This is a genomic window from Mesorhizobium sp. Root695 (assembly GCF_001428185.1).
In the GTDB taxonomy this organism is placed as follows: Bacteria; Pseudomonadota; Alphaproteobacteria; order Rhizobiales; family Rhizobiaceae; genus Mesorhizobium.
Genome location: NZ_LMHO01000003.1, coordinates 1 through 57,671, shown reverse-complemented (window position 1 = coordinate 57,671; position 57,671 = coordinate 1). Strand labels below are relative to the sequence as shown.

The 57,671-nt window shown below is 63.6% G+C and carries 41 protein-coding genes and 1 pseudogene (1 of these 42 running past the window's edge); 11 read left to right on the top strand and 31 right to left on the bottom strand.

Annotated features, from left to right (window positions below):
- A protein-coding gene (locus tag ASD99_RS04420) for a cystathionine gamma-synthase family protein (RefSeq protein ID WP_057142866.1) crosses the window boundary here: on the bottom strand, positions 1-736 show its 5' portion. 548 nt of this gene lie to the left of the window's left edge; the window shows 736 of its 1,284 coding nt (coding positions 1-736); the start codon lies at positions 734-736; its stop codon lies beyond the left edge, outside the window.
- Positions 737-858: 122 nt separating this feature from the next.
- Between ASD99_RS04420 and ASD99_RS04415 the strand changes: the two genes are divergently transcribed.
- Positions 859-1,317: an Lrp/AsnC family transcriptional regulator gene (locus ASD99_RS04415; RefSeq protein ID WP_056582826.1), complete on the top strand. Its 459-nt coding sequence runs from the start codon at positions 859-861 to the stop codon at positions 1,315-1,317.
- A gap of 51 nt (positions 1,318-1,368) precedes the next feature.
- Here the strand turns inward: ASD99_RS04415 and ASD99_RS04410 are convergent, their stop codons facing one another.
- Genes ASD99_RS04410 through ASD99_RS04395 form a run of 4 tightly spaced genes read right to left on the bottom strand, consistent with a single transcriptional unit; the run spans position 1,369 to position 5,216 of the window.
- Positions 1,369-2,340, bottom strand: coding sequence for an ABC transporter substrate-binding protein (locus ASD99_RS04410; protein WP_056582824.1), 972 nt, complete (start codon positions 2,338-2,340; stop codon positions 1,369-1,371).
- Positions 2,341-2,381: 41 nt separating this feature from the next.
- Complete coding sequence (locus tag ASD99_RS04405) at positions 2,382-3,536, bottom strand: ABC transporter permease (protein ID WP_057142865.1); 1,155 nt, start codon at positions 3,534-3,536, stop codon at positions 2,382-2,384.
- Positions 3,533-4,411: an ABC transporter permease gene (locus ASD99_RS04400; protein WP_056582821.1), complete on the bottom strand. Its 879-nt coding sequence runs from the start codon at positions 4,409-4,411 to the stop codon at positions 3,533-3,535. Before ASD99_RS04400 ends, ASD99_RS04405 begins: the two co-directional genes overlap by 4 nt.
- 13 nt (positions 4,412-4,424) lie before the next feature.
- The gene (locus ASD99_RS04395; RefSeq protein WP_056582819.1) at positions 4,425-5,216 is read right to left on the bottom strand and encodes an ABC transporter ATP-binding protein; all 792 of its coding nucleotides are present in this window, start codon (positions 5,214-5,216) and stop codon (positions 4,425-4,427) included.
- A gap of 130 nt (positions 5,217-5,346) precedes the next feature.
- On the opposite strand from ASD99_RS04395, the gene ASD99_RS04390 reads away from it, so the two are divergent.
- Positions 5,347-5,751, top strand: coding sequence for a cupin domain-containing protein (locus tag ASD99_RS04390; protein ID WP_056582817.1), 405 nt, complete (start codon positions 5,347-5,349; stop codon positions 5,749-5,751).
- 17 nt (positions 5,752-5,768) lie between these two features.
- Here the strand turns inward: ASD99_RS04390 and ASD99_RS04385 are convergent, their stop codons facing one another.
- The 5 genes from ASD99_RS04385 to ASD99_RS04365 all read right to left on the bottom strand — a co-directional run bounded on the left by ASD99_RS04385 (position 5,769) and on the right by ASD99_RS04365 (position 10,705).
- Positions 5,769-6,152, bottom strand: coding sequence for a hypothetical protein (locus ASD99_RS04385; RefSeq protein WP_057142864.1), 384 nt, complete (start codon positions 6,150-6,152; stop codon positions 5,769-5,771).
- Between the two features lie 16 nt (positions 6,153-6,168).
- Positions 6,169-6,537 (bottom strand): hypothetical protein, encoded by a 369-nt coding sequence (locus ASD99_RS04380; RefSeq protein ID WP_057142863.1) that lies wholly within the window; start codon positions 6,535-6,537, stop codon positions 6,169-6,171.
- Between the two features lie 2 nt (positions 6,538-6,539).
- Entirely contained in the window at positions 6,540-7,991 is a 1,452-nt protein-coding gene (gene hydA / locus ASD99_RS04375) for a dihydropyrimidinase (RefSeq protein WP_057142862.1), read from the bottom strand.
- Positions 7,992-8,055: 64 nt separating this feature from the next.
- Entirely contained in the window at positions 8,056-9,306 is a 1,251-nt protein-coding gene (locus tag ASD99_RS04370; protein WP_057142861.1) for a Zn-dependent hydrolase, read from the bottom strand.
- A 70-nt stretch (positions 9,307-9,376) separates the two neighbouring features.
- Positions 9,377-10,705, bottom strand: coding sequence for an aspartate aminotransferase family protein (locus ASD99_RS04365; protein ID WP_057142982.1), 1,329 nt, complete (start codon positions 10,703-10,705; stop codon positions 9,377-9,379).
- A 227-nt stretch (positions 10,706-10,932) separates the two neighbouring features.
- Between ASD99_RS04365 and ASD99_RS04360 the strand changes: the two genes are divergently transcribed.
- The gene (locus ASD99_RS04360; protein ID WP_057142860.1) at positions 10,933-11,565 is read left to right on the top strand and encodes a TetR family transcriptional regulator C-terminal domain-containing protein; all 633 of its coding nucleotides are present in this window, start codon (positions 10,933-10,935) and stop codon (positions 11,563-11,565) included.
- A gap of 4 nt (positions 11,566-11,569) precedes the next feature.
- On the opposite strand, the gene ASD99_RS04355 is transcribed toward ASD99_RS04360, so the two are convergent.
- Positions 11,570-12,457, bottom strand: coding sequence for a helix-turn-helix transcriptional regulator (locus ASD99_RS04355; RefSeq protein ID WP_057142859.1), 888 nt, complete (start codon positions 12,455-12,457; stop codon positions 11,570-11,572).
- 103 nt (positions 12,458-12,560) lie between these two features.
- Here ASD99_RS04355 and ASD99_RS04350 point away from each other — a divergent pair, with 103 nt between their 5' ends.
- Positions 12,561-13,406, top strand: coding sequence for an SDR family NAD(P)-dependent oxidoreductase (locus ASD99_RS04350; RefSeq protein WP_057142858.1), 846 nt, complete (start codon positions 12,561-12,563; stop codon positions 13,404-13,406).
- Positions 13,403-14,125 carry an SDR family oxidoreductase gene (locus tag ASD99_RS04345; RefSeq protein WP_056582799.1) on the top strand — a complete coding sequence of 241 codons (723 nt, stop codon included), beginning with the start codon at positions 13,403-13,405 and terminating at the stop codon, positions 14,123-14,125. The genes ASD99_RS04350 and ASD99_RS04345 overlap by 4 nt, the downstream gene beginning before the upstream one ends.
- A gap of 242 nt (positions 14,126-14,367) precedes the next feature.
- Here ASD99_RS04345 and otsB read toward each other — a convergent pair whose 3' ends face one another.
- The 11 genes from otsB to ASD99_RS04290 all read right to left on the bottom strand — a co-directional run bounded on the left by otsB (position 14,368) and on the right by ASD99_RS04290 (position 26,371).
- A complete protein-coding gene (gene otsB, locus ASD99_RS04340) occupies positions 14,368-15,129 on the bottom strand; it encodes a trehalose-phosphatase (protein ID WP_057142856.1) in 762 nt (253 codons plus the stop codon).
- A complete protein-coding gene (locus tag ASD99_RS04335; protein WP_057142855.1) occupies positions 15,126-16,904 on the bottom strand; it encodes an alpha,alpha-trehalose-phosphate synthase (UDP-forming) in 1,779 nt (592 codons plus the stop codon). The genes otsB and ASD99_RS04335 overlap by 4 nt, the downstream gene beginning before the upstream one ends.
- 146 nt (positions 16,905-17,050) lie before the next feature.
- Positions 17,051-19,213, bottom strand: a complete 2,163-nt coding sequence (locus ASD99_RS04330; RefSeq protein ID WP_057142852.1) for an amylo-alpha-1,6-glucosidase — start codon at positions 19,211-19,213, stop codon at positions 17,051-17,053.
- 50 nt (positions 19,214-19,263) lie between these two features.
- Positions 19,264-20,325, bottom strand: a complete 1,062-nt coding sequence (locus ASD99_RS04325; protein ID WP_056582791.1) for a glycosyltransferase family 4 protein — start codon at positions 20,323-20,325, stop codon at positions 19,264-19,266.
- Positions 20,326-20,441: 116 nt separating this feature from the next.
- Positions 20,442-20,819 carry a DoxX family protein gene (locus tag ASD99_RS04320; RefSeq protein ID WP_056582789.1) on the bottom strand — a complete coding sequence of 126 codons (378 nt, stop codon included), beginning with the start codon at positions 20,817-20,819 and terminating at the stop codon, positions 20,442-20,444.
- A gap of 68 nt (positions 20,820-20,887) precedes the next feature.
- Positions 20,888-21,346, bottom strand: coding sequence for a carboxymuconolactone decarboxylase family protein (locus ASD99_RS04315; RefSeq protein ID WP_056582787.1), 459 nt, complete (start codon positions 21,344-21,346; stop codon positions 20,888-20,890).
- Positions 21,347-21,357: 11 nt separating this feature from the next.
- Positions 21,358-21,876, bottom strand: a complete 519-nt coding sequence (locus ASD99_RS04310) for an RrF2 family transcriptional regulator (protein WP_057142850.1) — start codon at positions 21,874-21,876, stop codon at positions 21,358-21,360.
- Positions 21,877-21,983: 107 nt separating this feature from the next.
- Positions 21,984-23,297, bottom strand: coding sequence for an NAD-dependent dihydropyrimidine dehydrogenase subunit PreA (preA, locus tag ASD99_RS04305; RefSeq protein ID WP_057142849.1), 1,314 nt, complete (start codon positions 23,295-23,297; stop codon positions 21,984-21,986).
- Between the two features lie 12 nt (positions 23,298-23,309).
- On the bottom strand, positions 23,310-24,152 hold the full coding sequence (locus ASD99_RS04300; protein ID WP_057142848.1) for a class I SAM-dependent methyltransferase: 843 nt from the start codon (positions 24,150-24,152) through the stop codon (positions 23,310-23,312).
- A 5-nt stretch (positions 24,153-24,157) separates the two neighbouring features.
- Positions 24,158-25,513 carry an NAD(P)-dependent oxidoreductase gene (locus ASD99_RS04295; RefSeq protein ID WP_057142846.1) on the bottom strand — a complete coding sequence of 452 codons (1,356 nt, stop codon included), beginning with the start codon at positions 25,511-25,513 and terminating at the stop codon, positions 24,158-24,160.
- A gap of 129 nt (positions 25,514-25,642) precedes the next feature.
- Positions 25,643-26,371 (bottom strand): gamma-glutamylcyclotransferase, encoded by a 729-nt coding sequence (locus ASD99_RS04290; protein ID WP_057142845.1) that lies wholly within the window; start codon positions 26,369-26,371, stop codon positions 25,643-25,645.
- A 173-nt stretch (positions 26,372-26,544) separates the two neighbouring features.
- Here ASD99_RS04290 and ASD99_RS04285 point away from each other — a divergent pair, with 173 nt between their 5' ends.
- Positions 26,545-27,321 carry a VOC family protein gene (locus ASD99_RS04285; protein ID WP_057142844.1) on the top strand — a complete coding sequence of 259 codons (777 nt, stop codon included), beginning with the start codon at positions 26,545-26,547 and terminating at the stop codon, positions 27,319-27,321.
- Between the two features lie 44 nt (positions 27,322-27,365).
- Here ASD99_RS04285 and ASD99_RS04280 read toward each other — a convergent pair whose 3' ends face one another.
- Entirely contained in the window at positions 27,366-27,854 is a 489-nt protein-coding gene (locus ASD99_RS04280; RefSeq protein WP_056582776.1) for a hypothetical protein, read from the bottom strand.
- Between the two features lie 204 nt (positions 27,855-28,058).
- Between ASD99_RS04280 and ASD99_RS04275 the strand changes: the two genes are divergently transcribed.
- Entirely contained in the window at positions 28,059-28,451 is a 393-nt protein-coding gene (locus ASD99_RS04275; RefSeq protein WP_056582774.1) for a DoxX family protein, read from the top strand.
- 85 nt (positions 28,452-28,536) lie between these two features.
- On the opposite strand, the gene ASD99_RS04270 is transcribed toward ASD99_RS04275, so the two are convergent.
- Both ASD99_RS04270 and ASD99_RS04265 read right to left on the bottom strand, forming a co-directional pair.
- Positions 28,537-30,978: a GcvT family protein gene (locus tag ASD99_RS04270; protein ID WP_057142842.1), complete on the bottom strand. Its 2,442-nt coding sequence runs from the start codon at positions 30,976-30,978 to the stop codon at positions 28,537-28,539.
- An 87-nt stretch (positions 30,979-31,065) separates the two neighbouring features.
- Positions 31,066-32,604 (bottom strand): trimethylamine methyltransferase family protein, encoded by a 1,539-nt coding sequence (locus tag ASD99_RS04265; protein WP_057142981.1) that lies wholly within the window; start codon positions 32,602-32,604, stop codon positions 31,066-31,068.
- Between the two features lie 217 nt (positions 32,605-32,821).
- Between ASD99_RS04265 and ASD99_RS04260 the strand changes: the two genes are divergently transcribed.
- The gene (locus tag ASD99_RS04260; RefSeq protein ID WP_056582768.1) at positions 32,822-33,412 is read left to right on the top strand and encodes a transglycosylase SLT domain-containing protein; all 591 of its coding nucleotides are present in this window, start codon (positions 32,822-32,824) and stop codon (positions 33,410-33,412) included.
- 487 nt (positions 33,413-33,899) lie between these two features.
- On the opposite strand, the pseudogene ASD99_RS04255 reads toward ASD99_RS04260, so the two are convergent.
- The 6 genes and pseudogenes from ASD99_RS04255 to ASD99_RS04230 form a co-directional block, all read right to left on the bottom strand.
- Positions 33,900-36,185 (bottom strand): annotated as a pseudogene (locus ASD99_RS04255) (dipeptide ABC transporter ATP-binding protein); the annotation flags it as partial.
- A 67-nt stretch (positions 36,186-36,252) separates the two neighbouring features.
- Positions 36,253-37,410 (bottom strand): ABC transporter permease, encoded by a 1,158-nt coding sequence (locus ASD99_RS04250; protein ID WP_056582764.1) that lies wholly within the window; start codon positions 37,408-37,410, stop codon positions 36,253-36,255.
- Positions 37,411-37,421: 11 nt separating this feature from the next.
- Positions 37,422-38,456: an ABC transporter permease gene (locus tag ASD99_RS04245; protein WP_082525270.1), complete on the bottom strand. Its 1,035-nt coding sequence runs from the start codon at positions 38,454-38,456 to the stop codon at positions 37,422-37,424.
- A 227-nt stretch (positions 38,457-38,683) separates the two neighbouring features.
- Complete coding sequence (locus ASD99_RS04240; protein WP_057142838.1) at positions 38,684-40,336, bottom strand: ABC transporter substrate-binding protein; 1,653 nt, start codon at positions 40,334-40,336, stop codon at positions 38,684-38,686.
- 266 nt (positions 40,337-40,602) lie between these two features.
- Positions 40,603-46,656, bottom strand: a complete 6,054-nt coding sequence (locus tag ASD99_RS04235; RefSeq protein ID WP_057142836.1) for a translocation/assembly module TamB domain-containing protein — start codon at positions 46,654-46,656, stop codon at positions 40,603-40,605.
- Positions 46,657-46,658: 2 nt separating this feature from the next.
- Positions 46,659-48,587: an autotransporter assembly complex protein TamA gene (locus ASD99_RS04230; protein WP_057142835.1), complete on the bottom strand. Its 1,929-nt coding sequence runs from the start codon at positions 48,585-48,587 to the stop codon at positions 46,659-46,661.
- A 271-nt stretch (positions 48,588-48,858) separates the two neighbouring features.
- On the opposite strand from ASD99_RS04230, the gene ASD99_RS04225 reads away from it, so the two are divergent.
- From ASD99_RS04225 to ASD99_RS04215, 3 genes are all read left to right on the top strand, one after another.
- Entirely contained in the window at positions 48,859-54,366 is a 5,508-nt protein-coding gene (locus ASD99_RS04225) for an alpha-2-macroglobulin family protein (RefSeq protein ID WP_057142834.1), read from the top strand.
- Between the two features lie 172 nt (positions 54,367-54,538).
- Entirely contained in the window at positions 54,539-56,629 is a 2,091-nt protein-coding gene (pbpC, locus tag ASD99_RS04220) for a penicillin-binding protein 1C (RefSeq protein WP_156388927.1), read from the top strand.
- Positions 56,630-56,686: 57 nt separating this feature from the next.
- The gene (locus ASD99_RS04215; RefSeq protein ID WP_056583073.1) at positions 56,687-57,370 is read left to right on the top strand and encodes a M15 family metallopeptidase; all 684 of its coding nucleotides are present in this window, start codon (positions 56,687-56,689) and stop codon (positions 57,368-57,370) included.
- Positions 57,371-57,671: the final 301 nt, after the last annotated feature.

The following is a 57,671-nucleotide window of genomic DNA, read 5'->3' as shown; positions in this document are numbered from 1 at the left end:
GGCCACCGACATATTTGGTCAGCGAATAGACGGACACGTCGGCGCCGTGTTCGATCGGCCGCTGGAACACCGGGCCGAGCAGCGTGTTGTCGCAGACGACGATCGGCGTCGACCCTTGGCTCGCACCGATCTCATCGGCGATCTTGCGCATCAATCCGATGTCGACCAGGCTGTTGGTCGGATTTGACGGCGTCTCGATCAGGATGACCGAAACGCGGCCCTTCGCAACGGCCGCGTCGGCGGCCGTACGCACCGCCGTCTCGTCGACGCCGTCCACGAAGCCAACAGCGCCGATGCCGAAACCAGCAAGCGTGCGCGTCAAAAGCGTCTCCGTGCCGCCATAGAGGGGCTGCGAATGCAGGATGACGTCGCCTGGGCGGGCATAGGCGAGCAGGGTCGTGGCGATTGCCGACATGCCTGATGAAAACAGGATGCAGGCATCCGTCCCCTCATAGATCGCCAGCCGGTCCTCGACGATCTCGCTGTTGGGATGGTTGAAGCGCGAATAGACCAGGCCGGACGCCGTGCCGCTCGGCGGCTCCTTGCGGCCGGATGTGTAGTCGAAGAAGTCGCGGCCCTCTTCCGCCGATCTGAACACGAAGGTCGAGGTCAGGAACACCGGTGGCTTGACCGCGCCCTCCGAAAGCTGCGGATCGAAGCCATAGCTCAGCATCAGCGTCTCCGGGTGGAGTTTGTGGTTGCCGATATGGGTTTTCGACGGGCGTGGCGCGGTCATGGCTTTTCCTGCTTTTGAAAGAGTGTTGCGCGGCAATTTATGCGATCTCGATCAGCCAGTCCTTGCTATTCTTGGGCTCGCATGGATGCATTCCCGCAACAAACTGCCTGGAGAGACCAAAAGTGCAGCAGAAGATAGCCGACGATTTCGACCGCAAGATCCTGCGCGAACTGCAGGCTGACGCCCGCATCACCAACAACGAGCTTGCCGAGCGGATCGGCCTGTCGCCGTCGCCCTGCCTGCGGCGGGTGCGGCGGCTAGAGGAGACCGGTGTTATCAGAGGCTACACCACGCTGATCGATCCGGCCGCCTTCGGCTGGAGCATGGTCGCCATCGCCACCATCCGGCTCAGCCGCCAGAACGAAGACGAGATCGTCATGTTCGAGGACGCGATCCGCGGCTGGGAAGAGGTGCTGGAATGCCACCTCGTCACCGGTTCGCGCGACTATGTGCTGAAGGTGGTGACGGGAAACCTCGAGCAGTACGAGCGCTTCATCAAGGAAAAGATCGCGCGGCTGAAATGCGTCGCCTCTATCGAGACCAGCTTCGTCATGAACACCATAAAGGAACGGCGCCTCTAGCATTTTTTTGCCAGAGGCGCCGTTTCGAGATCGAGATGTTGCCGGCTAGGCTTACTTGACCGCCTTGTCCGTGATCGTGGTGGTGTAGGCGCCGGTCGGCTCCTTGGTGATGATCTTCTGGTCGAGCAGCGCCTTGGCGGTGCGCTCGTAGGTCGCCGGATCGAGCTTGCCATCGGCATTGTCGATCAGCTTGGCGACTTCGCTCATCATGCGCTTCTGGTGGTTCTCGTCCTGGCCGCCGCCGTCCATGACGATGCCTGCGGCCTCGTCATTGTGGTCGATGGCGTATTTCCAGCCCTTCATCGAGGCACGCACGAAACGCACCATCTTGTCTTCGAAGGCCGGATCCTTGAGCTTGTCTTCCGAGGCATAGAGCCCGTCCTCGAGCAGGTCGTTGCCCATCGCCGAGTAGTTGAACACGGTCAGCTGTTCCGGCTTGTAGCCGGCGTCGATCAGCTGCCAGTACTCGTTGTAGGTCATAACCGAAATGCAATCCGCCTGCTTCTGGATCAGCGGCTGCACGTCGAAGCTCTGCTTGAGCACGGTGACGCCATCCGGGCCGCCCTCGGTCTTGAGACCGAGCTTGTTCATCCAGGCGTAGAACGGATACTCGTTGCCGAAGAACCAGACGCCGAGCGTGTGGCCCTTGAAGTCGGCTTCGGTCTTGATCGGTCCGTCCTTCGGGCAGACCAGTTCCATGCCGGCCTTCTTGAACGGCTGGGCGATGTTGACCAGCGGCACGCCCTTTTCGCGGGCGGCCAGCGCACCGCCCATCCAGTCGACGATGACGTCGGCGCCGCCGCCTGCGATCACCTGCTCGGGCGCTATGTCGGGACCGCCCGGCTTGATGTCGACGTCGAGACCCTCGGCGTCATAGAAACCCTTGGCCTTGGCGACATAGTAGCCGGCAAACTGGGCCTGCGTGACCCATTTCAGCTGCAACGTCACCTTGTCGGCGGCCATTGCCTGGAAAGCGGCAAGCGACATCGCGCCGGCCAGAACAGGAATAACAAGTCTTTTCATGTTTTTACCCTCTGAAGTTAGTGCCCTTAAACCCACCGCCCCTATCCACCACGGACAGAGGGATGCCAAAACGTGACGGCTCTTTCGGCAAGAGCGACCACGCCATAAAAGACCGAACCCGCAAGTGCTGCAACTGCGATTTCGGCCCAGACCATGTCGATGTTCATCCGCCCGACCTCGGTCGAGATGCGGAAGCCCATGCCGACGACGGGCGTGCCGAAGAACTCGGCGACGATGGCGCCGATCAGCGCCAGCGTCGAGTTGATCTTCAGTGCGTTGAAGATGAAGGGCGCGGCTGCCGGCAGCCTGAGCTTCAGCAGCGTCTGCCAGTAGCCAGACGCGTAGGTGCGCATCAGATCGCGCTCCATATGGCCGGAGGCGGCCAGGCCGGCGACCGTGTTCACCAGCATCGGGAAGAAGGTCATGATGATGACCACCGCCGCCTTGGACTGCCAGTCGAAACCGAACCACATGACCATGATCGGCGCGACGCCGATGATCGGCAGCGCCGAGACCATGTTGCCGATCGGCAAGAGCCCGCGCCGCAGGAACGGCACCCGGTCGGCGAGCACGGCAGTGATGAAACCGGCGCCGCTGCCCACGACATAGCCGAAGATCACCGCCTTGAAGATGGTCTGGCGGACATCGGCGCCGAGCACCGGCAGCGAACCGGCGATGCGCGCGCCGATGGCGCTTGGCGGCGGCAACAGGATGAAAGGGATGCCGGCACCCCGCGTCACCGCTTCCCAGATGATCAGGATCCAGGCACCGAAGATGGCGGGGATGATCAGGCGCAGCGCGGTGCGAGCCCATTTGGCGAAAGGACGCGATGACGACAGCACTGCCACGCAACGCCAGCCGAGCAGCCAGGCGGCGGCGAGCAGCAGGAAAAACGGCGCCCGCGCCAGACCTTCGAAGCCGGCGATGCCGCCAATCAGCAGCCAGGCCACCAGATGCGCGCCGATGAAAAGCACAACGGCTTCGACGATGGACGGTATTCTGGCCATCGAGATCAAAGCGGCGAGAAGCAGCACGCCGAAGATCAGCCAGTTCGTCGCTACATAGGGATATATCAAAGTCCCTGCAGGCTGCGCCAGTGGATCCACTTTCGGCGCGCCGATCGGGCCGAGCGCCACCGCGATCAGGCACAGCATGATCGCCAGCGCTGCTTGCCAGGAGGGCTTCAGCCAGTTCATGCCGGCCTCCCGCCCATGGCGCGGTCGACGATACGCCCGGCAATGCCTACCACCATGACCAGAAGTGCGGCCACCACCGAACCGGCGACCAGCGCCGACCAGATGTCAATGGACTGGCTGTAATAGGCGCCGGCCAACAGCTTGGCGCCGATGCCGGCGACCGCACCTGTCGGCAGTTCGCCGACGATTGCACCGACCAGGCTTGCCGCCACCGCCACTTTCATTGACGTGAACAGGAATGGCACCGAGGCCGGCACGCGCAGCTTCCAGAAGGTCTGCGCACCACTAGCATTGTAGGTGTGCATCAGGTCGAGATGCATGATCTCGGGCGAACGCAGGCCCTTCACCATGCCCACCGTCACCGGAAAGAATGACAGATAGGTCGAGATCATCGCCTTCGGGACCAGGCCGGTGATACCGACCGCGGCCAGCACGACGATGATCATCGGCGCCACCGCCAGGATCGGAATGGTCTGCGAAGCGATGATCCACGGCATCAGGCTGCGGTCGAGCGTCGCCACATGCACGATGCCGACAGCAATGATGATGCCGAGCGCTGTGCCGAAAGCAAAGCCGAGCAGCGTCGACGACAGCGTCACCCAGGCATTGTAGACGAGGCTGCGGTTCGAGGTGACGGGCCGCAGGAAGGTGTTCTCGAAGAAGTTCACCGCCACCTGATGCGGAGCCGGCAGCGTCGGCTTCGGCTGCGCCAGCGTCTTGCCGATGAATTCGCTCAAGGTATGTGTTTCACCAGCGCGGCGGTCGAGATCGCGCTGGAACGGCGTGTTGAGGATGACGGCGAAGACATACCAGAGCACAACCACCCCAGCGAGGATTGAGGTCACCGGAATGAGCTTGTCGCGGAAGGAGTCCATCTAGCGCACCCCCTCAATCATCATAGCTGTGCCCTGCCCGCAGCCCGTCGCGCACGCGCGCTGCGATCGCCAGGAACTCCGGCGTCTCGCGGATGTCGAGCGGTCGCTGCTTCGGCAGCGTCGATTCGATGATGTCGCTGACGCGGCCCGGACGTGGCGACATGACGACGATGCGGGTCGACAGATAGACTGCTTCGGGAATGGAGTGGGTGACGAAGCAGATCGTCTTGTTGGTCCGCCCCCACAGTTCCAGCAATTGCTCATTGAGGTGGTCGCGCACGATCTCGTCCAGCGCACCGAATGGCTCGTCCATCAGCAGGAGGTCGGCATCGAAAGCCAGCGCGCGGGCTATCGAGGCGCGCTGCTGCATGCCGCCCGATAGCTGCCAGGGATATTTCTTCTCGAAGCCCCTAAGGTTGACGAGATCGAGCGTGCGCTTGATCCGGTCTACTTGTTCCGCCTTGGACAGGCCCATGATCTCCAGCGGCAGCCCGACATTGCGCTCGATGGTCCGCCACGGAAAAAGCGCCGCCGCCTGGAAGACATAGCCGTAGGCGCGTTTCTCTCGCGCCTGTTCTGCTGTCATGCCGTTGACGGAAATCGTTCCCGAGGTCGGCTTCTCCAGATCGGCGATGACGCGCAGCAGGGTGGTCTTGCCGCAGCCCGAAGGCCCGATGAAGGAGACGAACTCCCCCTTGCCGATGGTAAGATCGACATTGGACAGCGCCTGCACCGGCCCGTCATTGGTCTGGAAGGTCAGTCCGAGTTTGCTTGCCGCGACGACGGCTGGCGAAGTCCCTGTCATCGGCTGCTGCCTGCCTGTTCCCGCCCCTGCGGCGCCGGCTGGAATCCGATTGCTTTTATCGCGATGTTGTTTTCCACTCGCCCTGTCCCATTGGTCTTGTCCCACTCAATCGACGCCCCGGAGTTTCCCGATGTCGCCCAAACCGACTTGTCATCTTATCCGCCCTGAAAGCACTTATGAAGGCAAGCAGGGATTGACCTATTTCGCCGGCATTGCCACGGAGACCGTCGGCGCCTCCGGCATCTGCATGCACGTGCTCACCATGCCGCCCGGCGCCCGCGCCAAGGCGCATCTGCATGAAAACCATGAAACGGCGATCTACGTGCTCTCCGGCGAGGTCCACACCTGGTATGGCGACCGGCTCGAGCACCATATCGTCGTCAAGGCCGGGGACCTCTTCTACATTCCGGCCGGCGTCCCGCATCTGCCGGCCAATCTGAGCAACGCCCCGTCCTCGGCCGTCATTGCCCGCACCGATCCCAACGAACAGGAAAGCGTCGTCCTGCTGCCTGAACTGGACGCGCTGGTCGCCTGACGCTGACGGGATCGCTGTCATTCGCACCGCGAGACTTCCCCCATGACGTTGCCGTCCGCATCGGCGATTACCAGCTTTTTGGCGCTCTTGGCGCTGCGCTTGATGGTGAACTTGGTCGGCTCCTGTTCCTCTTCGCCTTCTGCCTCACATGTCGCTGTCACCACCAGCGATCCGTCAGCCTGCGCTTGCGTCTTCGTGAACGTGCAGGCGCTGGCGGCGGTGATCAATTCCTTGTCGGTCAAAAGCAGCATCTGATCGGCGGCGACTTCCTGGCCGTTGCGGTTGATGCAGCCATATTTGTCGCCATAGGGTTTCGACAGATCGATATCTGCCGCCGAAGCCTGACCGGCCCCCAGCACAAGAACCATCGCAACAGACAAACCAAAACCGCGCAAGCTCATTCCCCAACGCCCGACATTACGAACATGATTGCAGCGGCCCCATTTCCTCAAGGCCGGGAATGGTGACGAAGAAACCATCCTCTCCCTTGTTGGTGACCACGACGGTTTCGGTTGTCGTTCCCGCCTCGCCCTCGACGGAACAGGTCGAAATCAGCGATTGTGCACCCAGCACCGGCGTCAATTGCTGTGCAAACCGGCAGCCGCTGCCATAGGCCTCGATGCCCCCGGCGGTCAGCACGATATAAGCATCGCTGTCCTGATAACCGGCCTTGACGCCGGCACAGCCGACATCATTGCCCCAGGAGCCGGCCAGCACGCCGCCTGCTGCTGGACCGGCGACACTCGCTGCCAAGACCAACGAAATGAGCGCGGCCGAACGCGCCAAGCTCAAACCCCGGTCGCCGGGATACCGGTGCGTTCCACCTTGCGCGGCGCGGAAATCTCTTTCCACGTCGACAGCGCCCGATTGACCGCCGCATTCGGCTCGCGGGCGACGAACTCGCCATGGCCGGGCTTGGCCTTGACCTCGGCCTCCTGGATCGACAGTTCGCCGCGCGAGAAGACGAAGCGCGGCAGGCCGGTCACTTGGAACCCTTCGAAGACATTGTAGTCGATCACCGACTGCTGCTTCTTTGAAGTGATCTTCTTCTTTCGCTTCGGATCCCAGACGACGATGTCGGCATCCGCGCCTTCGACGATGGCGCCTTTTTTCGGATACATGTTGAGGATCTTGGCGATGTTGGTCGAGGTCACCGCGACGAACTCGTTCATCGTCAGCCGGCCGGTGTTGACGCCGGTGGTCCACAGCACCGGCATGCGGTCTTCGAGCCCGCCGGTGCCGTTCGGGATCTTGGTGAAATCGCCGACGCCGTTGCGCTTCTGCTTGGTGGTGAAGGCGCAATGGTCGGTCGCCACCACCTGCAGCGAGCCCGCCTGCAGGCCGGCCCACAGCGAATCCTGGTGCAATTTGTTGCGGAAGGGCGGGCTCATAACGCGGCGCGCCGCATGATCCCAGTCCTTGTCGAAATACTCGCTCTCGTCCAGCGTCAGATGCTGGATCAGCGGCTCGCCAAACACTCGCATGCCCTTCTGGCGCGCCCGGCGGATCGCCTCGTGGCTTTGCTCGCAGGAGACGTGCACGACATAGAGCGGCACGCCCGCCATGTCGGCGATCATGATGGCGCGATTTGTCGCCTCGCCTTCCACTTCCGGCGGGCGCGAATAGGCGTGACCTTCCGGGCCGTTGTTGCCGGCGGCCAGCAGCTTCTGCGAAAGTGCCGCGACAACGTCGCCATTCTCGGCGTGCACCAGCGGCAGCGCGCCGAGATCGGCGCAGCGCTGGAACGACGCGTACATCTCGTCGTCGTCGACCATCAGCGCGCCCTTGTAGGCCATGAAGTGCTTGAACGAGGTGATGCCCTTGTCGACGACAGTCGCCATCTCGTCGAACACCTGCTTGCCCCACCATGTGACCGCCATGTGGAAGGAATAATCGCAGGCAGCCTTCGACGTCTTGTTGTCCCACCTCTGCAGGGCCTCGAGCAGCGATTGCTGCGGCGCCGGCAGGCAGAAATCGACCACCATCGTCGTTCCGCCGGCAAGGGCCGCACGTGTGCCGGATTCGAAATCGTCGGCCGAATAGGTGCCCATGAACGGCATTTCGAGATGCGTATGCGGGTCGATGCCGCCCGGCATGACGTAGCAGCCGGTGGCGTCGAACTCGTGATCGCCGTGAAGATCCGAGCCGATGGCGACGATCTTGCCGTTCTGCACCAGCACATCGGCCTTCCACGTGCGGTCGGCCGTGACGATGGTGCCGTTTCGGATGACTTTGGTCATTATTCTGTTCCCTTGTTCTCTTCGCGCTTCTTTGCGAGCAGCGTTTGAAATCCGGATATTTGGTTCACTCCACGATGACAGCCGTCTCCACCACGGCGTGGAACAGCACGTCGGCGCCGGCCGAGGCCCATTCCTTGGTGATTTCCTCGGCCTCGTTGTGGCTCAAGCCATCGACGCAGGGGCACATCACCATGGCGGTGGGCGCGACGCGATTGATCCAGCAAGCGTCGTGGCCGGCACCGGAGACGATGCTGCGATGGGAATAGCCGAGGCGTTCGGCAGCGTCGCGGATTGCCTTGACGCAGCCGGCATCGAAGGTGACAGGGTCGAAAGCACCGACCTGCTCGATTTGGTACTGGATGTCGAGCGCCTCGCAGATCGTGTCGATGCCTTCGCGGATGCGGCCATCCATGGCGTCCAGCACTTCTTTTTCCGGCGAGCGGATGTCGATGGTGAAGACAGTGCGGCCGGCGATGATGTTGCGCGAGTTGGGATAGACCTCCATGTGGCCGACCGCACCGACGGCGTCGGGCTGGTAGTCCATGGCGATCTCGTGCACCAGTTCGATCACCCGCGCCATGCCGAGCCCGGCATTGCGGCGCTTGGGCATCGGCGTCGAGCCGGTATGCGCTTCCTTGCCGGTCAGCGTCACCTGCAGCCATTTCAGACCCTGGCCGTGGGTGACGACGCCTATGTCGATGCCCTCGTCCTCGAGGATCGGTCCCTGTTCGATATGCAGTTCGAAGAAGGCGTGGATCTTGCGATTGCCGACCTTCTCGGTCCCCTTCCAGCCAATGCGTTCGAGTTCCTCGCCGAATTTCTTGCCCTGCTTGTCGACATGCCCGTAGACATCGGCCTGTTCGAGCACGCCGGCGAACACGCCGGATGCCATCATCGCCGGCGCGAAGCGCGCGCCTTCTTCGTTCGTCCAGTTGGTGACGACGATCGGATGTTTGGTTTTGATGCCGAGATCATTGAGCGAGCGCACGACTTCAAGTCCACCCAGCACGCCCAGCACGCCGTCATACTTGCCGCCTGTCGGCTGCGTATCGAGATGGCTGCCGACATAGACTGGCGGCAGGCTGGGGTCGGTGCCTTCGCGGCGGGCAAACATGGTGCCCATTTCATCGACGCCCATTTCCAGCCCGGCCGCATCGCACCAGCGCTTGAACAGATGCCGGCCCTCGCCGTCCTCGTCGGTCACGGTCTGGCGATTATTGCCGCCGGCGATGCCGGGGCCGATCTTCGCCATTTCCATGATGGAATCCCACAAACGGTCTGAATTGATTCGCAGATTCTCGCCGGGTGCGGCCATTCAAAGTCCTCTCATTTCATATACTGGTCGGGCGGCGGGTCCCGCCGCCGCCCGTCCAGGCAAAGCAGATCTAGTCTATCGATCTCAGCACATCGCGCACATGGTCGATCAATTCGTTGATCTGCCCCTTGGTGATGATCAGCGGCGGCGACAGCGCGATGATGTCGCCGGTGGTGCGGATCAGCGCGCCGCGCTCGAACGCCTTGACGAAGGCCGAGAAGGCCCGCTTGGTCGGCTGGCCGGCAATCGGCGGCAACTCGATCGCGCCGATCAGGCCGATGTTCCTGATATCGATGACGTTCGGCTCGCCCTTGAGCGAATGCAGCGCGTCTTCCCAATAGGGCGCGAGTTCCTCGCCACGGGTCAGCAGGCCCTCTTCCTTGTAGGTGTCGAGCGTTCCGAGTGCCGCCGCGCAGGCGATCGGATTGCCCGAATAGGTGTAGCCATGGAAGAACTCGATCATGTGTTCGGGGCCGGTCATGAAGGCGTCGTGGATTTCCTTCTTCACGAACACCGCGCCCATCGGGATGACGCCGTTGGAGACGCCCTTGGCGGTTGTCATGATGTCGGGCGTGACGCCGAAATAATCGGCTGCGAACGGCGTGCCGAGGCGGCCGAAACCGGTGATGACCTCGTCGAAGATCAACAGGATGCCGTGCTTGGTGCAGATCTCGCGCAGCTTCTGCAGGTAGCCCTTCGGCGGCAGGATGACCCCGGTGGAGCCGGCGACCGGCTCGACGATGACGGCGGCGATGGTCGAGGCGTCATGCAGGGCGACGATGCGCTCCAGTTCGTTGGCGAGTTCCGCGCCATGCTCCGGCACGCCCTTGGTGAAGGCATTCTTTTCCGGCAGATGCGTATGCGGCATATGGTCGACGCCGCCAAGCAGCGTGCCGAACATCTTGCGGTTGGTGACGATGCCGCCGACCGAGATGCCGCCGAAATTGACACCGTGATAGCCGCGCTCGCGGCCGATCAGGCGGGTGCGCGAGCCCTCGCCTTTCACGCGGTGATAGGCGATCGCCATCTTGAGTGCGGTTTCGACCGATTCCGAGCCTGAATTGGTGAAGAAGACATGATCCATGCCCTTGGGCGCGAGGTCGACCAGGCGGTTGGCCAGTTCGAACACGATCGGATGGCCCATCTGGAAGGCGGGCGCATAGTCGAGTTCGGCGGCCTGGTGCTGGATCGCCTCGGTGATCTTCGGACGGCAGTGACCGGCATTGACGCACCAGAGCCCGGCGGTGCCGTCGAGCACCTTGCGACCGTCGCTGGTCGTGTAATGCATGTCCTTGGCGGACACCATCATGCGCGGCGCCTGCTTGAACTGCCGGTTTGCCGTGAACGGCATCCAGAATGCACTGAGATCGTTCGGCGTGACTTTCAGCCGGTTGGACATGACCAAGACTTCCCCTTGTAAACTGTTTCGGTGCGCCCAACGCTTGGTCTTTGCTGCGTTTTCATGCTACGCAAATTTTTGACCGATTGGACAAACGTTAGCACCGCCCTGTCGGCGGTCAAGGGATTACTAGCGGAAATGCGGCACCTGAAGTGCGTTCCACAGGCTAGGGAAAAACTGGTCCAGAGAATTGGTCCAGATGACCCTCAACGCGAGGGCTTGCAACGGTGACCAGCACGGACCACCCTCGCCGCACCCGCATCCAGCAGGAAAAGCGCGAACTCATCCTGGAGGCCGCGCTCGAGGTCTTCTCCACCAACGGCTTCCGCGGCTCGACCATCGACCAGATCGCCGAAGCCGCCGGCATGTCGAAGCCGAACCTGCTCTATTATTTCCGCCGCAAGGAAGACATCCACGAGACGCTGATGCAGCGCCTGCTCGACACCTGGCTGGCGCCGCTGCGTGAACTCGACGACATCGGCGATCCCCTCACCGAACTGCGCAGCTACATCAGGCGCAAGCTGGAGATGGCGCGCGATTTTCCACGCGAGAGCCGGCTGTTCGCCAACGAGATCCTGCAAGGCGCGCCGCGCATCATGCCGCTGCTGGCCGGCGAACTGAAGACGCTGGTCGACGAGAAGGCCGCCGTCATCAAGGGCTGGATGCGCGCCGGCAAGATCGCCCGCACCGACCCGTGGCACCTGATCTTCTCGATCTGGGCGACGACGCAGCATTATGCCGATTTCGACGTCCAGGTCCGCGCCGTGCTCGGGCCGAACCGCGGCGGCGACGGCCGCTTCGAGGATGCGGCGCGTTTCCTGGAACAACTGTTCCTCGACGGGCTGAAACCGAAGACCTGACGCTTCAGGCGCTGCGGCGCTCGGCCGGCAGCGCGTCCAGCAATGTCTGCAGCTTGGCGACCGAGTTCTGCTCGGCAAGCGGGGTGTAGACGATCAGCTTCATGTCGGAGCCGTCGCCGATCGAAAGGCTCATATGCTCGAAGGTCATGGCGCCCGCGCTTGGGTGCCGGACATGCTTCACCCCCGACAATCGGTGCGCGACGTCGCGCTGCGGCCACCAGTCGCGAAACTCCGGGCTCGAGCGCGTCATCAACTCGATCAGCCGCTCGAAATCCGGATCGCCGACATAGCGGGCGCTCGCGGCCCGGAACGAGGCCAGCACGGTGCGCGCCAAATCTTCCCAGTCGACCAGCAGGCGCCGGTGGTGCGGATTGGTGAACACCATGTGGACGATGTTGCGGGCATCCCCCTCCAGAAGGCCATAATCGCCGAACACCGCGAGGGCCGCCGGGTTCCAGGCCAGCACGTCCCAGCGCCGCCCGACGACATAGGCCGGCTGCAGCACCAGGCTCTGGAGCATGTGCAGCAAAGGACCATCGACCTTTTCCGGAGCCACGGCACGGCGCTCCGGCTGCTGGCGGTCGGCGAGGATGAACAGATGCTGTTTTTCGGCCGCGTCGAGGCGCAGCGCTTCGGCGAGCGCGGTCAGCACCTCGACCGAGGGCCTGACCTCCCGCCCCTGCTCCAACCACGTGTACCAGGTCGTGCCGACACCGGCGATCATCGCTACCTCCTCGCGCCGCAAGCCGGGCGTGCGCCGCCTGAGACCGGTGGCGATGCCGGTGGCCGAGGGCGTCAGCCTTTCGCGGCGCGAGCGCAGGAAGGCGCCGAGCTCGCGCCGGCGGCTGTCTTCAGCGGAGTGCGTGGGGGCCGAGTGGGATTGGGACTCCATCGGTTTATTATAGCAGTATTGATACCAGGATAAAGTTTGAACTGTTTGGCTCGCGCCAACTGTCCCATCTTCCGTTCAGAGCAACAGAACGGAGGCTCTGAACATGGAACTCAAGGACAAGACAATCCTGATCACCGGCTCCACCGACGGCGTTGGCCGCGTCGTCGCGCAACGACTCGGCGCCGCGGGCGCCCGTGTGCTGGTGCACGGCCGCGATGCGACGCGCGGCAAGGCTGTTGTCACCGAGATCGAAGCCGCCGGCGGCAAGGCGGAGCTTCTGGTCGCCGACCTCTCTTCGCTGGCAGAAGTGCGCCGGCTTGCCGAGGCGGTGCGCGCCCGGACGAACCGGCTCGACATCCTCATCAACAATGCCGGCATCGGCACGGCGGGCCAAGGCGCCAAAAGGCAGGTCAGCGCCGACGGCTACGAACTGCGCTTCACGGTCAACTACCTCGCCGGTTTCCTGCTGACATCGGAGCTCCTGCCATTGCTGACGGCGAGCGCTCCGGCGCGCATCGTCAATGTCGCCTCGGCGGGGCAGCAGGCGATCGATTTCAGCGATGTCATGCTGACCCGTTCGTATGACGGGGTGCGTGCCTACTGCCAGAGCAAGCTGGCGCAGATCCTGTTCACCGTCGACCTCGCGGAGCAGCTGAAAGGCACCGGCGTCACCGTCAACGCGCTGCATCCGGCAAGCTACATGAACACCACCATGGTCCGGCAGGCCGGCGTGACGCCGTGGAGCTCGGTCGAAACCGGCGCCGACGCCATCCTCAACCTCGCGACATCACCCGCGCTCGACGGAAGAAGCGGTCTCTATTTCGACGGCCTGCGGGAAGCCCGCGCCGATGCCCAGGCCTATGACGCCAGGGCAAGGCAACAGCTACGAGCCTTGAGTCTCGACCTCATCGGCCCGGCCTCCCCCACATCGAAGGAGCAGTATTCATGACCAAGACAATCCAACATGCCGTCATCATCGGCGGCTCGTCCGGCATCGGCCTGGCGACCGCGCGCAAGCTGCTTGGTCCCGGCATGAAGGTGACCATCACCGGGCGCAACGAGGAGAAGCTGACCAGCGCATGGAACAGTCTTGGCGGCGCTGCCGACAAGGCGGCTTTCGATGCCGCGAAGCCCGACGAGGTCAGCCGGTTCTTCGAGGGCCTCGGTCCTTTCGACCATCTGGTGCTGGCGGCCAGCGGCGGCAAGGGCCTTGGCCCCTTCCAGACGCTCGACCTGAGCGACATCGGCAGTGGCGTCGACGAGAAAGTCCGCCCACAGCTGTCCTGCCTGCAGGCGGCCTTGCCCACTCTGAACAAGGCCGGATCGGTCACCTTCATTTCGGCGGTCTCGGCGCAGCTCGCAACGCCCGGCGTCGCCGGCATCGCCGCCATCAACGGCATGCTGTTGACCGTGGTGCCGATCCTGGCCCTGGAACTGAAGCCGCTGCGCGTCAATGTCGTAGCGCCCGGCGTCATCGACACGCCCTGGTGGGATTTTCTGGCCGACGAGCAGAGGCAGGCGCTGTTTGCAGATTACGCCGGTAGGACCCCGGTCGGCCGCATCGGCCGTGCCGAAGACGTCGCCTCGGCAATCGCCTTTCTCGTCTCCAACGGTTTCATGACCGGTCAGGTGCTGACCTGCGACGGCGGCCTGCGGTTTGCGGCGTAACGGGCCGCTCCGGAACATAGGAATAATCGGATGTATCAGCCCCAAACATCTTGTTGTCGATCGCCTCCTGCCAGCTGGAGTCGGCATCGGACGGTGAAATGGCGGCGGTCCCATGGCGGGAGGGTCGGGGGTGAAGCCAATTCGGCGTGATCTCTCGAACCAATTGTGCAAAGCGTCCCATCGAACCGTTCCTTTCCTTGCCCTTTCCAGATGCGCGATCGGGGTGCGCGCTTCGGCCGGACTTAAAGCTGACTTTTCAGCCAGGCGAGCGTTTCGGCAACACCGGCAAGCCCGTAATGCGCGGTGGTATGCGCTGGCGGCTTGACCCGTATCGACAGGCCGCCGGCGTCATTGACGGCTTCGAAGCCGTTTTCGTCCGATGTGTCGTCGCCCAGGAAGACAGGGCAGCGGCCCGTGAAGGGCGCGATGTCCATGAAACGCCGGATCGCGGCGCCCTTGGCTGCCTCGAGCGGCAGCAATTCCACACCGGCATTGCCGGGAACCACCCGATAGCCCTTTGGCAAGGTGGCCAGCGCCTGCTCGACAAGCTGCGTCGCGCGGGGAAGCAGATGCGGGGCAGCGCGCGTGTGGATGGCCAGCACCCGTCCCTTGCGCTCGATATAGGCCCCGCGACCGAGCTCGGCCTGGATCTCGTCTGCAAGCGCCGCGATATCCGCCGGCTCTCCCGCGACTTCGACCTCGTCGTCCGGCAGGAGCCTGTGTTCCAGGCCGTAAAGACCGGCTGCGCGCAGCTTCAAAGGCTGAAACAGCTGGTCCGCTGCCGCAACGGAGCGGCCTGTGATGAAGGCCAACGCCCCGTCCAGCTTGTCATCCAGGCCTTGCAGCAAGGAGCGAAGCTCGCCGCTGACCGAGACGGCATCCGGGTGTTCGGCATGTTCCAGCAGGGTGCCGTCAATGTCGAGGAACAACGCCCATTCGCCGGTCAGCAAGGCCGGCGGCCTTTGCAGGCTCTCGCTGGCAATTTCTTGCAGGGTCTCGCTCATAGCATTGCCACCCGCTTGCGTTCGAATATGGATACGACATTGTCGATGCCGGGCGGCCGGTCGCCAGCACCGGTTACCCGATCGAGGTCACCGCGCTTGCGCAGGCGCGCCGCGTCCAGAAGCATGCTGCCGGCCCAGCGATAGACATTGTTGTCGCGAACCATTTGCCGCATCGGCCGCATGCGCTCGCGCTGTTCGTCAGGCGTCATGGTCAGCGCCTGCAGCAGCGCTTCGCTCATCATGGCCGCGTCGTAGGGGTTGACGATCAGCGCCTCCAGCAATTCGCGCGAGGCACCGGCGAATGTGCTGAGCATCAAGACGCCCTGTTCGTCGTCGCGCGCCGCGACGAACTCCTTTGCGACCAGGTTCATGCCGTCATGCAGGCTGGTGACCATGCATATGTCGGCGGCACGATAGATCTCGTATACCTGTTCCTGCGAGTGATGTTCGGCCACCATGACCACCGGTCTGTAGCCCTCGCTGCCATAGCGCTGGTTGAGCTCCTCGGCATAGCGGTGGCATTCGTCGTGGAGCAGCTTGTAGGCCGGGAGCGTGCCGCGGCTGGGGGCCGCGATCTGCAGGAAGACTAGCCTTCCGATCCATTCAGGGTATCGCTTGAACAATTCGTCCAGCGCCTGAAACCGATCCAGAATGCCCTTGGTGTAGTCGAGACGCTCGACCCCCACGGCCAGCTTCACATCCGCTTTCAGTCCGAACCGCTCGCGCAGGCGGGCGCGGCAGTCATCGACATCGGGCAATTTTGCCAGCAGGTCCGCCGGCCATTCGATCGAGATGGGATAGGCGTGCACCAGCGTCGTCTGCCCGCCATAGGAGATCGCCGCATCCGCCCGCTCAATGCGGCTTTCCAGGAAGCGATCGACGCTTTCGGTGAAATTGTTGGCGTGGAACTGGGTGTGGAAGCCGATGATCGAGCTGCCGAGCAGCCCCTCCAGGATGCGTTCACGCCACGGACAGATGCTGTACACCTCCGAGTTCGGCCATGGAATGTGCCAGAAGGTGATGACGATCGCCTCCGGCAGGCGCTCGCGGATCATGCGCGGCAGCAGCGCGAAGTGGTAGTCCTGGACCAGCACGATCGGCCGCGCGTTGCGCGCTTCGGCGACCACCGTGTCGGCGAATTTCCGGTTGACAGCCTCATAGGCCTCCCAGTCCGATGCGCGGAAAATCGGCCGGGTGAAGGCGATGTGGCAAAGCGGCCAGAGGCCCTCATTGGCGAAGCCGAGATAGTAGCCCTGATGCTCCTCCTCCGTCAGCCAGACCCGGCGCAGCGTGTAGGACGGATTGCCGGGCGGCACCTGTACCCGGTCGTCCTGGTCGACCGTCAGACGGTCTGCGGTTCCACCGCCATAGGCGATCCAGGTGCCGCCACAGGCACGGGTAATCGGCTCGAGCGCCGACACCAGCCCGCTGGCCGGCACCAGCAATTCGACACCATCATCCCTGATGTTGTGGATATAGGGTTCGCGGTTGGACACCACGATGACCTGCGCATCGGGCAGGTCGTCGGCGAGGATCTTGCGCAATGTCTCGGGCGACCACGTCACCAGCGCCGCATCGGCCGATTGGCCGTTCTTCTCGAACTCCCGTATCACCTTGCGCGCCGCTTCCGCGGCCACGTCTTCGCCCGCCGGATGCGCGACAGCAGGAGGGTGATTGCGGTGCTGCCGCGATAGGGAGAAGAAAACGGCAAAAGCGGAAAAACCGAGGCTCGCGAGGATCAGAACCCAGAGCAGGTCCGCACCGAAATTTGTCATGGGTATGCCAACTCACCTCCGGCCGTTCGGCGGCCGTTTTGTTCGTGTTTCCGATTTGAGACTGTCCGCGGCGACATGGTCGGCGTCCGGACCTGTATTTTTGCAACGCACAAAGCCGGGATCGGTTCCGCCCGATTCTGTTCGGATCATGTCCGGACGATTAGCGGCACCAGCCCTTCATGGCGGTCGGCAAGGAAAGCGACGACCCGGTCACCGACGCGCTGGAAGGTAAGATCGACCACTCGGTCGCCGACGCCCAGGTGGCGCAGCGTGATCGTGTCGATGCCAATCGGCAGCCTGGGCCGGGTAACGCGGATTTCGCCATCCCAGCCGTCGATCTCAAGGCCAAGGCAGGCTTGCATCAGCATGAATGCGGAGCCCGCCGACCACGCTTGCGGCAGGCAGGCAACGGGATAGGCGATCGGTGCTTCGCCCGGCGCGCGGGTAAAACCGCAAAACAGTTCGGGCAGCCGCATGTTGAAATGGACTGCGGATTCGAACGTGCCGCTCATCAGACGGACCACGCTTTCACGCTCGCCATAGCGTGCCAGGCCGGCACCGCACATGGCGGTGTCATGCGGCCAGATCGAGCCATTGTGGTACGACATCGGGTTGAAGAACACGGCATCGTCGGCAAGCGTCCTCAGCCCCCAGCCGGAATGGAAGGAGGCGGAAAGAAGCTGGTCGGCGACCATCTGCGCGCGCGCCGGCTCAGGCAATCCGACAAGGAGGAGATGGCCCGCATTCGAGGTCCGCACCTTGCAGGGTTCGCCTTCACCATCGATCGCCAGGGCATAGAAGCCGAGATCGTCGAGCCAGAAATCGCGTTCCACAGCGACCCGCATGGCCTCGGCGCGGTCCTCCCAGTGATCGGCTTTGTCGTCCTCGCCACGGCGGCGGGCAAGCTTGGCCAGCCCGCGGAAGGCGGCAAAGACATAGCCTTGCACTTCGACCAGCGCGATCGGGCCCTTGGGAATGCGTCCATCGGCATGAAAGACGGAATCGAAACTGTCCTTCCATCCCTGGTTAGCCAGGCCGGACTCGGCAGCCCGCTGGTAGGTCACGAAGCCGGTCTCGCGTCCCGCCTCCTCCGTCCATTCGGCGGCGGCGCACAGCGACGGCCACAGGCTGTCGATGAACGCCATGTCACCGGTCCGATCGGCATAGGCACAGGCGAGATGGATGTAGAGCGGCGTCGTGTCAACGCCGCCATAGTAGCGGCCGAATGGAAGCTCGCGCAGCGCCGCCATCTCGCCCTTGCGCGTCTCGTGCATGATCTTGCCCGGCTGCGAATCACTGAACGGCGACGTCTCCGTCGCCTGGTGCTGGGCCAGAAAGGCCAGCACGCCCCGCGCCAGGCCTGGGTTGAGCCAGAGCATCTGCAGCGCCGAGATGACGCCGTCACGGCCGAACGCCGTCGAGAACCAGGGGATACCTGCGTAGGGGTAGGGTCCGGTCGCAAGCTCGGTGGTCAGCAGCGCGACATCGGCGCGGGCACGCTCGACCCAGTCGTTGAAGACGCGACCCGAACTATGCACCGTCGCGCCATGGCGGCGCTTGGCCCGCATGCCAAAGCGCGCCCGGGCGGCAGCGGCGCGGAAACGGTCGCGATCGGGCGCATCCGTCAACTCGGGACCGACCTCGACATACAGCACCTTGCTGCTGCGCTTGGTTACGGCGAGCAGGAAATCGGCGCGGTCGGCTGTCAGCTGGTCCGGTGCCTGCGAGAACGATATCGCCGAAGCGCGCGCCAGTCCATCCAATCCATCATAGCGCAGCAGCACGGACGTCGCATCCATCTCGGCCACATGCGCCATCCCACGCCGCGGCCGTGTCGAGCCGCGCACTTCGAACATGTCGCGGAAATCGGCGGCAAAGTGCAGGGAAACGCCGATGGTCGAGGTTTCCCTGCTGTAGTTGGAAAGGGTGATGCGTTCGAACAGCCTGTCTTGCCACAGCAGCCTGACGCGTTCGACATGGATGGCGCCCTGCGGAATGTCGCTTCCGCTGGCACTTTGCATCGGCAGATTGGTCAGGTTGGTGGTGAACAGCACATTGTCCTGGCTGAGCGAGGCGCCAAGCAACGATGTCTGCCTGCCGCCGACAGTCAGCCGGAATTCGGAGAGCACCCGTGTATCGTCACGGAAGAAACCGTCGCCAGCGCCGCGTATGTCGCCATAGGCATCGGCAACAGCAAAGCAGTCGCCCTGCTTGAGCGCAAACAGACGGTGTGGCTCGCGAGGCGCGGTTGCATCGAGCGAGGCCAGGGCAACGGCGGGATCGAGCTGGCGCTCATCGAGTAGAGCCATTGGTCACAGATCCCTGTTGTTGCGCTCTTGTCGCCGGCGCATGTCGCTGTTCACGACGCTTTCGCCTCGCTCGGGACGCCAATCAGCCGCGCATAGGCGGCCAGGTAGTCGCCGGCCATTCTTCTGGCGGAAAACCGCTTTTCGAAAACGGCTCTCACCTTTCGCCTGTCGAGCTGCAACAGGTCAGGCACCGCGGCGATCGCGCCATCCACCGACTCCGCGACGAACCCGGTCACGCCGTGATCGATGATTTCCGGCAGCGCGCCGCAATTCCAGCCGATCACCGGCGTGCCGCAGGCCATCGCCTCGATGGCGACAAGGCCGAACGGCTCCGGCCAGTCGATCGGGAACAGCAGGCCGGCCGCCTTGCCGAGAAATTCCGCCTTCTGATCTTCCTCGATCTCGCCGACATAGACAATACGATCGCCGTCGATCAACGGCTCGACCACCTCATGGAAATAGGCGCGATCGTCGTCGCCGATCTTGGCCGCAAGCTTCAGCTTGAGCCCCGAGCGCAAGGCGATCTCGATGGCACGGTCGGGCCGCTTGTCGCGTGAAAACCGGCCAAGGAACGCAAGATAGGGTTCTTCCGGTGTCGCCCCGAAAGTGGGTTCGTAGATGCCGCTCGGCAGTCCGTGGTGGATCGTTGCCAGCCAGTTGGCCTTGGCAAGGCCCGCCTTCTGGCTGTGGGAAATGGAAATCAGGGGAAAGCGCGGGAAACGCTCATAGGCCGGTGTCAGGTCGACATAATCCAGCCTGCCGTGCGGCGTCGTCACCGTCCGCTCAGCCATGTCCTCGAAGAAGGAAAAATGCAGGAAGTGGCTGAGGTGGAAGTGGATGACGTCGAACTCCGACGCCCGTTCCCGCACCTCGGCAAGCATCGAAAGATGCGCCGCGATCTCGGATTTCAGCGGACGCGGATCGAGGCGAAGGGCGCATTCCCGGCCAGCCACCAGCTTTGCGGAAGTCTGGCTGTCGCCACTGGCAAACAGCGTCACCTCATGGCCCAAATCGACCAGCGCTTCCGTCAGATACGAGACGATACGTTCCGTGCCGCCATAGAGTCTCGGCGGCACCGATTCATAAAGCGGCGCGACATGGGCGATTTTCATATTTCATCCTGGATGCGGGGCATACAGGTGCGAAATGCGTCAACGGCTTGATTGGTTCCGATTCAATGATCGATGCCGTCGGCGCCACACTGCCGCAGTCGGCATGGAACCACGCGTCAAACAGACTGCGCGATCAGCGTCAGGAAACCACCGCTCAGCGCGACATTGCCGACGAAGCCATTGATGCGGGACGCCCGGTCCGGACCCTGATGGTCCCAGAAATTGTGGAACATCGGTGTGGCGACGATCAGGAACAACACCAGCACCGCCGCGGCCAATGCCGTCCAGAGTCCCGCGATCACCAGAACGCCGGCGGCGACCTGAAGCACGATACCGATCCGCAGCGCCAGCCGCGCCTGCGGCACGCCGCGCGCGGTCATCAACTGGGTCAGGAAGGTCGCGTTCTGGATGTTGCGCAGGCCGGCGAAGACGAAGGCGCCGCCGAGCAGCAGACGGCCCAGAAACAACAGGGTTGATGGCAAATCGGTAGGCATCAAACTTCCCCTTTACAAACAGTTGGAGCGCCGCCTCCCTCGACGGCGCTCCAAACACGGTCGGCCGATCAGGCGGCCTTGGCGGCCGGCATCGGGTGAATGGCCTGGAACGGGATGCACAGCCGGTTCCAGGTGTTGATCATGCCAAGCGCAACGGACAGCTTGACCAGCTCCTCTTCCGAGAAATGCTCGAGCGTCCTTGCATAGAGCTCGTCCGACACGCCGTTGTTGGCGATCAGGGTGACGGCTTCGGTCCAGGCCAACGCGGCGCGTTCGCGCTCGGAAAACAGCGGCGATTCCTTCCAGGCCGAAACCAGATAGAGCCGCTGCTCGGTCTCGCCGTCGCGCCTCGCCTCGCGGCTGTGCATCTCGACGCAGTACGAGCAGCCATTGATCTGCGACGCCCGCAATTTGATCAGATGGAGCAGGCCTCTCTCGAGCCCGCATTCGTCCACCGCCTTGTTGAGCGCCGACACTGCCTTCATGATCTCCGGCGCCTTGGCGAAAAATTGCAGCCTCTGTTTCATCTTGATGTCCTTTACGCTTGCTTGGTTGAACTGGATTTCTGCGGCCGCTGATGGCGCTCGACGAAAGCGCAGCTCGCGGCAAGCGATCTGGGGTCGCCTTCCGCTGCGTAAGTGGCCACGATATCGGACAGCTTTGCCTCGGCGAGCGCAGCGCGATAGGCCCGCTCGGCCTTCAGCATCGCGACATTGATGCCGCAGGGTTTGACATAGGCAGAAGCGTCGAGCCTGACCGGACCGTTGCGACGGATTTCGCCACAGCGGAAAGCCGGCTCGCGCCCTTCGACCGCCAGCACGATATCGAGCAGCGAAATCCGCTCGGCCGGCCGCGCCAGCCGGTAGCCGCCGCCGGGACCCGAGACCGACTCCAGAATGCGCGCCGCGCTCAGCATGTTGAGATGCTTCAGGAGGTAGCTCGGCGACAGGCCAAAGGCCTCCGCCATCGCAGCGCCCGCCAGGGTGCTGTTGCCCTCGACGCCGGCCAGCATGGCGGCGCAGTGGATGGCTGCTTCAACGCCCTCGCCCAGCTTCATTGTGTTGATCTCAAATTCATGGATATGTTTTATCGTGGATAATTTTTATCCGCAATAAGAAAATGAAAAACGGCGCCCGAAGGCGCCGCTTTTTCGTCGAGGCTCCCCTACTCCGCCGCCACCTTGGCCATCGGATTGTTCGGGTGCGTCGTCCAGTTGGCGTAGATCGGCGACACCGGCTTGCCGGTGCGCTGGTCCATTACGCCGGCGGCCAGCGGCTCCATGGTGATGCAGTTCTCGACCGGGCAGACATTGACGCACAGATTGCAGCCGACGCATTCGGCCTCGATGACCTCGAAGTGCCTAGTACCGTCGACCATGCTGGTGATCGCCTGGTGCGAGGTATCCTCGCAGGCGATGTGGCAGCGGCCGCATTTGATGCAGGCGTCCTGGTCGATACGCGCCTTGGCGACGTAGTTGAGGTTGAGATACTGCCAGTCGGTGACGTTGGGCGTGGCGCGGCCGACGATGTCGTCGAGCGAGGCATGGCCTTTCTCGTCCATCCAGTTTTCCAGACCGGCGATCATCTCCTGCACGATCTTGAAGCCATAGGTCATCGCCGCCGTGCAGACCTGCACGTTGCCGGCGCCGAGCGCCATGAACTCGGCCGCGTCGCGCCAGGTGGTGATGCCGCCGATGCCGGAGATAGGCAGGCCGTGGGTTTCCGGATCGCGCGCGATCTCAGCCACCATGTTCATGGCGATCGGCTTCACCGCCGGACCGCAATAGCCGCCATGCGAGCCCTTGCCGTCGATGGTCGGCTGCGGCGCGAAGTTGTCGAGGTCGACGCCTGTGATCGAGTTGATGGTGTTGATCAGCGACACGGCGTCGGTGCCGCCGGCGTGTGCTGCACGCGCAGGCTTGCGCACATCGGTGATGTTGGGCGTCAGCTTGGTGATGACAGGCATGCGGGTGTTCTGCTTGCACCAGCGCACCACCATTTCGATATATTCCGGCACCTGGCCGACTGCGGCACCCATGCCGCGTTCCGACATGCCGTGCGGACAGCCGAAATTGAGTTCGATGCCGTCGGCCTCCGTCTCCTCGACCACCGGCAGGATCGCCTTCCAGGCCTCCTCGACGCAAGGCACCATCAGCGAGACGACGATGGCGCGATCAGGCCAGTCCTTCTTGACCTGCTTGATCTCGCGCAGATTGACCTGCAGGTCGCGGTCGGTGATCAGCTCGATGTTGTTGAGGCCGAGCAGTCGGCGGTCGGCGCCCCAGATCGCGCCATAGCGAGGGCCATTGACGTTGACCACCGGCGGGCCTTCCTCGCCCAGCGTCTTCCACACCACACCGCCCCAGCCGGCCTTGAAGGCGCGGATGACGTTGTAGGCCTTGTCGGTCGGCGGCGCCGAGGCCAGCCAGAACGGATTTGGCGATTTGATGCCGACGAAATTGTTGCGGATGTCTGCCATGACAGGTCCCTTTCAGCCGAGACGTAGGATCAATTCGACGGGTGCGAGAATGCCGCCTTCAAGCGCGGCGGTGAGGTTGGCGATCTTGGTGCGGGCATCCTCGCCCATGATCAGGCCGACGCCGGGCGGCGGCTTCTTGCCTTCTGCTTGCGCGGCGGTCATGCGTGCACGGACCTCTGCAAAGAACTTGATGGCGAAGGCGCCGCGTGGTCGCTCAGCAGTCACCGAGAATCCCGCAGCCGTCGCCGCCGAGCGATAGTCATCCGGCGTGGCAACGAAGGACATGGTTTCATCAGTTGCCCATGGCAGCGGATAGGTCAGCGCGCCGTCCTTCAGCCTCATCACATCATAGACGGCAAAAACGCCGCCCGGCTTGAGCACACGAGCAGTTTCGCTCATCAGCTTCGCCTTGTCGGGAAGGTTCATACCGACATGCAGGATGATTGCCGCATCGAAACTGTCATCCGCGAATGGCATGCCCAGCGCGCTGCCTTGAACGAAGCGCGTCTTGCCAGCCATTCCCGTTCGCTTCGACAGGCTTGTCGCGATATCGACATAGCTCTGCGTCAGGTCGATACCGGTGACCTCAGCGCCTGCGTTATTCGCGACAAAGCGGGCCGGACCGCCGATGCCAGATCCGATATCAAGAAGCTTGATTGCGGGCTTGAGGTCCATCTGATTGACGAGTTCTTTGGTGGCGGCCACGCCGCCAATATGGAATTCATCGGCCGCTTCGAGATCGCCGGCGCGCAGATGGGCAACGTCCACTCCCGTGTCGGCGAGCGCGGCAATGATCCGCTCCTCCAGACCCGATATGTCGTAGTGACGGGCGATGCCCGGTTCCATCGTGGCCATGATCCCTATCCCCGCGTCAGACTCCTGTTGATGCTCTCCGCCGCGTCGCGGCCTTGCGCGACCGCCGAGACGGTGAGGTCGTCGCCACCGAAGATGCAGTCGCCGCCGGCCCATACCCTGGCCAGTGACGTGCGCCCTTCCGCATCAACCTTGATGCGGCCGGCCTCGAGGTCGATCGAAACACCGCTTCCGTTAAGCGCTGCCGGCACAAAGCTCTGGCCGATCGCCTTGAACACCTGGTCGGCAACGAGCGTCAGCGTCTCGCCGGTGCCAGCGAGCTGGTCGCCGTTCATGGCGGTGTATTCGAGTTCGATGGCCGACACCTTGCCGCCGTCGGCGATTACCCGCTTCGGCTGCAGCCAGTGGCGGATGGTGACGCCGTTGGCGGCAGCCAGATCCTGCTCGAACTCGGAAGCATTCATGTGCTCCTGGCCGCGCCGGTAGCAGATCGTCACCTCCTCCGCGCCGAGCAGTTTCGACTGCACGGCGGCATCGATCGCCGTCATGCCGCCGCCGATGACGACGACGCGGCGGCCAACCGGCAGGCCGGAAAGGTCACTGGCCTGACGCAGGTCGGCAATGAACTCGACCGCATTGATGACGCCGTCGGCGTCCTCGCCATCGGCACGCAGCGCATTGACCCCGCCAAGCCCCATACCGAGAAACACCGCGTCGTAATTGCGGATCAGATCGGACAGCTGGTAGTCGCGGCCGAGCGCCTTGCCGTTCTGGATGTCGATGCCGCTGATCGCGGTGACGTAGTCGACTTCGGCCTGGGCGAAATTGTCGACGCTCTTGTAGGCCGCGATGCCGTATTCGTTGAGGCCGCCGGCCTTCGGGCGCGCCTCCAGGATGGTCACGTCATGGCCGTGGCGGGCGAGCCGGTGCGCGGCGGCAAGGCCCGCCGGCCCGGCGCCGACCACGGCGACTGTCTTTCCGGTCGGCTCGGCACGCGGATAGAACTGCTTGTTCTCGCCCATGGCGATGTCGGTGGCATAGCGCTGCAGGCGACCGATCTGCACCGGCTTGCCTTCCGCCACCTCGCGCACGCAAACTTCCTCGCACAGCGTCTCGGTTGGGCAGACCCGAGCGCACATGCCGCCCAGGATGTTCTGGTCGAAGATGGTCTTGGCCGAACCGATCGGGTTGCCGGTCGAGATCTGGCGGATGAACAGCGGAATGTCGATCGAGGTCGGGCATGCGTTCATGCACGGCGCGTCATAGCAGAAGTAGCAGCGGTCGGATTCGACCAGCGCTTCATGGTGATCGAGCGGCGGATGCAAGTCGGAGAAATTTTCCGCATACTGGTCGGCCGAGAGCCTGCCGCCTGCAATGCCTTCCCTGAATTGGCCTTCTGGCATCGTCAGTTCCCCTTGTTTTGTTTTGGAGAAAGCTAGCACGTTTTATTTTTTTATCAATTGGTCAATTTTCGGCGCAAGCCTCTGAAAAGGCTCGACAATAACATGATTTTTTTACTCATGTTATGGCGACTACGGCTGCCTTTGCAGCGGGAGGGAATGGCCGGGCTCAAGTCCGTGGCCATGGATAGCCCTGACCTCATCGGCGACCAGCTGCTGCAACCGCCACAGGTTGCGGTCGTGGATGCCGAACGATTCGAGGTGGCTGACCGTGTTGTAGAGATATTCGGCGCCGGATCCGATATGCCCGCAGGCCCTGGCCAGCACGCTCGCCACTCTGTCCAGCGGCTGGTTCAGCGACGTTCCCCTGCCCTTCACGCCGACCCAGAAGCCAAGCGCGCGCAGCGCACCTTGCGCCGAATGCACCGGCAGCCACCTGACCGTGTCGATGCTTTCGTGGTCGCTGATCTCGCGCCGCAGCAGCCTTTCGATCTGGGCCGGCTTTTCGCCCTCCGGCAAGCGGTAGATCACCCCGTTGCAGCGTCCCCCCCGTTCGAGCGCCATCATCAAGCCCGGCTGCTCGGCGCTGCCGCGCCAGCGCACCATGTCGAGGCAGAAAGAGCGGTGCCAGCCAAAGGCGGTGGCGAGCTGTTGCTCGACCGACTCGAATTCCGGCTTCCAGATCAGCGATCCGTAAGCGAACACCCATAGCGGCCCCTCGTCGGCTTCCCCAGATAGCCGCACGGCAAGGGTCCGGAAATCCTCGTCGTTCAACTCCGTCCAGCTCGGATCCGGACCGGGATCGGCCTCCTCCCGATGGCACAGTGCGACAAGCTCGGGCGTGAGCGACATCAAGCGCATGAACGGCAACCCCTCATTGCCGCAGAGAAATCGAAAACCGCTGGGCATGCAAGCCTCGGAACGCCTGTTGCAGTTCGACCATTATTGTCCGGGCGGGTGTCGGATTTCCGTCGTGAAGATCGTCCTAGGATGGATCGGACGACGATCGATGCATGAAGGTGAGGAGACCGAAAATGCAGAAATTCCCGATGCCCTTCTTCTGGTACGAGTTGATGACATCAGATCTCGACGCCGCAGAGGCGTTCTACACCAATGTAGTCGGCTGGACGGCGCAGCCTTTCGACGTGGCGCCCGGCATGCCGCGCTATGTCGTCATGAATGTCGGCGTGCGTGGCGTCGGCGGCCTGATGACGATGCCGGAGGCTGCCGCCAAGATGGGCATGCCGCCCGCCTGGCTCGGCTATATCCACACCAAGGATGTCGATACCTCGACGGCATCGCTGGAGAAAGCCGGCGGCGCCGTTCGCCGCCAGCCCGACGACATTCCAGGCGTCGGCCGCTTTGCCGTCGTCGCCGATCCGCAGGGCGCGACGTTCATGTTCCTGCAGCCGAACGGCCCGGACCAGCCTGTCGTGCCGGCCAGCACGCCGGGCCATATCGGCTGGCACGAGCTTTACACGAGCGACTGGAAGGCCGCGTTCGATTTCTATTCCGACCAGTTCGGTTGGGCCGATGCCGGCGATTTCGACATGGGCCCGATGGGCACCTACCAGACCTTCACGGCCGGCCCCGAATCCGGCGGCGGCATCATGAACAAGCCAGAGCAGATTCCGGTCCCGGTGTGGCAGTTCTATTTCAACGTTCCAGCCATCGATGCCGCGGCCAAACGGGTGACCGACAATGGCGGCAAGATTCTGATGGGGCCGATGGAGGTCCCCGGCGGCAGTTGGATCGTCCAGTGCCAGGACCCGCAAGGCGCTCATTTCGCCTTGATGGCGCCGGTGCGATAAGGTGTTCGTGCGACCTGCCGATGTTTAACCGTGCCGGCGCCTGTTCACTCCGGCGCCAGCACCGCCACCTTCAGGTTCGCCTTTTTCGCACCGCTCAACTGGACGGTGGCCGGACCGGACGCAAGCTTGAATCGCACGCTCTTGCGGATGCCTGGGCAGGTTTTCACCCCGCTATAACCCGTCGACTTGATGGCGTGGCCATCCTGGATGACATCAACCCAGGCCTCGCCCGACAGGCTGATCTGGATTGCTCCGTCATCCGGTACCTCCACGCTGGCGACAGCACCAAATGTGCCTGACGCGGGGGCACGTTCGGGCGCCAGCGCGAAGCCGGCCTTCTCCACCGGCACCAGTGCCAGATCCGCGGCAGCGCCCACCGCCAGCGCCGCTCCGGACGGTGTTGCCGGGGCGGCGGCAAACAGCGCCTGCTCCCTCGTCACCGGCCATTTGAAGGCCTCGCAGCCGGCGTCCTCGGCCATGGCGAAGCTGGTGCCTGCAAGGATTGCGAACAGGCTGATGACGACTTTCTTCATGGCAAAGGGAACCCACCTGATTTGAAATATCCGCACATTAATACAACCATAGAGATATGAATGCAACCCTGACGTGAGAAATATGGAAAGTCGGATTGGGGAAAGATTTCCAATCACCGATTGTTGATGGCAGGCCGTGGGAAGTGAATGGTCCATTTCCGGGCGATAATCTATGGCCGATCCGAAGCTAAAATGGAGTTTTGCATGAAGCTTTTCGAAAGCCTCGCCAAGTATAAGCCGCAGGCTCTGGGCGTGCTGCGCATCATGACCGCGCTGCAGTTCATCGAACACGGCAGCCAGAAACTGTTCAATTTCCCGGTCAGCGACCACGCCGGTGCTTTGAGCGGGCTGGCACTCACCTCCGGCATCCTCGAATTCGCTGGCGGCATTCTGCTGGCGTTGGGGCTGTTCACCCGACCGGTCGCGTTCCTTCTGGCCGGCGAAATGGCGATCGCCTATTTCATGGCGCACTTCCCGCGCGACTTCTTCCCGGTCAACAACGGCGGCGATGCGGCGATCTCGTTCTGCTTCATCTTCCTCTATCTGGTATTTGCCGGCGCCGGCGCATTTGCGGTGGACAACCGCCGCAACGCCTGACTCCAGAAAGAGGATGCGCAGCGCTTTTGGGACAACGACATGCACAAAACAGGTATCTGAAGCGCATCGGCAAAGCCGAAGCGCTTCAGGCGCGCATCCTTTCGAAATTGGCGTCGAACAGCGGCGCCGCCTGCATGCGCGCCGCATGGCGTTTGCCCAGCAACTCGATCTCGAAGCCATCGCTCTCGTCGGCGATCTCCTTCGGCACGTAGCCGACGGCGACGGATTTCTTCGAATGATGCGCGTAGCCGCCCGAGGTCACCCAGCCGCGCACCGCACCATCGAACCAGATCGGCTCGTCGCCGATGACATCGGCATCGTCGGCATCGACGATGAAGGCGCGCAGGCGCAATTTGCCGCCCTGCTTGCGCTCGGCGAGTGCCGCGGCCTTGCCGATGAAATCGGCATCCTTGCCGTAGGCGACGAAGCGGTCGAGCCCGGCTTCCAGCGGTCCGTAGATAGGCCGGTATTCGCGTGCCCATGAGCCATAGCTCTTTTCCAGCCGCAGCGCGTTGAGCGCGCGCGAGCCGAACAGGCCGATGCCGAATTCCTCGCCGGCTGCCGTCAGGGCCTGGAATGCGGCGCGCTGATACTCCGGCGTCACCCAGATCTCATAGCCGAGATCGCCGGTGTAGCTGACGCGGCCGACCAGGCACGGCGCCATGCCGATATCCATCCTGCCAATGGCCATGAACGGAAATGCCGTATTGGAGACATCCGAGCGTGTGGCCTTTTCCAGCACATCGCGCGCCTTCGGCCCGGCGATCGACAGACCGGTGAGCTTCGCGCCCAGCGCCTCAATGTGCACCGAACCATCATCAGGCAGGTGTTTCTCGAACCAGCGCATATGGTATTGCTCGGCGATCCCGGAGCCGGCGAGGAACCAGCCTTCCCCATCTCGATCAAGAGGGCCGAGATTGGACAGCGTGAAGTCGCCGATCATTCTGCCGTCTTCCTTCAGCATCGGCGCCAGCGTCATGCGACCGGGCTTGGGCAGCTTGCAGGCAAGCATCCGGTCGAGCCAGGCGGCCGCCCCCACGCCCGTCACCTTGTATTTGGCGAAGCTCGAAATCTCGGACAGGCCGACACCGTCGCGAACCGTTGCGACCTCGTTGGCAACTTGGGTGAAGTCGCTCGAGCGGCGCCAGGAGAATTCGTCCTTGACGCCCTCGGGCGCGTACCAGAGCGGCACCTCCAGCCCATAGGCAACGCCCCATTGCGCACCCTTGGCCGACAGCAAGTCATAGACCGGCGTCGTCTTCAGCGGCCGTCCTGCTGGCAGCTCCTCATTGGGGAAGCGGATCGAGAATCGCCTGGAATAGTTCTCGCGCACCTTGGCGTTGGTGTAGGCCATCGTCGCCCAATCGCCATAGCGTGCGACATCCATCGCCCAGATATCGGCGCCGGGATCGCCCTCGATCATCCAGTTCGACAAGGCGAGGCCAACGCCGCCGCCCTGCGAAAAACCGGCCATGACACCGCAGGCGACCCAGAAGCCAGGCAGCCCGCGCACCGGTCCGACCAGCGGGTTGCCGTCCGGCGCGAAGGTGAAGGGCCCGTTGATGATCTGCTTGATGCCGGTGTTCTGGAAGGCCGGGAAGTGCCGGAACCCGACCTCCAGCGACGGCGCGATGCGGTCGATGTCGGGCGCCAGCAATTCATGGCCGAAATTCCACGGCGTCTGGTATTCGGACCATGGCTTGTTGGCCTTTTCATAGGTGCCCATCAGCATGCCGCCGCGCTCCTGGCGCAGATAGAGCTCGCCATCGAAATCGACCGCGTGGATGATCTCGGTGCCGGTCTTGGCGTTCCAGGCGGCGACCTCCGGCATATCCTCGGTGATCAGGTACATGTGCTCCATGGCCAGCACCGGCAGTTCGAGGCCGACCATGCGGCCGACCTCGCGCGCCCACAGGCCGCCGGCATTGACGACATGCTCGGCCACCACTTCGCCCCTGTTGGTGATGACCCGCCACAGCCCGTCGGAGCGCCGCACGATGTCCTCGACCTTGGTGAATCGCTCGACCTCGGCGCCCAGCTTGCGCGCCGCCTTGGCATAGGCGTGGGTGACGCCCGAGGGATCGAGATGGCCGTCCTCCTTGTTTCTGACGGCACCGACGAACTGCTTGGGATCGAGCAGCGGCATCAGCTCGGCCGCTTCGTTGGGCGAGATTTCCTCGAGCTCGATGCCGAGATAGCGGCCCTTGGCAACGACACCGCGCAGCCAGTCCAGCCGTGCCTCGGTCGCCGCCAGAAGCACGCCGCCGGTCAGATGCACGCCGGTCGCCTGGCCGGAAAGCTCCTCGATCTCCTTGTAGAGACTGATCGTGTATTTCTGCAGCTTGGCTACGTTGGGGTCGCCATTGATCGTATGCATGCCGCCGGCCGCGTGCCAGGTCGAGCCGGATGTCAGTTCGTCGCGCTCCAGCAGCACAACATCGGTCCAGCCGTGGCGGGCGAGATGGAACAGCACGGAGCACCCGACGACGCCACCGCCAATGACCACGACCTTTGCATGCGATTTCATGGATTTTTCTCTGATATCAGTGAGTTGGATGGGTGAGATGAATCGGATCGGGAGGAGCCAGGCCGCACGCGTGCAAACCTGTGACCATCACGGCTCGCCCTGCCCGATCGCTTCCTTGCGCCTAGCCATGTAAGCCTCCAGCGCCTCGCGCACGGCGATATCCATCACCGGCTCGACATAGTCTTCCAGCGCCTTCTTCCACAGCCGCGTCGCCCGCGCCGTGGCGTCGAGCCCGCCGGCCTCCTGCCAGGCTTCGTAATTCTGCCAGTTGGACAGCATCGGCTGATAGAAGGCGGTAGCGTAGCGCTCGAGCGTATGCGGCTCGCCGAAGAAATGCCCGCCGGTCGGCACCGCGCCAAGCGCCTCGACGGCAAGTTCCGCCTCGTTGACCTCGATCGGGCGCAGAAACTCCATCATGTGCTGGATCATCTCGACATCGATGATGAGTTTTTCGAACGACGCCGTCAGCCCTCCCTCCTGCCAGCCGGCGGCGTGGTAGACGAGATTGCCGTGGCCGAGCACCGCGCCCCACAGCGCCATCAGCGTCTCATAGGCGCCTTGTGCATCGGCGGCGTTGGAGGCCGAGCCCGGCGTCGTGCGGTACGGAAGCCGATAGCGCCGCGCCAACTGCCCTGACGCAATATTGGCCTTGGTGTTCTCAGGCGTGCCGAAGGCTGGCGCGCCCGACTTCATGTCGACATTGGAGGTGAAGGCGCCATACATGACCGGCGCGCCCGGACGGACAAGCTGCGTCAGCACGACCCCGAACAGCGCCTCGGCGTTCTGCTGCGCCAGCGCGCCTGCCAGCGTCACCGGGCTCATCGCCCCCATCAGCGTGAACGGCGTCACCGCCACCGACTGGCCGAACTCGGCCATGGTCATCAGCCCCTCGGCCATCATCTCGTCGAAGCGGCGCGGCGAGTTGACCGAGATGATGGTGGCGATGCCGGGATCGTCGCGCATCTGGTCAAGCGTCAACCCACGCGCGATGGCCATCATCTCGATGCCGTCCAGTGCCCTGCCCCGGCCGATCGCCGAGACATGGAAACTCTTGTCGGTCAGCGTCAGATTGGTGAAATAGGTGTCGAGATGGCGCGAGTTTGCCGGCAGTTCCACCGGCGCGCAGACCTGGTTGCCGAGCATGTGGATGCAGTTGAAATGCTGCGCCAGCCGGGTGAGATCCGAATAGTCGCGCAAATTGCCGGCGCGGCGGCCGCGCTCCATGTCGTGCACATTGGGCGGCCCGGCAACGAGCGTGAAATTGATCGTGTTGCCGCCGAGATGGATGGCATTGGCCGGATTGCGCGGCGTCAGCACGTAGCTGGACTGCGTGGTCTTCAGCGCCTCGTCGACCAGGCCGCGATCGATGCAGACATTCGCCGAGGCATGATCGATCCTGGCGCCGGCCTTCTCGAACAGCGTCAGCGCGCGCGGGCTCATCACCTCGATGCCGAAATTCTCCAGGATGTGCATCGACGCCTGGTGGATCTGCTCGATCTGGTCGGGCGACAGCATGGCCATCGGGGGATAGGGATTGGTCACCCGCCTGAGCGACAGTTGCGGGATGGCCGACGGACCTCTGTTGCTGGTGCGCTCGGCGCCGCGTTTGCGTCTTGGTTCGTTCATGCTCGGCATCAAAGCCCCGGCAAACCAGCCAAGCTGTCAGAAATACGCCGTTTGCGGGCGTGATTTTAGCCACGGCGGCATTTCTGTAATATCTGTTTAGATAAAACGACAAGACATGTCGGATTACTGATGCTGGATTTCCTTGAGAGACTGCGCCGGCGAAGCGTTAACGGACGCTGCAAGATTCCCTTTATGATTTCGGCCTATTGCTCTGCCAATGCGTAGTTCGAGTTTTAGTAAAATTGGTGCGGTTTGCGTGCTGCTGGCGCTTTCGGCCTGCGCCACGCCGCCCAATCACATCAACAATGTCTGCGCCGTCTTCGACCAGAATGACGGCTGGTTCGACAACTGGCAGTCGGCCGCCGAGCGCACCCAGCAGAAATACGGCATCCCCGTTCCCGTGCTGATGGCGACGGTGCGCAAGGAATCCGGCTTCAAGAGCAACGCCCGGCCGCCACGCACCAAGCTTCTCGGCTTCATTCCGTGGAAGCACGTCTCGTCGGCCACCGGCTTCTCGCAGGCGCTGGACGGCACCTGGTCGCAATATCAGCGAGAGACCGGCAACTGGGCGGCGCGGCGGACGAAATTCGCCGATGCGGTCGATTTCGTCGGCTGGTATCATTCCAAGACATCAGACACTTACGGCGTCGCCCGCAACGACACCTACAATCTCTATCTCGCCTACTATCTCGGCTGGACCGCCTATGGCCGCGGCAACCGGGGAGATGCCGGCGTGCAGGGCTATGCCCGGGCCACCGAAAAGATGGCACGGGACTACGCGCAGCAATTGAACGAGTGCGGCAGCTAAATAGCGTCCGTTCCCGTCAGCGCGGCTTCTTGCCGAACACCTTGCTGTATTCCGCCTCGCCGCCCTTGGCGAGCGCCTTGGCCTGCTTGACCCAGTCGTCGCGCTCGATGCGGCCATGGAATTTCAGATGGTCGTCAACCCATTCGCGCTCGGCCTTCTTCCACGCCGCGACCTGCGCATAGGTGAAGATGCCGAGGCCGTTCAGGATGCCCTCGATCTTTGGGCCAACGCCGGCGATCAGCTTCAGATCGTCCGGCTTGGCCGGCCTGGCGATGCCCGACGGGCGGTTCTTGTCGACAGCACTTGCGCCGGTCAGCCGGGCCGGCTCGGCAGTTCCGCTCGTCTTTGTCGCACCCTGGCCTGGTTTGGCCTGCCTCGTGGCTCGCCCAACAGCCGGTGCGACGCGTGCACTCTCCGCCTGACGGCCGTCACCAAGCGTTCTTGGCGTGAACGGCGCCGAGGTCGCGTTGGCATCCGTCGCGGGTGCGCCGGTTTCCGAAACCTCGTCGCGGACCTCGTGGCGGCGGGCTTTCGAAACGGCTTCGGTCTCCTCGGCAGCTTGCCCCACCGCATCGGCTTCCGCGCTGCCTGTCTTGCCATGCGGCCGGTTGGGTGGCGTGCCGACAAACCCAGGGCCATCGCCATGCGGCGCGTCTTCCGGCACACCCTCATTAGCCGCGTGTTCCTTGTCGAACTTGATCACCGGCTCCATCTTGGCCAGCACATCGTCGGAGAGCCAGCACAGGCTCATATGGCCGTCGCCGAGATGCTTGACCGGCGGCACCTTGGTCTCGCACAGATTGTCCGGCACCAGCTTCTTGTAGCCGCAGCGGGTCTGGAACGGACAGCCCGACGGCGGGTTCATTGCCGACGGAATGTCGCCTTCCAGCACGATGTGCCGCTTGACCACGCTGGTGTCGGCGATCGGGATCGCCGACAGCAGCGCCTCGGTATAGGGGTGATAGGGCGGTGCGAAGATCTGGTCGGTCGTGCCCTGCTCGACGATGTAGCCCAGATACATCACGACGACGCGGTCGGCGATGTAGCGCACGACGGACAGATCGTGGCTGATGAACAGCATCGTCGTCTTGTTCTTGCGCTGGATGTCCATCAGCAGTTCGGTCACCGCCGCCTGCACGGACACGTCGAGCGCCGAGACCGGCTCGTCGGCTACCACCACCTTGGCGTCGCCGGCAAAGGCACGCGCCACGCCAATGCGCTGCTTCTGGCCGCCCGAAAGCTGCCGCGGCTTGCGGGTCTCGAACGCCCGCGGCAGCTTCACCAGGTCGAGCAGTTCCAGCATGCGCTTGCGGCGATCGGCAACCGTCTTGCCTACATTGAACTTCTCCAGCGTGCGGATGATCTGCGAACCGACCGAATGGCTGGGATTGAGCGTGTCGAACGGATTCTGGAACACCATCTGGATCGACGATACGGTTTCGACACTGCGCTTCTCGATGCCGGTCGACTGGATTTCCTTGTTGCCCAGCGTCACCTTGCCGGCACTTGCCGTCTCCAGCCCGAGCAGCACCTTGGCCAGAGTCGATTTTCCGCAGCCGGATTCGCCGACGATGGCAACGGTCTCGGATTCGCGCGCCGTGAACGAGATCGTCTCGTTGGCCTTGACGACGCGACCTTCGCTCGAGCCGAACACCTCGCTGCCGCCGACCTTGTAGTATTTTCTCAGATCCTCGATCTTGAGCACCGGCGCACCGGGCACGACGCGCTCATTGACCTTCTTGGCGCCGGGCGGCAACGCGTCCCAGTCGATCTCGTTGAAACGCACGCAGCGCGAGAAATGGCCTTCGTGACCCGCGACCTCGATCATCGGGATTTCGGCGGCGTTGCAGACACCCTCGACGAAATGGTGGCAGCGCGGGCCGAAATTGCAGCCCTTGGGCCGCTCGTGCGGCAGCGGTAATTGGCCTGGGATCGAAATCAGCGGCCTTGAGTTCTTGTCGGCGCCCGGCAGCGGGATCGAGCGGAACAGCCCTTGCGTGTAGGGATGGCGCATCCGGTCGAACACGTCCTTGATCTTGCCGGTCTCGACCGCTTCCCCCGAATACATCACGGTGATGCGATCGCAGGTTTCCAGGATCAGGCCGAGATTGTGCGAGACAAAGATCATCGACGTGCCGAACTTCTCGCCGAGCCCCTTGACCAGGTCGACAATGCCCGCTTCCACCGTCACGTCCAGCGCCGTCGTCGGTTCGTCGAGCAGAAGCAGCGCCGGCTTCGACAGCAGCGCCATGGCAATGACGATGCGCTGCTGCTGGCCACCCGAAAGCTGGTGCGGATAGGAGCGCATCATGCGCTCGGGGTCGGGCAGCTTGACCGAGCGGACCATGTCGAGTGCGCGTTTGTAGGCCTCTTCCTTCGACACCTTGTCATGGATCAGCGGCACTTCCATCAACTGCTGGCCGACCTTCATCGCCGGGTTGAGGCTGGCCATCGGCTCCTGGTAGATCATCGCGATCTTGTTGCCGCGAATGGAACGCAACTCTTCGTCGGAGAGCTCGCCCATGTCCTTGCCCTGGAACTTGATCTTGCCGCCGACGATCTTCCCGATGTTGGAGAGGTCGCGCATGATGCCGAGCGACACGGTCGACTTGCCGCAGCCGGATTCGCCGACGATGCCCATCGCCTCGCCCGGCATGACGGTGCAGGAAAAATCCATGACGGCCGGGATCTCGCCCTTGCGGGTGAAGAAGGAGATCGACAGGTTCTCGATCTCGATGATCGGTTCTGAGGGATTTCGAACTGCCTCATTCATGGGTCGCTCCAATCCTGGTTCTTTCAGGCCTGATTCTCTCAGGCACGTCGGGTCGAAACCCGTGAGATCAGTCTTTCATCGATTGTTCGCGCAGCGAATCGGCGAGCAGGTTCAAGCCCAGCACGAACGACATCAGCGCGATCGTCGGCGGCAGCGCCGGGTGGATGAAGGAGCGCAGCAGGCGGCTGGCGTCCTTGATCGCGGTGCCCCAGTCCGGACTTTCCGGCGCCAGACCTAGGCCGAAATAACCGAGCGTGCCGAGCAGGATCGTGGTGTAGCCGATACGCAGGCAGGCATCGACGATCAGCGGCCCGCGCGCATTGGGCAGGATCTCCCACAGCATGATGTACCAGGGCGATTCACCGCGCGTCTGCGCCGCCGCCACATAGTCGCGCGTCTTGATGTCCATCACCAGGCCGCGCACGATGCGGAACACGCCGGGGCTGGAGGCGAACACCACCGCCACGAAGATGTTGAGCTGGTTGGGATCGATATGGACGATGTGCAGCGGGTCCCTGTCGAACACAAGGCCGAGGTAGATCCAGCCTCCGAGGATCAGGGTGATGCCGAGCAGGATGTAAAGCCGGTCGGGCCGGTTCTTGTAGCGCGTCCAGAACAGCACGCTGAAGAAGATGATCGGAAACAGGAAGAAGACGCCGGCCATGCCATAGGGGATCGGCGTGTCCATGATGCCAGGCGTCACCAGCAGGTAGAACAGCAGGATAACCGGGAAGGCGAGCACCAAATTGGCCAGGAACGACAGCACGGTGTCGATCTTGCCGCCATAGTAGCCTGCCGGCAGGCCGAGCGTGATGCCGACCATCAGCGCGAAGCCGGTTGCGGCAGGTGCGATGATCAGCACGATCTGGCTGCCATAAACCATGCGCGAAAACACGTCGCGCGCCAGCTTGTCGCCGCCGAACAGATAGGTCAGGCCCGATTGCGGTTCGACGGCGCCCGGCAGCACGTCCTTCATGATGGGGATCTGGGCCAGCGGATCGAAGGGCGAGATAGTTGCGGCGAAGATTGCCGTGAACAGCCAGAACAGGCAGATGCCGACGCCGACGATGCCGACGCCGCTGTCGAAGAGCTGGCCGTAAAGCGCCAACTTTTTCTTGTAGGCGAAGCTCGCCCCCATGACGATGAGGAGGGCGATCCAGACGGGCCAGAAGCGCGACAGCACTTCGAGAACGACGGTGAAGCCACTGATGTATTGAACCGGCATCCGCTTCGCCCCTACTGAACTCTGATACGCGGATTGAGAAACGCGTAGCCGACATCGGAAATGAGCTGCGTGATCAAGACGATGAACACCGAGACCAGCGAGCAGCCGAGCAAAAGGTCGATGTCGTTGTTGCCGGCCGCCTCGACCAGCGTATAGCCGAACCCCTGGTAGCGGAACATCACCTCGACGATGACGACGCCGGTGAGCAGCCAGGGAAATTGCAGCATGATGACGGTGAAGGGCGCGATCAGCGCGTTGCGCAACGCGTGTTTGACCACCACGCTGCCGAACGAGAGCCCCTTCAATCGGGCGGTGCGGATATATTGCTGTGTCATAACCTCGACCATCGAAGCGCGCGTCATGCGGGCGATGTAGCCGATGCCGTAGATCGCCAACGTCATCACTGGCAGCGTGAAATTATAGAAGGTGATGCCCTGGCTGGCCGAGGCCGCCGAGCCGTTCAGCCAGCCGAGCCATGAGGCGAAGATGACGGTGAAGATGACGCCCGACACATACTCAGGCGTCGCCGTCGAGGCGATCGAGGCCACCGACAGAACACGGTCGGTTCGCGACCCCTCGCGCATGCCGGCAAGGATGCCGATCAGCAACGAGATCGGCACCATTACCACCAGCACCCAGAACATCAGGATGCCGGTGGCGCCGAGCGCGGGAAACAGTTTCGAGGCGACCGTTGCCTTGAACTTGGTCGAGCAGCCGAAATCGCCTTCGAGAACGCCGGAGAACGTCGAGACGAGCGGGTCGTTGCAGAAGGAGAAACGCTGGGCCGGCTTGCCGGTCGCCGGGTCGGTCACCGGCTGCTTGGGCACGAGGCCCAGCCACTGCCCATAGCGGACGAAGAAGTTCTGCCGGTAGCCATGGTTGACTAGCCAGCTCTCGAGCTGCTCGGCCGATGTGTGCATTTCGGTCTGGCTGATCGCCAGCTTCTTCAGATTGGGTTCGAGGTTGATCAGGAAGAAGACGACCATGGTCAGGCACAGCATCGTCAATGCCATGGTGCCAAGACGCCTGATAACGAAGGAAAGCATGGCGGCCCCCTGCCGATGGGTTGGGGTTCGAGCCGGCTATGAAAGCCAACCCTGCCGTGACCGGCAGGGCTGGCTGTCAAACAGGCCTTCGGATGCGATCAACCCTGTTTTTGTCGCATCACCTTGCCCGTGAGTCCGCAACTTTTTTGAGAAAGCGCGGACCAACAGGGACGGATGATGCAAAGAGCGACGGAAAGGGGCGACGCCCCTTCCCCTTGTCGGTGCGATCAAGCCTGGTCGAGCCAGACCTTGCCGTAGTCGCGCTCGAAGGTCGGGTGCATCTTGTAGTTCTGCACCGCCTTGACCGAGTGGCTGTAGAGCTTGCGCCAGTATGGCTGGATCAGGATGCCGGAATCCTGCAGGATCTGCTCGATGTCCTTCATCATTTCCTTGCGCTTGGCGGCGTCGGCAACGGCGAGCGCCGCATTGAGCTTGGCATCCCAGTCCGGGTTCGACCAACCGGCCTCATTCCAGGCCTCGCCGGTGCGGTAGGCGATGGCCAAGACCTGAACGCCGAGCGGGCGCATGTTCCAGTTGGTCATCGACAGCGGATACTTCGTCCAGTCGTTCCAGAACGTCGAACCCGGCAGAACGGTGCGCTTCACCTTGATACCGGCGTCGCGCAACTGAGCGGCGATGGCATCGCCGGTGTTCTTGTGCCAGTCTTCGTCGACGGTAATCAGCTCGTGTTCGAAGTCGGCCTGCCCGGCTTCCGCCATCAGCGCCTTCGCCTTGGCCGGATCACGGGCAATCTTGGGCAACTCGTAATATTCCGGATGGATCGAGCAGACATGGTGGTTCTCGGCGACCGAGCCGGCATTGCCGTAGCCAAGCTGGAGGACGACATTGTTGTCAACGCCAAGCTGCAGCGCGTTGCGCACCTTCTGGTCGCCATAGGGCTTGTTGTTGACGTTGGTGCGGCAGACGATGGTCGATGCGGTGACGATCTCCGACTTTACCAGGTCCATGCCGTCGAGGATCGACACGTAGTCGGCCGAGGTCTCGAAATTGGTGTGGACTTCGCCGGCTTCGAAAGCACTGACCATGGCCGCCGGATCGGTGCCGTAGTCGATGAATTCCAGCCCATCGAGGAACACTTCGCCATCCCACCACTTGTCGTCGGTGCGGCGCTTGTAGACCACTTTCTGGCCGACATCGTAGGAGACGAGCTCGAACGGGCCGGTGCCGATCGGGCAGGATTTGAAATCGCCGCCCTTCTCATCGAAGCTCTTGTGGACGATCAGGCCGGGATAGTCGCACATGTTCGGGATCAACGCGATGTCGGGCTTGGTGAGCTTCAGCACCACCGTGTGATCGTCCGGCTTGCTGACAGCGCTTTCGTCGAGCTTGTCGTCCTTGACCAGTGAGCCGAGACGGCCGGGCATGGAATTGCCTTCGGCTTTCTTGTCGGCCCAGCGCTTCAGGTTGAAGATGACGTCATCGGCGGTGAAGGCATCGCCATTCGACCAGGTGACGCCCTTGCGCACATGCAACGTATACTGCGTGGCGTCGTCGTTGACGTCCCAGCTCTCCAGCAGATAGGGCCGGAACGTGTATTCGGATGTGTACTTGACCAGCGGCTCGAGCGCCTGGCGCTCGGCATTGGCGATTTCCGACCAGTCGGCCTTGCGCGGGTCCTTGGGATCCTTGATCCACTGGGCGATCTTCAGCGTGCCGCCCTTCTTGCCTTTTACCTCTTCGGCCTTCGCCGGCGTCGGGTCGGCGAGGCCGAGCAAGCCGTAAGCCATTGCCGTCGACGCACCGAAGACGCTGGCCATGGCCAGGAATTCGCGGCGATCGACCTTGCCTGCCTTGGCTTCTTCGGCCATGGCCAGGATGTGATCCGGAACGCAATCGCCATTGCTCTTGTAAATTGTCATGACTTAACTCCCATTGTTGGCTTTCCGCCTTGTAACATTCCGCATCCAGGCCATGATGTCAAAGACGGCGTGGATTGAGAACATGTTAGCGAATGTGCAACTTTGAAAACGGAGCGGTTCGCGTGATAACGACAGTCTTGGCGCAAAATTGCTACTGCTCGTCGGATTCCTTTGGAATCTGGATAGTCGATTAAACTGAGACATTTACTGGGCCCCCGACAGCGCCAGCATCGAGCCAGCATGGGGCCAAAAGTCCCGCTTAAGTATCAGTATTCCTTCTCGTAAAAGATGCCACCCTTGGCTTCGCCCGCGTCGTTGGCCTCGCCGCGCAGCTTGACGCCGCGCCCGACATTGAGGTCGATCGTCGCCTTGCCAGAACCCGGCTTGTCACCCTTCTGGATCGTCACATAGGTGCGGTCGTTGAGGTACTTGCCGGCCGAAACCGCCGTGCCGCCCTTGTCGTCCGTGGTGACATCCAGATCGTCGACGCCGATGGCGCTGCGCAGGTTTTCAAGCAGCGACGTCGAGCCGCCGACACCGGCCAGTTGTCCGGCCGCTTCGGCAAGCTGGGCGATCTGCAGCGGCGACAGATTCGACATCGAGCGGCCGAAGATCAATTGCGCCAGCACCTCGTCCTCGGGCAGCGCCGGCACCGAGGAGAAGGTGAATTTCGGATTGGTCGCCTCGCCCGACACCACGATGGTGACGGTGGCGCTGGTCGTCGTCGTCGTCGCCGTCAGGTTGAGATAGGGCACCAGCGAGCCGGAGAAGCCGACCGTGCCTTCGGTGAAGGTCAGCCGCTTGCCGAGGATCGACAGCCGTCCGCGCTGCAGGGTGAAGGTGCCGACCGCTTGCGGCGATGAGGCCGGGCCGGTCAGCTTGAGCGAGCCGCCGAATTCGGCATCGACACCCCTGCCCTGGATGAAGATCTGGTTCGGCGCGTTGACCGTGACATCGAGCGCGAGGCCCGTTCCGCCGCCCTTGCCGCTGGTCGTCGGCGGCCGCAGCGCCTTGTCCTGCGCCCTGACCGCACCCGGCGCGTTCTTGTGCTTGACATCGAGCGCCGCCAGCGAGCCCGGCAGCTTGTCCGGAACCGTGATCACTGTCTTGGCGAGGTTGACGGTTCCGGCAATGACAGGTGCGGATGTCAGCGGTCCCTTGATCGTCAGGTCGCCGCCGAGATTGGCGGTCACCACACGGCCGTCCGTATAGCGGCCGTCGACCAGCTTGATCGATAGGTCGGCCGGGAAACCCTGCGCCGGGTTGATGCCAACCGTGCCGCTGGCCGACAGGCTGCCGCGCGTCGACAGCGTTCCCGTCAGCCGGTTGATCCTGGCGACGCCGCCGGCGATCGAGACATCGGCGGCGAGATCGTTGACCGCGAGGCCCGAGCGCGCATCGACCAGGCGCGCACCGGAAGTGTTGACGCTGCCGCCGATGACAGGCGATGTCGCTGGACCGCGCACCTGCACGTTGACATTGGCGGTTCCAGACAGCGACAGGCCTTGCGCTGCGAGCTTCTGGCTGAGCAGGCCGAAGGGCACGGCACCATTGAAATCGAGCACCAGCGCCGGCGTGCCTGACGTCGTCACGGTGCCGCCGCCCTTGAGCCCGAGGCCGGCTCCATCGCTGAGATTGGCATTGAAGGTCAGCTTGCTGGCGGCGAAGGTGCCCGACGAGGAAACACTGACCGCACCGACACCAGCACCTCGTGTCTGTGACGTCTGCACGCCGGTCGCGTCGATGTTGAAGGCAACCGCAGGGCTCGCTGGCGCACCCGTCACCTTGACCGTGCCCGAAATCGAGCCGGCGGCGTCGAGGCCCGGCGAGAAACTGTTGGCGAGCGACATCGGCACCCGCGCCAGCGTCGCGTTGATGTCGAGCGCCGTGCCGACCTTGCCGGTCACCGTCGCCGTGCCGCCGCCAAGGTTGATCACCAGCCGGTCCAGCGTCGTCGTGCCGTTGGCGATGCTGACGGTCGACGCCTGGGCGATCGCCGCCTTGATGCCCTGTACGGTCGCCTGGCCGGACGCAAGCTCGATGGTCGTCGTGCCATTGGCCACTTTCACGCGGCCAGTGGCCTTTACCGGAATGCCCTTGACGGTTGCGCCGCCGGAGAAGCCGGTCCAGTCACCGTCACGCTTCAGATCGACATCGATGCCGCTGATCACGGTGCCACCCGACGTGACGGTGTTGGCGCGGATCTTTCCGGAGATCACGGGTACTGCCAGATAGTTGGCGACCAGCGCATCGATTGAGACAGCTTTCGCCTGCAGGTCGCCCCGCGTAATCGACGCTGTCGTCGCCTTAATCGCGACCTGCGGCGCGGTGCCGTTCTTCGAGAAGGCGATCGTGCCGCGCACGTCGCCTTCGGCCTTTTCCAGTGCAAGCGCCGCCAGCGGGCCGATATCGGGCAGGTCGAGCGCGATGGTGCCGACCGGCACGAACTTCTCGTCCAGCGCCAGATCACCGGAAATCCTGTTCTTGCCCAGCGACAGCAGCAGGCCGTTGATGGCGCTCTTGCCGTCCGCCGTCGCCAGCACCGCACTGCCTTGCAGCGCCTGGCCGGCGACATTGCCGGTCAGTCGCACATTCGCCGCCGGGTTGGCGGCATCGGCCTTGCCGGTGGCGGTCAGCTTCAGCCCGGTGATCTCGCGCGATGCCACCAGCAGCCGGTCGCTGTCCACCGTCAGCGACAGATCCGGCGCCGTGGCCGGCCCCTGTGCGTTCAACGCAAAGGCAATGGCGCCCTTGGCATCCTTCGACAGCAGCGAGATGTCGCTCAGCGCACCCTTGATGTCGGCGGTGATCTTGTTGTCGGCAAGGCTCGCCTGCCCTTCGGCGGTCAGTGCGCCGGAGGCCAGCTTCAATCCATCGACATTGACATTGCCCGACGCATCGCGCTTCAGCGCAGCGCTCAGTTGCGCGCGTTCTGCAAACACCCCGCGCACCGCAGCCGGCAGCGCCGCCGAGGCTGCATCGGCTTTCAAATTGAGGTCGATGGCGCCGTCGGCCAGCGATACCCGACCAGTGAAGCCACTGTTCAGCACGTCGCTCGTCACCGAGCCGCTGTCGATGGTGATGGCCTCCGTGGCCAGGTTGCCGGCGACCTTGGCCGTGACCTTGCCGGCGATCAGCGGCGCGATGGTCGGATTGTCGAGGCCGATCTTTTCCGCCGACACCGTGCCGGAGATCGGTCCTGTGCGGGCCTTCAGGTCAAATGCATCGGAATGCAGGGCGACCGCGACACCTTCGACCCTGGCCAGCTTGGTAGCGACCGAAGGCAGCGACGCGGAAATGTCGAGCCGGGGCTGCGTGCCCTGCCCCGCCGCCTTCATCGAAAGGGCCTGCAACTCGAGCTTGATCGGGCTTTCCACGCTGCCCAGAGTCAGCGGTAGGCTTGGACCGGTCGAATTGATGTCGAGAGCGAAATCGCTGGCACCGTTCGGGTTGAGGGTGCCGGTCGCCTTGCCGGAAATCTTGTCTCCGGTCAGCGTCACTTGATCGAGCACAACACCGCCGGCCATGGTGTAGCTGCCTGCCGCGTCGACAGCGAGCGCCCCGAGCCCCGCCTGGCGGGTCTGGCTGGTTTCGACGCCAGCCAGCTGCGCATTGAAGCGGACGTCTGGAGCCGCTGGCGATCCGGTCACCTGCGCCGTGCCGCCAAGCGTGCCCACCGCATCGAGACCGGGCGAGAAATCATTGGCGAGCGCCGCCGGCAGTGCCGAAAATTGCGCCGCGAGGTCGAGTGTCTGGCCGGCGGTACCGGACAAGGTCACCGAACCGCCGCCGATATCGAGCGCCAGTCGCTCGATGCTGGCAATGCCGTTGGCGATGCTTAGCGTCGAGGCTTCAGCGATTGCCGCCTTGATGCCGCGAACAGTCGCTTCGCCCGAGTCGATCTCGACGCTGGTCGTGCCGTCGGCGATCTTCACCCGGCCGGCAGCCGTTGCCGGAATGCCAGCTATGGTGGCGCCGCCGGTGAAATTGGTCCAGTCGCCGTCGCGCTTCAGGTCGACGCCGATGTCGTCGATTTCGGTGGTACCGGAGGTGATGCTGTCGGCCTTGATTGAACCCGCGATCGCCGGCGCCTTGAGATAGTTCGCGATCAGCGCATTGACGGTGATGGCCTTGGCCGTCACGTCACCGCGCGCGATCGACGTGCTCTTCGCGTCGATGGCGACGGAAGGCGCGTCGCCCTCCTTGGCAAAGCGGATGGTGCCGTCGATGTCGCCCGTCACCGCCTGGCCGGCCAGTGCGGCCAGCTGGTCGATAGCGGGCGCGTCGAGCGTCAGCGTGCCCAGCGGCATGTACTTGTCGTCCAGCGCGAGATCGCCCGAGACCTTGTTGTCGCCCAGCGAGACCAGGAATCCGTTGATCGAACGCTTGCCTTCGCTCGTCACCAGCGCCGCCTTGATGTCGAGCGGCTGGTCGTTGACGGAACCGGTCAGGGAGACATCGGCTGCGGGGCTGGCAATGTCGGCCTTGCCGCTCGCCGTCAGCTTGATGCTCTTCACCGTACGGCCCGAGGCGGTCAGGCTGTCGCTGTCGGCGGAGACCGTGAAATCCGGCGCCGTCATGGCGCCGCTGGCCGACAGCGCGAAATCGATACCGCCAGCAACCGGCACGCCGACCATCGGCGACAGCACCGAAACATCACCCAGTTTGCCCTTGATGTCCGCCTGGATGTCGGTGCCTTGCATGCTGGCCGTGCCGGCGGCGCTGAGCGTGCCGGACGTGAACTCGATCGAATTCGCGGCGAAGGACCCCTGCGGATCGCGCGTCGCGCTGGCTGAGAATTTCACCCGGGCGCCGAGCACCGAGGCGATCTGCGGCGGAAAGGCCGTCGCCACGGCATCCGCGTTCATCTTGAGCTGCATCGACAGGTCGGCAAGTCCTACCGTGGCTGTCAGCGAAGCGTTGAGGGCGTCGGAACGCAATGTGCCCTGGTCGATGGCAATGGCGTCCTTGCTGATCGACCCGGCCAGATCGACATCGACCTTGCCGGTGATCAGCGGCGCCAGTGTCGCCACGTCGGTCTTGAGACCACCCGCTGCCAGCTTGACGCTGACCGGCCCGGCGCGGTTCTGGATGTCGAAACCGTCGGAATGGATCTGCGCTGCCAGATCGTCCAGCCGCGTGCCGCCGGCGACGATCGAAACGAAGGAGGCGCCGATGTCGATGATCGGCGCCTTGCCGTCGCCGAAGGCGCGGGCGGTGGCATTGCTGATCGCCAGCGTGATCGGCTGCGCCTTGCTGCCGACGCTGATCACCACAGGCGGGCCCTTGGCGGCGAGTTCGACCGAGAGATCGCTGGCGCCGGCAGGATCGACGATGCCGGTCGCGGTGCCGTGCACCGCATCGCTCTCGATATTGGCGCGGTCGACACTGACGCCACCGGCTGATGTCGCGGTGCCCGCGACATCGAAACTGGTCTTGCCGGCAAAAAGCGGTTTCAAATTCTCCGGCAGGAAGCGGGCGAAGTCGCCGTCGCCCTTGGCTTCGACGTGATTGCCTTTGTCGGTCAGCTGGTGGCGGCCCGTCAGCTGGGTGACGATCTTGCCGTCGACCGCGAACGTGCCGATGCCGTTCCAATTGGCGAGCGGCCCCGTCCCCGAGACGATTATGTCGACCGGCGGCGCATCGGGCAGCTTGAGCAGATTGGCGATGATCCCGCCTGCCGGCTCCGAGGCCTTGAGGTCGAGGTCGAGCCTGTTGTCCGCCGGCGCAAAGTGGATCTTGGCGTCGACTTTGCCTTGCTTGCCGTCATGGCGGGTGACGTTGAGCGTCGTCTCGACCGCCAGGGGCGCGGCGTCGGCCTTGAGCATGCCCTTGGCGGCGAGTTCGGCGATGCCGCTGCCGGCAAGGTCTTGCCCCAGCGCAATCTCGGGCAGGTCGATTTGCTTGATATCGAGCGAAACCGGCAGCGTCGTCGTGCCGCTGCTCTGCGCTGGCTGCGTGCTGGCCACCGGCAACCGCGCCAATTCGATGCGCTCGGCTGCGATGCGGTCGGCGCTGAAGTTTTTCGACAGCAGCGCCAGCGGCGACCAGTCGACGGCCACCTTGCGTGCCACCAGCCAGGCACCCTCGCGATCCTCCAGCACGACATGGTCGACGCTGAGCGCCCCGGACCAGATGCCATCTATGCCGCTGACCGTAATCTTGCGGTCGTCGCTCGAAGCCAGGCGCGAAATAATGCCGGCGAGATTGTCGCGTCCGCGCTCGGTCTTGGTCAGCACCACCAGCGCGCCGATCGCTCCCGCGACCACGATCAGCAGCGTGTAAAGGACGATGCGGAGAATGCGCCAGACCGTCTTCATCGTCAAAATGCCTGCCCGATGCCGGCATAGATGCCGAAATGCGGGTCGCCCGGATCGCGGTTGAGCGGCACGGCCGCGTCGATGCGAAGCGGCCCGAACGGCGTAACATAGCGCAGACCGACACCGGCGCCGACCTTGACGTCGGAGAAATCTGGAACCGACTTGGTCGACACCGTGCCGGCATCGACGAACGGCACGATGCCGATCGTGTCGGTGATGGCGATGCGCATCTCGACCGAGGTTTCGAAGAAGGACAGACCGCCGATCGGCTGGCCGGTGAAGTCCTTGGGGCCGATCCCCTGATAGGCATAGCCGCGCACCGAACCGCCGCCGCCGGAATAGAAGCGCCGGTCAGCCGGCACGTGTTCGAGGCTGGTGCCGACGATCGAACCGACAGCGACACGTTCGGCCAGCACGAACTTCGAGGCTGAATCCAACGACTGATAGGCCGAACCCTCGCCCTTCAGCTTGAGGAAGGCGGCACCGCTCAGAATCTCATAGCTGGGCTCGGCATAGGCCAGCATCCGGAAGCCGCTGGTCGGGTTCAGCCGGTTGTCCCTGTTGTCATAGACATATTGCAGCGGAACGCTGGCGATCAGGTATTTGTGCTTGCCGAAAGCGTCGTGGATGCGGGAATAGTCGAGCGCCACCTCGGCGGAAACCGTCTGCTTCTTGGTCAGTTCGTAGGACAGGCCGGTGCTGCCCTTGACCGAGAAATGGTCATAGGCATCAGGATGTTCGAGCACGGTCTTGACCCTGGCGAAGAATTTCGATGCCGGCCCGATCACACCAGGTTTTTCGAACATGATGCCTGCATTGTAGTTGAGCTCGCTGAGGTCATTGCTGCCGATGCCGCTGATGGCGCCTTCGATGCGCAGCTTCTCGGCTCGTCCAAACAGGTTACGGTGGCCCCAATAGCCTTCCAGGCCCAGCCCCTCGGTGTTGGAAAAGGTGCCGCCGACGCCAAAATAGTGCGGCTTGCGCTCGCTGACCTGGACGCCGATCGGAATGTTGCCATCGGCATCGAGCGAGTCGGCTTCCTTGAACGTCACGCTGTTGAAGACCTCGAGCGCCAGCAGCCGGTCGCGCGCGTCGCTGATCTCTTGCGGCGAGTACTGCCGGCCGCGCTTGAGGCCGGTCATGTATTCGGTGAAGTCGCGATCGACCTTCTCGGTGCCTTCCACCGTGGTCGGGCCGTAGCCGGCGACCGGCCCGGCGGCAACCGTCAGCGTCACGTCGAGCGTCGAGGTGGCATGGTCGGCGACGATCTGGCGGTCCGTCACCTTGGCCAGCGGCCTGCCTTGCTCCTTCAGCGTCCGTACGATCAGTGCCTCGGCCTTGAGCACGGCGCCGGATCCGGCGTCACCGCCTGATATCAGGCCATAATCGGCGCTCATCAGCCCCGCCGCGTCGCCTTGCAGCCTGATATTGCCCAACGTGAATTTCGGTCCGCTGGCGATATCGATGACCACCGGTACTGGCTGCGGACCCTTGAATTCGGCATCGGGCGGCAAATCGTCGAGCGGCTTGCCGTCTATGGTGACGGTGACGACGCCTTCGTAGCGGGCATCGGCATAGAGCGCGGCGACCAGCTGCTCGCGATCGCTGCGTGCCTTGGCCATCAGTCCGAGCGAGCCGGAAACGGGACGGCCCTCGTCATTTTTCAGGGTCGAGGCGTTTTCCAGCTTCTTGACCAGATCCCTATCGGCGTCGGGGGCATTGATGGTGACGGCATAGCGCATAGGATCGACAATGTCGGCATCCTCGTCGTTGGACGATCCCCACAGCTTGATGCCGAAAAGCTCGAAAGCCGCCGCCGGCCGCGATTCGGCGACCAGCGCGGTCGAGCACATCATGGCCAAAAGCAGGGCGCGCGGAAGTGCACGCCCTGGCGCGCGTCCTCCTGACATCTGCTCTTCATGCGCCGGCATTAAGACAACCTAGGTTATAAAACTAAAATTGGAATGAAGTTCTGAAGCGCTCGTAAAGGGGCCACAATCCAATTGTCTGAAATAGGGTGGGCTTGGAATTCACACCTTTTGCGTCGCCGCAAGAAAGCGTGATCCCCTGTCCTATGGAGGTACTACCGGCCACTGGCCGGAAAGGAAACCGTTGGCAGGCGGAACCCTGCCGCGTCCCTGCGTTGACAAGCTTGACTGAAGCTTGATCATGCCTGGACGTTAGCACTGTCTGGAGGGTGTTATGGCAATGCGCGCGGCTCGTGGTCTGTCGATCCTGATTCTTCTGTTTTTTGCCTGGGCCAATGTCTTGGCCTGGAGCGGTGTCGCGCAGGCCGCCGAGGCTCGGCGAATCGCGACGACGGACAATTCCGATTATTTCGGCTTTGATCTCAGGTCCGACCAGAATGTGACCCTCGACCAATGCAAGACGACATGCCTGGGAGACCCGGCCTGCCGCGCCTTCACTTACAATAAAAAAGCCAAATGGTGCTTCCTCAAATCCGACTACAACCAGCTGAAAACCTTCAATGGTGCGGTCGCCGGCAAGGTCGTCAACATCGATGGCGATCCTGATATCGGCGCGCCGCCGGAACTCGCCTTCTTCCCCAACTGGATGGCCGATCAGGCCCAGCAATACCGCAAAAAGCTGCTCGGCCCGGCCTATGACAAGCCGACAGAGGGCATGGCGGCCTTGATGAACGCCGCCGAGCAGGCTGTGCTGACCGGCGACCACCGCTCCGCCATGTTGAAATACGAAGCCGCGGTCTCGGTGCTGCCCGACGATGGCCAGCTCTGGCTCAACCTGGCGCGTGAAACTCTGGCCGTGCAACCGGGCGCCAACACCTCCGATGCATCCACTTTGCCGGCAAACGGCACCTCGGCTGCTTTCAACGCCTACAAGCTGCTGCGCACCACCAAGACGCGCGCCGACGTGCTGGCGCTGCTCGGCAACGGCCTCGACAAGCGCGATCTCTACCGGCCGGCCTTGCAGGCCTATGAGGCCAGCCTTGCCCTGGTCCCTTCGCCCACGGTCCAGGCCGATTATGCCGATCTCAAGGCGCGCAAGGGTTTCCGCGTCATCGACCACACCGTCGATGCGGACACCAGCGCGCCGCGCATCTGCGCGCAATTCTCCGAGGATCTGGTCAAGACCGGCGTCGACTACGCGCAATTCGTCACCGTCAACAACGCGCCGCCCAAGGGCGTCGAGGCCAAGGACAAGCAGATCTGTGTCGAAGGTCTGGAGCACGGCCAGCATTATGATGTCACTTTCCGCGCCGGCTTGCCGGCGGCCATCGGCGAGGTGACCGCAGCTCCCGTGGTGCTGTCGATCTATGTCCAGGACCGCGCACCGTCCGCCCGCTTCACCGGCGACAGCTTCGTGCTGCCGGCCGGCGCGCGCCGCGGCATTCCGGTCGTCACCGTCAACATGAACGCCGCCGAAGTGAAGCTCTATCGCATCGGCGACCGCTCGCTGGCCCAGCTTCTTTCAGGCTACCAGTTCCTGCATCAGCTCGACGGCTATGACATCTCCAACATTTCCGAGCAGATGGGCGAGCCGGTCTGGCAAGGCCAGCTCGACATTGCCAATGATCTCAACAAGGAGGTCACCACTTCCTTCCCGGTCGACGAGGCGCTGCCGCAGCGCAAGCCAGGCGTCTATGTGCTGACCGCCCAGGCCGTCAATGACAAGAGCGACGACTACAATTCGATGGCCACGCAGTGGTTCGTCGTCTCCGACATCGGCCTGTCGACCTATACCGGCCAGGACGGGCTCAATGTCTTTGCCCGTTCGCTGGGCAGCGCCAAGCCGATAGCAGGCGCCGAACTGACCCTGGTTGCCCGGAACAATGAGGTTCTCGGCACGGCGACATCGGATGCCGACGGCCACGCCGTCTTCAACCCCGGCCTGACGCGCGGCGACGGCGGCATGGTGCCGGCTGTGCTGATGGCTAAGCAGGGCGACAATGACTTCGTCTTCCTCGACATGGGCCGGGCCGGCTTCGACCTGTCCGACCGCGGCGTCACCGGCCGCGCAGCGCCCGGTGCGCTGGACGTCTATGCCTGGACCGAACGCGGTATCTACCGCGCCGGCGAGGATGTCCATGTCGCGGCGCTTGCCCGCGACGGCGCCGCCAAGGCGGTCGAAAACCTGCCGCTGACCTTCATCTTCTCGCGCCCCGACGGCGTCGAGGATCGCCGCATCGTCAGCGCCGGCGCATCGGCCGGCGGCCATGCCGTCGACCTGCCGCTCGAACCCAACGCCATGCGCGGCACCTGGTCGGTGTCGATCTACACCGATCCCAAGCAGCCGGCGGTGGCCAGCCAGATGTTCCTGGTCGAGGATTTTGTGCCGGATCGCATCGAATTCGACATGAAGGCCGACAACCAGGAAATAGCCCAGGGGGAAACCGCGAACATCACCATTGACGGCCGCTTCCTCTATGGGGCGCCGGCAGCAGGCCTGGCGCTGGAAGGCGAGTTGACGCTGTCGACATCGCGCGACTGGGACCGTTTCCAGGGCTTTTCCTTTGGCCTCGCCGACGAGCAGTCGGCCGAACCCACCGTCACCCCCCTCGCCGATCTGCCGGTGGTCGGCGATGACGGCAAGGTGACCTTCCCGGTCTCCGTCGAGCAACTGCCCTCGACCACCAAGTTGGTCGACGCCAAGGTGACGGTCAGGATGCGCGAAACCGGTGGCCGCGCCATCGAGCGTTCGCTCAACATCGGCATCCGCCCGCAAGGCCATATGATCGGCATCCGTCCAGATTTCGCCGACAATGAAGTGCCGCAGGGCGGCACGGCCAGGTTCAGCCTGATCGCCGTCGACCCCGACGGCAAGCGCGAGGCGCTGAAAGGCGCGCAGTGGACGCTGGTCAAGGTCGAACGCAATTACCAGTGGTACCGTTCCAACAATTCCTGGAACTACGAACCGGTCACCTTCACCAAGTCGATCGCCAACGGCCAGGTCGACCTCAGCGCCGACGGCGACGCGACGGTCTCCGTGCCGGTCGACTGGGGCCAGTATCGGCTCGAGGTCGAGACATCGGATCCCGAGGGACCGGCGACCAGCTACGAGTTCGATGCCGGTTGGTATGTCTCCTCGACCACCACCGAAACGCCTGACGGCCTCGAAATCGCCCTCGACAAGGACACCTATGCCGCCGGCGAAGTGGCCAAGCTGAAAGTCTCGCCGCACTTTGCCGGCGAACTTCTCATCAACATCGGCTCCGACAAGCTGTTGAAGACCGTCACGGCGTCAGTGCCGGCCGGCGGCAGCACCGTCGACATTCCGGTCGGCGACGACTGGGGCGCCGGCGCTTATGTCACCGCAACCCTGTTCCGACCGGGCGATGCGCAGGAAACACGTATGCCGACACGCGCCATCGGCGTGAAATGGCTGAAGGTCGATCCAGGCTCGAAGAAGCTCGCCGTCACCTTGACGCCGCCGGACAAGACCATGCCGCGCCAGCAGCTGTCGATCCCGGTTTCCGTCGCCGGCGTGCAGCCGGGCAGCAATGCCTATGTCATGGTTGCCGCCGTCGATGTCGGCATCCTCAACCTGACCAACTACAAGGCACCGGATCCGGAGAACTGGTTCTTCGGCCAGCGCATGATGGGCATGGAAATCCGCGACATCTACGGTCGCCTGATCGACGGCTCGCTTGGCAACACCGGCAAGCTCAGGACCGGCGGCGACGGCGCCAACATGCAGGCGCAAGGCAGCCCGCCGACCGAAAAGCTGGTCGCCTTCTTCTCCGGTCCCGTCGGGCTCGATGCCGACGGCAAGGCGCGGATCGACTTCGACATCCCACAGTTCAACGGCACCGTGCGCGTCATGGCCGTCGCCTGGACCAAGGAAGCGGTCGGCCACGCCCAGACCGACGTGATCGTGCGCGACCCCGTCGTGATCGCCGCCGGCCTGCCGCGCTTCCTGGCGCCTGGTGACGCCGCCGTCATGCGCCTTGATGTCGCCGATACCGATGGCCCTGCCGGCGACTATGCGCTGTCGATCGAAACGACGGGCGACCTGTCGACGGGCGACAAGCCTCTGCCCCAGACGCTGACGCTCGCCCAGGGCAAGCGGCAGACGCTGACCGTGCCGCTGATCGCACAGACGGCCGGCAATGCCTCGCTTACCATCAAGCTCGCCCATGCCGACGGCACCAAGGTCGAGCAGACGCTCTATGTCCCGGTGCGTCCGGCGCAATTGCCGGTCACCACCCGCCTGGTGGTCGACCTCAAGGGCGATGGCGGCGCGCTGCGTGTCGACAGGGAACTGCTGGCGGCCAGCCTGCTCGATGGCGCTTCCGTCAGCGTCGGCGTTTCACAGGCCGCCGCCTTCGACGTGCCGTCGCTGTTGATGACGCTCGACCGCTACCCCTATGGTTGCGCCGAGCAGACCACCAGCCGCGCCATGCCGCTTCTCTACGTCAATGAATTGGCATCCGGCATCGGCATGGCCAGCGATCCCGACATCCATGGCCGCATCCAGGACGCCATCTACAAGGTTTTGAGCTACCAGGCCTCGGCCGGCAGCTTCGGCCTGTGGGGTCCGGGCTCCGGCGATCTGTGGCTCGATGCCTATGTCACCGACTTCCTGACCAGGGCGCGCGAGCAGAAATACGACGTTCCGAGCCTGGCGATGAACCAGGCGTTGAGCAACCTGCAGAACTCGCTCGGCTACGACCAGAGCGTACAGGACCGTGGCAGCGAGATCGCCTACGCACTCTACGTGCTGGCCCGCAACAAGAAGGCCTCGATCGGCGATCTGCGCTACTACGCCGATACCCAGCTCGAAGCTTTCTCGAGCCCGATGGCCGTTGCCCAGTTGGCGGCGAGCCTGGCGCTCTACGGCGATACGCCACGTGCGGAATCGACCTTCAAGACCGCCCTGCAGCTCGCCAAGTCGACCACCGACTACGACTACTACCGCTCCGACTACGGCTCGCGGCTGCGCGACGGCGCGGCGATGCTGGCGCTGGCGGCGGAATCGAAGCCGGCGCCGGCGATCGTGCCGGAGCTGGTCAAGCTGGTGACCAGGGAACGCGCCGAAGCCCGCTGGACCAGCACCCAGGACGAATCCTGGATGCTGCTGGCGGCCCGCGCGCTGAAGGAAGGCAATGATACGATCACGCTGACTGTCAATGGCGCGGCGCATTCCGGCGGCTATTCCAACCAGGTCGACGGCAGTGACCTGGTTGACAGCCCGCTGACCATCGCCAACACCGGCAAGACCCCGCTGCAGGCCGTCGTCACCACGGTGGCGTCGCCGGTCCAGCCCCTGCCGGCCGGCGGCGACGGCTTCACCATCAGCCGCACCTACTACAAGCTCGATGGCACCGAGGCCAACGTCACCGAGGCGACGCAGAACGAACGCTATGTCGTCGTGCTCAAGGTCAACGAGCAGAACACATGGCCGTCGCGCCTGCTGGTCACCGACCTGTTGCCGGCTGGCTTCGAGATCGACAATCCCGGCCTGGTCTCCAGCGCCCAGTTGACGAACTTCTCGTGGCTGGCGCAGACCGATGCGGCTCATCTCGAATTCCGCGACGACCGTTTCGTCGCGGCGTTCAACCCGGCCGACGGCGACCACGACCACAATTTGACCCTCGCCTATGTCGTGCGCGCGGTGACGCCGGGCACCTATGCGCACCCGGCGGCAACGGTGGAGGACATGTACCGGCCGCAATATTCGGCCCGCACAGCCACCGGCATGATGGAGATCAAGGCGCCGCAAAGGCGCTGATGGTGACGATCATGAAAATGGCGATTGCGCTTGTGAAAGCTCCCACCTCCCCGTCACTATACGGGGAGGTGAGGCGTGGTCCGCGCAGCTTACGAAAAGCCAATTGCTTGCCTTTTCGAACGACGAAAACCCGAAGGGCCGTCGTGCCGGCAGGCGAATGAGGGGCGGCGCTATGCTCTCCAGGAAATTCTTCCTACGCACAGCCATCGCCACAGCGACCGTCGCCGGCCTTGCGGTCCTCTCCGCAGCCAGCATCTGGGAACTCGACCGCGCCTTCCCGCCTCCGCTGCCGACCGAACTCACGGTCTCGACCGAAGTCCAGGACCGCGACGGCCAGCTGTTGCGCGCCTTCGCCACGCCGGACGGCTACTGGCGGCTCGAGACCCGACTCGACGAGGTCGACAGGCAATTCGTCGACATGCTGGTCACCTATGAGGACAAGCGTTTCTGGGACCATGAAGGTGTCGACGTGCTGGCGCTGGCGCGCGCCGCCGGTCAGTTCGCCGCCAGCGGCCACATCGTCTCCGGTGGCTCGACCCTGTCGATGCAGCTCGCCCGGCTGATCGAGCCGCGCGAAAGCCGTAGCCTCGGCTCCAAGATCAAGCAGATGCTGCGCGCCATCCAGATCGAGCGGCGGCTGTCCAAGCGCGAGATCCTCGAACGCTATCTGACGCTGGCGCCCTATGGCGGCAACCTGGAAGGCGTGCGCGCCGCCTCGCTCGCCTATTTCGGCAAGGAGCCGAAGCGGCTTACCGTTTCCGAATCCGCCCTGCTCGTCGCCCTGCCGCAACTGCCGGAAAGGCGCCGGCCCGACCGCAATCTGAAGATCGCCCACGCCGCCCGCGACCGGGTGTTGACCCGCATGGTGTCCTCCGGCGTGCTCGGCGAGCGCGAGGCCGCACGTGCCGCCCTCGATGATGTGGCGGGCCTGCGCCGCACGCTGCCGGCGCTCGCCGCGCACGCCGCCTATGCGATGCTGCCCAAGGCCGTCCCCGGCCAGCCCTTGCAGCTGACGATCCGCAAGAGCGTCCAGGAAGGGCTGGAACAGGTGGCGAGGGACGCGGCTACCAAGCTTGGGCCCCGCCTGTCGGTCGCCATGGTGCTGGCCGACTCCCGCACCGGCGACATCCTTGGTGAAGTCGGCTCGGCCAATTTCTTCGACGCCAGCCGCTCCGGCTGGATCGACATGACCAAGATCGTCCGCTCGCCCGGCTCGACGCTCAAGCCGTTCATCTACGGTCTTGCCTTCGAACAGGGCCTGGTGGCGCAGGAGACGCTGATCGACGACAGCCCCGTCGATTTCTCCGGCTATAGGCCGAAGAATTTCGACATGGGCTATCAGGGTGATGTCAGCATCCGGCAAGCGCTGCAACTGTCGCTCAACGTGCCGGCGACCCGCGTGCTCGACGCGGTCGGGCCAACGCGGCTGATGGCGCGCTTCCGCCAAGCCGGGGTAAATCCCATACTGCCGGTCAACGAAGCGCCGGGCCTGGCCATCGGCCTTGGCGGCGTCGGGGTGACACTACGCGACCTCGTCCAGCTGTACACAGGGCTCGCCAATGGCGGCAAGACGCACACGCTGCATGACGGCACGGAGCCTGCCAATTCAGAGCGCACCACCGCCACCATCCTCGACGGTCAGGCCAACTGGCAGATCATCGACATATTGTCGGGCGTCAAGCCGCCCGAGGGTGCCTTGCAGCGCGGCATCGCCTACAAGACCGGCACCTCCTACGGCTACCGCGACGCGTGGTCGGTCGGCTTCGACGGCCGCTATGTGCTGGGTGTCTGGGTCGGCCGCCCCGATGCCGGCGCGGTGCCCGGCCTGTCTGGCTATGTCTCGGCCGCTCCCATCCTCTTCGAGGGTTTTGTCCGCTCGGGCCTGGCCACCGTCCCATTGCCGAGCAAGCCGCCCGGCGTGTTCAGCCCCAGGCGCGAGGACCTGCCGGTGACGCTCGCCCGCTTCGGCGCCGGATCGGACGGCCTGGTGCAGGCGACAGTGACCGAACCCGCGCCGACCATCATCTTCCCGCCCGACGGTGCCCGCGTCGATCTCGGCACCAATTCAGCCGACGCCTCGCCGCTGGTGCTGAAGCTGCAAGGCGGTCGCGCGCCGTTCCGCTGGCTAGCCAACGGCAAGCCGCTGACCGGCATCGACCGTCGCCGCACCGCGACCTGGCAACCTGACGGCGCCGGCTATTCGACACTGACCGTCATCGACGCCGCGGGACGCGCGGCCAGCGTCAAGGTGTTCGTCGAGTGAAAGTGTCCGTTGAATAGAATGCGCCAGGCGATTCAGCGCATTGGCTTTTGCACGCTGATGCTCCCAGTCTTCGTTCCGCCGGCACATGCCGACGCCCTGCCCGCCGGCTTTGTCCGGCTCGCCGATGTCGACCCCTCGATCCGCCAGGATATCCGCTACGCCGGATCGGACAATTTTCTGCACCGCAAGGTGAAAGGCTATGACGCGCCGGCCTGCATCCTCACCCAGCAGGCCGCAAAGGCACTGTCCGCCGTCCAGAAGACGATCGCCGCCAGAGGCCTGACCCTGGTGGTGTTCGATTGCTACCGCCCTGCCCGCGCCGTCGTCGACATAGGCGGCTGGACGAAACAGGACGGGCCAGCCGATCCGCAATGGTATCCCCGGGTCAAGCGCAGCGATCTGATCGCCAAGGGCTATGTCGGAGAACTATCGGCCCATTCACGTGGCTCGACCGTCGACGTCGCCATCGCTCGAACGGACGGCAGGTCCAGCCCGAACCCAGCCTGCGGCGCCGTTGATGCCGACACGCTCGATTTCGGCACCGGCTTCGACTGCTTTGACCCGATGAGCGAAACCGCCCAACGCGGCCTCGCCAGTGAAGCGGCGGCAAACCGCAAGATGCTTGTCGATGCCATGCGCGCCGGCGGCTTCAAGAACTATGCACGCGAATGGTGGCACTTCACGGTGGCAAGTGAACCGTTCGCCAAGGAGCGTTTCGACTTTCCCATCACCACCGATTGAGGCGCCGGACCAAATTCCTCACGGCCTTGCCTCGGCGCTGCTCATTTCTAAATAGGCTGGTGGCCGGCATGGATTCGTTTCGGAGGCTGAGGAGGAAAACATTTCTCCGTACAGCGAAAGATCGTCGAACATTTTCTCCAGAGGGGTAAAAAACGCAACATTGAATGCATCTAATTTCTATCAATTCGGTAGATTTAGCGCGAGTTCAACGGAGGCAGAAATGACCAAACCTCATTTCAGGAAACTGCTCGGCGCACTGGTCGCCACATCTGTCCAGTTCGGCACGCTCGGTTTCGCGTTT

Excerpts from the sequence above, each read along its gene's own strand:
- ASD99_RS04410 (WP_056582824.1), bottom strand. The coding sequence starts at position 2,340 with ATGAAAAGACTTGTTATTCCTGTTCTGGCCGGCGCGATGTCGCTTGCC.
- ASD99_RS04405 (WP_057142865.1), bottom strand. The coding sequence starts at position 3,536 with ATGAACTGGCTGAAGCCCTCCTGGCAAGCAGCGCTGGCGATCATGCTG.
- ASD99_RS04400 (WP_056582821.1), bottom strand. The coding sequence starts at position 4,411 with ATGGACTCCTTCCGCGACAAGCTCATTCCGGTGACCTCAATCCTCGCT.
- ASD99_RS04395 (WP_056582819.1), bottom strand. The coding sequence starts at position 5,216 with ATGACAGGGACTTCGCCAGCCGTCGTCGCGGCAAGCAAACTCGGACTG.
- ASD99_RS04390 (WP_056582817.1), top strand. The coding sequence starts at position 5,347 with ATGTCGCCCAAACCGACTTGTCATCTTATCCGCCCTGAAAGCACTTAT.
- ASD99_RS04385 (WP_057142864.1), bottom strand. The coding sequence starts at position 6,152 with ATGAGCTTGCGCGGTTTTGGTTTGTCTGTTGCGATGGTTCTTGTGCTG.
- hydA (WP_057142862.1), bottom strand. The coding sequence starts at position 7,991 with ATGACCAAAGTCATCCGAAACGGCACCATCGTCACGGCCGACCGCACG.
- ASD99_RS04370 (WP_057142861.1), bottom strand. The coding sequence starts at position 9,306 with ATGGCCGCACCCGGCGAGAATCTGCGAATCAATTCAGACCGTTTGTGG.
- ASD99_RS04365 (WP_057142982.1), bottom strand. The coding sequence starts at position 10,705 with ATGTCCAACCGGCTGAAAGTCACGCCGAACGATCTCAGTGCATTCTGG.
- ASD99_RS04355 (WP_057142859.1), bottom strand. The coding sequence starts at position 12,457 with ATGGAGTCCCAATCCCACTCGGCCCCCACGCACTCCGCTGAAGACAGC.
- ASD99_RS04350 (WP_057142858.1), top strand. The coding sequence starts at position 12,561 with ATGGAACTCAAGGACAAGACAATCCTGATCACCGGCTCCACCGACGGC.
- ASD99_RS04345 (WP_056582799.1), top strand. The coding sequence starts at position 13,403 with ATGACCAAGACAATCCAACATGCCGTCATCATCGGCGGCTCGTCCGGC.
- otsB (WP_057142856.1), bottom strand. The coding sequence starts at position 15,129 with ATGAGCGAGACCCTGCAAGAAATTGCCAGCGAGAGCCTGCAAAGGCCG.
- ASD99_RS04335 (WP_057142855.1), bottom strand. The coding sequence starts at position 16,904 with ATGACAAATTTCGGTGCGGACCTGCTCTGGGTTCTGATCCTCGCGAGC.
- ASD99_RS04330 (WP_057142852.1), bottom strand. The coding sequence starts at position 19,213 with ATGGCTCTACTCGATGAGCGCCAGCTCGATCCCGCCGTTGCCCTGGCC.
- ASD99_RS04325 (WP_056582791.1), bottom strand. The coding sequence starts at position 20,325 with ATGAAAATCGCCCATGTCGCGCCGCTTTATGAATCGGTGCCGCCGAGA.
- ASD99_RS04320 (WP_056582789.1), bottom strand. The coding sequence starts at position 20,819 with ATGCCTACCGATTTGCCATCAACCCTGTTGTTTCTGGGCCGTCTGCTG.
- ASD99_RS04315 (WP_056582787.1), bottom strand. The coding sequence starts at position 21,346 with ATGAAACAGAGGCTGCAATTTTTCGCCAAGGCGCCGGAGATCATGAAG.
- ASD99_RS04310 (WP_057142850.1), bottom strand. The coding sequence starts at position 21,876 with ATGAAGCTGGGCGAGGGCGTTGAAGCAGCCATCCACTGCGCCGCCATG.
- preA (WP_057142849.1), bottom strand. The coding sequence starts at position 23,297 with ATGGCAGACATCCGCAACAATTTCGTCGGCATCAAATCGCCAAATCCG.
- ASD99_RS04300 (WP_057142848.1), bottom strand. The coding sequence starts at position 24,152 with ATGGCCACGATGGAACCGGGCATCGCCCGTCACTACGACATATCGGGT.
- ASD99_RS04295 (WP_057142846.1), bottom strand. The coding sequence starts at position 25,513 with ATGCCAGAAGGCCAATTCAGGGAAGGCATTGCAGGCGGCAGGCTCTCG.
- ASD99_RS04290 (WP_057142845.1), bottom strand. The coding sequence starts at position 26,371 with ATGCGCTTGATGTCGCTCACGCCCGAGCTTGTCGCACTGTGCCATCGG.
- ASD99_RS04285 (WP_057142844.1), top strand. The coding sequence starts at position 26,545 with ATGCAGAAATTCCCGATGCCCTTCTTCTGGTACGAGTTGATGACATCA.
- ASD99_RS04280 (WP_056582776.1), bottom strand. The coding sequence starts at position 27,854 with ATGAAGAAAGTCGTCATCAGCCTGTTCGCAATCCTTGCAGGCACCAGC.
- ASD99_RS04275 (WP_056582774.1), top strand. The coding sequence starts at position 28,059 with ATGAAGCTTTTCGAAAGCCTCGCCAAGTATAAGCCGCAGGCTCTGGGC.
- ASD99_RS04270 (WP_057142842.1), bottom strand. The coding sequence starts at position 30,978 with ATGAAATCGCATGCAAAGGTCGTGGTCATTGGCGGTGGCGTCGTCGGG.
- ASD99_RS04265 (WP_057142981.1), bottom strand. The coding sequence starts at position 32,604 with ATGAACGAACCAAGACGCAAACGCGGCGCCGAGCGCACCAGCAACAGA.
- ASD99_RS04260 (WP_056582768.1), top strand. The coding sequence starts at position 32,822 with ATGCGTAGTTCGAGTTTTAGTAAAATTGGTGCGGTTTGCGTGCTGCTG.
- ASD99_RS04250 (WP_056582764.1), bottom strand. The coding sequence starts at position 37,410 with ATGCCGGTTCAATACATCAGTGGCTTCACCGTCGTTCTCGAAGTGCTG.
- ASD99_RS04245 (WP_082525270.1), bottom strand. The coding sequence starts at position 38,456 with ATGCTTTCCTTCGTTATCAGGCGTCTTGGCACCATGGCATTGACGATG.
- ASD99_RS04240 (WP_057142838.1), bottom strand. The coding sequence starts at position 40,336 with ATGACAATTTACAAGAGCAATGGCGATTGCGTTCCGGATCACATCCTG.
- ASD99_RS04235 (WP_057142836.1), bottom strand. The coding sequence starts at position 46,656 with ATGAAGACGGTCTGGCGCATTCTCCGCATCGTCCTTTACACGCTGCTG.
- ASD99_RS04230 (WP_057142835.1), bottom strand. The coding sequence starts at position 48,587 with ATGCCGGCGCATGAAGAGCAGATGTCAGGAGGACGCGCGCCAGGGCGT.
- ASD99_RS04225 (WP_057142834.1), top strand. The coding sequence starts at position 48,859 with ATGGCAATGCGCGCGGCTCGTGGTCTGTCGATCCTGATTCTTCTGTTT.
- pbpC (WP_156388927.1), top strand. The coding sequence starts at position 54,539 with ATGCTCTCCAGGAAATTCTTCCTACGCACAGCCATCGCCACAGCGACC.
- ASD99_RS04215 (WP_056583073.1), top strand. The coding sequence starts at position 56,687 with ATGCTCCCAGTCTTCGTTCCGCCGGCACATGCCGACGCCCTGCCCGCC.